52 protein-coding genes and 1 other RNA gene (2 of these 53 cut by a window edge) are annotated in these 56,979 nt (G+C 70.1%); 37 read left to right on the top strand and 16 right to left on the bottom strand.

The annotated features are described in order from the left end of the window. Positions 1–79: the 5' portion of a DoxX family protein gene (locus EIZ45_RS33815; RefSeq protein ID WP_134668906.1), read on the bottom strand. 305 nt of this gene lie to the left of the window's left edge; the window shows 79 of its 384 coding nt (coding positions 1–79); its start codon is at positions 77–79; its stop codon lies beyond the left edge, outside the window. A gap of 106 nt (positions 80–185) precedes the next feature. On the opposite strand from EIZ45_RS33815, the gene EIZ45_RS33820 reads away from it, so the two are divergent. After that, a complete protein-coding gene (locus tag EIZ45_RS33820; RefSeq protein WP_134668904.1) occupies positions 186–1,268 on the top strand; it encodes a TrkA family potassium uptake protein in 1,083 nt (360 codons plus the stop codon). 409 nt (positions 1,269–1,677) lie between these two features. Next, positions 1,678–2,148 carry a hypothetical protein gene (locus EIZ45_RS33825; RefSeq protein WP_370318217.1) on the top strand — a complete coding sequence of 157 codons (471 nt, stop codon included), beginning with the start codon at positions 1,678–1,680 and terminating at the stop codon, positions 2,146–2,148. 76 nt (positions 2,149–2,224) lie between these two features. Here the strand turns inward: EIZ45_RS33825 and EIZ45_RS33830 are convergent, their stop codons facing one another. Further along, positions 2,225–3,412, bottom strand: coding sequence for a neutral zinc metallopeptidase (locus tag EIZ45_RS33830; RefSeq protein WP_240690910.1), 1,188 nt, complete (start codon positions 3,410–3,412; stop codon positions 2,225–2,227). 199 nt (positions 3,413–3,611) lie between these two features. On the opposite strand from EIZ45_RS33830, the gene EIZ45_RS33835 reads away from it, so the two are divergent. Genes EIZ45_RS33835 through EIZ45_RS33855 form a run of 5 tightly spaced genes read left to right on the top strand, consistent with a single transcriptional unit; the run spans position 3,612 to position 9,284 of the window. After that, positions 3,612–5,276, top strand: a complete 1,665-nt coding sequence (locus tag EIZ45_RS33835) for a hypothetical protein (RefSeq protein WP_240690909.1) — start codon at positions 3,612–3,614, stop codon at positions 5,274–5,276. Further along, positions 5,270–5,905: a DUF4129 domain-containing protein gene (locus EIZ45_RS33840; protein WP_037815816.1), complete on the top strand. Its 636-nt coding sequence runs from the start codon at positions 5,270–5,272 to the stop codon at positions 5,903–5,905. The genes EIZ45_RS33835 and EIZ45_RS33840 overlap by 7 nt, the downstream gene beginning before the upstream one ends. After that, a complete protein-coding gene (locus tag EIZ45_RS33845; protein WP_134668902.1) occupies positions 5,902–7,041 on the top strand; it encodes a DUF4350 domain-containing protein in 1,140 nt (379 codons plus the stop codon). Before EIZ45_RS33840 ends, EIZ45_RS33845 begins: the two co-directional genes overlap by 4 nt. A gap of 11 nt (positions 7,042–7,052) precedes the next feature. After that, entirely contained in the window at positions 7,053–8,003 is a 951-nt protein-coding gene (locus EIZ45_RS33850) for a MoxR family ATPase (RefSeq protein ID WP_134668970.1), read from the top strand. After that, the gene (locus EIZ45_RS33855) at positions 8,004–9,284 is read left to right on the top strand and encodes a DUF58 domain-containing protein (RefSeq protein ID WP_037815810.1); all 1,281 of its coding nucleotides are present in this window, start codon (positions 8,004–8,006) and stop codon (positions 9,282–9,284) included. Between the two features lie 57 nt (positions 9,285–9,341). Here EIZ45_RS33855 and EIZ45_RS33860 read toward each other — a convergent pair whose 3' ends face one another. Further along, complete coding sequence (locus EIZ45_RS33860) at positions 9,342–10,346, bottom strand: stage II sporulation protein M (RefSeq protein WP_037815808.1); 1,005 nt, start codon at positions 10,344–10,346, stop codon at positions 9,342–9,344. Positions 10,347–10,397: 51 nt separating this feature from the next. Between EIZ45_RS33860 and EIZ45_RS33865 the strand changes: the two genes are divergently transcribed. The 12 genes from EIZ45_RS33865 (at position 10,398) to EIZ45_RS33920 (ending at position 24,607) form a co-directional block, all read left to right on the top strand. Further along, positions 10,398–11,249 (top strand): RDD family protein, encoded by an 852-nt coding sequence (locus tag EIZ45_RS33865; protein WP_134668900.1) that lies wholly within the window; start codon positions 10,398–10,400, stop codon positions 11,247–11,249. 4 nt (positions 11,250–11,253) lie between these two features. Next, entirely contained in the window at positions 11,254–12,357 is a 1,104-nt protein-coding gene (locus tag EIZ45_RS33870; RefSeq protein ID WP_134668898.1) for a hypothetical protein, read from the top strand. After that, positions 12,354–13,874, top strand: a complete 1,521-nt coding sequence (locus tag EIZ45_RS33875; RefSeq protein ID WP_134668896.1) for a DUF2207 domain-containing protein — start codon at positions 12,354–12,356, stop codon at positions 13,872–13,874. The genes EIZ45_RS33870 and EIZ45_RS33875 overlap by 4 nt, the downstream gene beginning before the upstream one ends. Positions 13,875–13,883: 9 nt before the next feature. Next, on the top strand, positions 13,884–15,176 hold the full coding sequence (locus tag EIZ45_RS33880; protein ID WP_037815800.1) for a pitrilysin family protein: 1,293 nt from the start codon (positions 13,884–13,886) through the stop codon (positions 15,174–15,176). Beyond that, the gene (locus tag EIZ45_RS33885) at positions 15,173–16,564 is read left to right on the top strand and encodes a pitrilysin family protein (protein WP_134668894.1); all 1,392 of its coding nucleotides are present in this window, start codon (positions 15,173–15,175) and stop codon (positions 16,562–16,564) included. Before EIZ45_RS33880 ends, EIZ45_RS33885 begins: the two co-directional genes overlap by 4 nt. Beyond that, positions 16,564–17,571: an NAD(+) diphosphatase gene (gene nudC / locus EIZ45_RS33890; RefSeq protein ID WP_134668892.1), complete on the top strand. Its 1,008-nt coding sequence runs from the start codon at positions 16,564–16,566 to the stop codon at positions 17,569–17,571. Before EIZ45_RS33885 ends, nudC begins: the two co-directional genes overlap by 1 nt. Before the next feature lie 325 nt (positions 17,572–17,896). Then, positions 17,897–19,093, top strand: coding sequence for an ROK family transcriptional regulator (locus tag EIZ45_RS33895; protein ID WP_037816374.1), 1,197 nt, complete (start codon positions 17,897–17,899; stop codon positions 19,091–19,093). A 25-nt stretch (positions 19,094–19,118) separates the two neighbouring features. Then, positions 19,119–20,495, top strand: a complete 1,377-nt coding sequence (locus EIZ45_RS33900; RefSeq protein ID WP_043834947.1) for an extracellular solute-binding protein — start codon at positions 19,119–19,121, stop codon at positions 20,493–20,495. Then, entirely contained in the window at positions 20,492–21,481 is a 990-nt protein-coding gene (locus EIZ45_RS33905) for a carbohydrate ABC transporter permease (RefSeq protein ID WP_037815791.1), read from the top strand. The genes EIZ45_RS33900 and EIZ45_RS33905 overlap by 4 nt, the downstream gene beginning before the upstream one ends. Beyond that, positions 21,478–22,368, top strand: a complete 891-nt coding sequence (locus EIZ45_RS33910) for a carbohydrate ABC transporter permease (RefSeq protein ID WP_037815788.1) — start codon at positions 21,478–21,480, stop codon at positions 22,366–22,368. Before EIZ45_RS33905 ends, EIZ45_RS33910 begins: the two co-directional genes overlap by 4 nt. After that, positions 22,365–23,630, top strand: coding sequence for a 6-phospho-beta-glucosidase (locus EIZ45_RS33915; RefSeq protein WP_134668889.1), 1,266 nt, complete (start codon positions 22,365–22,367; stop codon positions 23,628–23,630). The genes EIZ45_RS33910 and EIZ45_RS33915 overlap by 4 nt, the downstream gene beginning before the upstream one ends. Continuing rightward, a complete protein-coding gene (locus EIZ45_RS33920; RefSeq protein ID WP_134736097.1) occupies positions 23,627–24,607 on the top strand; it encodes an N-acetylglucosamine kinase in 981 nt (326 codons plus the stop codon). The genes EIZ45_RS33915 and EIZ45_RS33920 overlap by 4 nt, the downstream gene beginning before the upstream one ends. Before the next feature lie 336 nt (positions 24,608–24,943). Here the strand turns inward: EIZ45_RS33920 and EIZ45_RS33935 are convergent, their stop codons facing one another. The 4 genes from EIZ45_RS33935 to EIZ45_RS33950 form a co-directional block, all read right to left on the bottom strand. Further along, a complete protein-coding gene (locus EIZ45_RS33935) occupies positions 24,944–25,453 on the bottom strand; it encodes an SRPBCC domain-containing protein (RefSeq protein WP_134734159.1) in 510 nt (169 codons plus the stop codon). After that, positions 25,450–25,791 carry a helix-turn-helix transcriptional regulator gene (locus tag EIZ45_RS33940; protein WP_134669386.1) on the bottom strand — a complete coding sequence of 114 codons (342 nt, stop codon included), beginning with the start codon at positions 25,789–25,791 and terminating at the stop codon, positions 25,450–25,452. Before EIZ45_RS33940 ends, EIZ45_RS33935 begins: the two co-directional genes overlap by 4 nt. A gap of 95 nt (positions 25,792–25,886) precedes the next feature. Then, positions 25,887–27,254, bottom strand: coding sequence for a gluconate:H+ symporter (locus EIZ45_RS33945; protein ID WP_037815783.1), 1,368 nt, complete (start codon positions 27,252–27,254; stop codon positions 25,887–25,889). Next, entirely contained in the window at positions 27,251–27,745 is a 495-nt protein-coding gene (locus EIZ45_RS33950) for a gluconokinase (RefSeq protein ID WP_167756631.1), read from the bottom strand. The genes EIZ45_RS33945 and EIZ45_RS33950 overlap by 4 nt, the downstream gene beginning before the upstream one ends. 126 nt (positions 27,746–27,871) lie before the next feature. Here EIZ45_RS33950 and EIZ45_RS33955 point away from each other — a divergent pair, with 126 nt between their 5' ends. Next, positions 27,872–28,555 (top strand): FadR/GntR family transcriptional regulator, encoded by a 684-nt coding sequence (locus tag EIZ45_RS33955; RefSeq protein ID WP_037815780.1) that lies wholly within the window; start codon positions 27,872–27,874, stop codon positions 28,553–28,555. 25 nt (positions 28,556–28,580) lie between these two features. Continuing rightward, positions 28,581–29,480 carry a cobalamin biosynthesis protein gene (locus EIZ45_RS33960; protein ID WP_134669391.1) on the top strand — a complete coding sequence of 300 codons (900 nt, stop codon included), beginning with the start codon at positions 28,581–28,583 and terminating at the stop codon, positions 29,478–29,480. Between the two features lie 4 nt (positions 29,481–29,484). Here EIZ45_RS33960 and EIZ45_RS33965 read toward each other — a convergent pair whose 3' ends face one another. The 3 genes from EIZ45_RS33965 to EIZ45_RS33975 form a co-directional block, all read right to left on the bottom strand. Continuing rightward, positions 29,485–30,093: an FMN-binding negative transcriptional regulator gene (locus EIZ45_RS33965; protein ID WP_037815777.1), complete on the bottom strand. Its 609-nt coding sequence runs from the start codon at positions 30,091–30,093 to the stop codon at positions 29,485–29,487. Between the two features lie 67 nt (positions 30,094–30,160). After that, entirely contained in the window at positions 30,161–30,991 is an 831-nt protein-coding gene (locus EIZ45_RS33970; RefSeq protein ID WP_037815776.1) for an SURF1 family protein, read from the bottom strand. 48 nt (positions 30,992–31,039) lie between these two features. Further along, positions 31,040–31,501, bottom strand: a complete 462-nt coding sequence (locus EIZ45_RS33975; protein WP_037815775.1) for a low molecular weight protein-tyrosine-phosphatase — start codon at positions 31,499–31,501, stop codon at positions 31,040–31,042. Positions 31,502–31,541: 40 nt separating this feature from the next. On the opposite strand from EIZ45_RS33975, the gene EIZ45_RS33980 reads away from it, so the two are divergent. The 4 genes from EIZ45_RS33980 to EIZ45_RS33995 all read left to right on the top strand — a co-directional run bounded on the left by EIZ45_RS33980 (position 31,542) and on the right by EIZ45_RS33995 (position 36,182). Continuing rightward, entirely contained in the window at positions 31,542–32,360 is an 819-nt protein-coding gene (locus tag EIZ45_RS33980; RefSeq protein ID WP_037815773.1) for a Nif3-like dinuclear metal center hexameric protein, read from the top strand. Positions 32,361–32,377: 17 nt separating this feature from the next. Then, positions 32,378–33,115, top strand: a complete 738-nt coding sequence (locus EIZ45_RS33985; RefSeq protein ID WP_037815771.1) for a zinc ribbon domain-containing protein — start codon at positions 32,378–32,380, stop codon at positions 33,113–33,115. Beyond that, entirely contained in the window at positions 33,112–34,254 is a 1,143-nt protein-coding gene (locus EIZ45_RS33990; protein ID WP_167756632.1) for a bifunctional RNase H/acid phosphatase, read from the top strand. Before EIZ45_RS33985 ends, EIZ45_RS33990 begins: the two co-directional genes overlap by 4 nt. 182 nt (positions 34,255–34,436) lie before the next feature. After that, positions 34,437–36,182: a hypothetical protein gene (locus EIZ45_RS33995; protein ID WP_134669393.1), complete on the top strand. Its 1,746-nt coding sequence runs from the start codon at positions 34,437–34,439 to the stop codon at positions 36,180–36,182. Positions 36,183–36,404: 222 nt separating this feature from the next. On the opposite strand, the gene EIZ45_RS34005 is transcribed toward EIZ45_RS33995, so the two are convergent. Both EIZ45_RS34005 and sfnG read right to left on the bottom strand, forming a co-directional pair. Further along, a complete protein-coding gene (locus EIZ45_RS34005) occupies positions 36,405–37,583 on the bottom strand; it encodes an SLC13 family permease (RefSeq protein WP_134669445.1) in 1,179 nt (392 codons plus the stop codon). Positions 37,584–37,660: 77 nt separating this feature from the next. Beyond that, the gene (gene sfnG / locus EIZ45_RS34010; protein WP_134669396.1) at positions 37,661–38,782 is read right to left on the bottom strand and encodes a dimethylsulfone monooxygenase SfnG; all 1,122 of its coding nucleotides are present in this window, start codon (positions 38,780–38,782) and stop codon (positions 37,661–37,663) included. A 109-nt stretch (positions 38,783–38,891) separates the two neighbouring features. Between sfnG and rnpB the strand changes: the two genes are divergently transcribed. The 10 genes from rnpB to EIZ45_RS34060 all read left to right on the top strand — a co-directional run bounded on the left by rnpB (position 38,892) and on the right by EIZ45_RS34060 (position 50,749). After that, an RNA gene (gene rnpB / locus EIZ45_RS34015) (RNase P RNA component class A) lies at positions 38,892–39,284 on the top strand. Between the two features lie 22 nt (positions 39,285–39,306). After that, complete coding sequence (locus EIZ45_RS34020; RefSeq protein ID WP_134669398.1) at positions 39,307–40,164, top strand: hypothetical protein; 858 nt, start codon at positions 39,307–39,309, stop codon at positions 40,162–40,164. Between the two features lie 470 nt (positions 40,165–40,634). Beyond that, positions 40,635–40,901, top strand: a complete 267-nt coding sequence (locus tag EIZ45_RS34025) for a hypothetical protein (protein ID WP_037815757.1) — start codon at positions 40,635–40,637, stop codon at positions 40,899–40,901. A 12-nt stretch (positions 40,902–40,913) separates the two neighbouring features. After that, on the top strand, positions 40,914–41,402 hold the full coding sequence (locus tag EIZ45_RS34030; protein ID WP_037815755.1) for a hypothetical protein: 489 nt from the start codon (positions 40,914–40,916) through the stop codon (positions 41,400–41,402). Between the two features lie 3 nt (positions 41,403–41,405). Next, positions 41,406–44,363 (top strand): ATP-binding protein, encoded by a 2,958-nt coding sequence (locus tag EIZ45_RS34035; RefSeq protein ID WP_134669401.1) that lies wholly within the window; start codon positions 41,406–41,408, stop codon positions 44,361–44,363. Between the two features lie 46 nt (positions 44,364–44,409). Next, a complete protein-coding gene (locus tag EIZ45_RS34040) occupies positions 44,410–46,488 on the top strand; it encodes a hypothetical protein (protein ID WP_037815752.1) in 2,079 nt (692 codons plus the stop codon). Positions 46,489–46,491: 3 nt separating this feature from the next. Beyond that, on the top strand, positions 46,492–47,091 hold the full coding sequence (locus EIZ45_RS34045) for a hypothetical protein (protein ID WP_134669403.1): 600 nt from the start codon (positions 46,492–46,494) through the stop codon (positions 47,089–47,091). Between the two features lie 2 nt (positions 47,092–47,093). Continuing rightward, entirely contained in the window at positions 47,094–48,092 is a 999-nt protein-coding gene (locus EIZ45_RS34050; RefSeq protein ID WP_037815749.1) for a C40 family peptidase, read from the top strand. Positions 48,093–50,242: 2,150 nt separating this feature from the next. After that, on the top strand, positions 50,243–50,527 hold the full coding sequence (locus tag EIZ45_RS46275) for a hypothetical protein (RefSeq protein WP_167754405.1): 285 nt from the start codon (positions 50,243–50,245) through the stop codon (positions 50,525–50,527). Positions 50,528–50,551: 24 nt separating this feature from the next. Continuing rightward, complete coding sequence (locus tag EIZ45_RS34060; RefSeq protein ID WP_037815747.1) at positions 50,552–50,749, top strand: hypothetical protein; 198 nt, start codon at positions 50,552–50,554, stop codon at positions 50,747–50,749. 259 nt (positions 50,750–51,008) lie between these two features. On the opposite strand, the gene EIZ45_RS34065 is transcribed toward EIZ45_RS34060, so the two are convergent. The 3 genes from EIZ45_RS34065 to EIZ45_RS34075 are packed head-to-tail and all read right to left on the bottom strand — an operon-like array spanning position 51,009 to position 53,972. Then, positions 51,009–51,803, bottom strand: a complete 795-nt coding sequence (locus tag EIZ45_RS34065) for a hypothetical protein (RefSeq protein ID WP_134669406.1) — start codon at positions 51,801–51,803, stop codon at positions 51,009–51,011. Further along, entirely contained in the window at positions 51,800–52,954 is a 1,155-nt protein-coding gene (locus EIZ45_RS34070) for an SMI1/KNR4 family protein (protein WP_167756633.1), read from the bottom strand. The genes EIZ45_RS34065 and EIZ45_RS34070 overlap by 4 nt, the downstream gene beginning before the upstream one ends. A gap of 58 nt (positions 52,955–53,012) precedes the next feature. Then, positions 53,013–53,972: an ATP-binding protein gene (locus EIZ45_RS34075; protein WP_037815745.1), complete on the bottom strand. Its 960-nt coding sequence runs from the start codon at positions 53,970–53,972 to the stop codon at positions 53,013–53,015. A 113-nt stretch (positions 53,973–54,085) separates the two neighbouring features. Between EIZ45_RS34075 and EIZ45_RS34080 the strand changes: the two genes are divergently transcribed. Beyond that, entirely contained in the window at positions 54,086–55,504 is a 1,419-nt protein-coding gene (locus EIZ45_RS34080) for an RNB domain-containing ribonuclease (protein ID WP_370318218.1), read from the top strand. After that, positions 55,501–56,265 (top strand): helical backbone metal receptor, encoded by a 765-nt coding sequence (locus tag EIZ45_RS34085; protein WP_134669412.1) that lies wholly within the window; start codon positions 55,501–55,503, stop codon positions 56,263–56,265. The genes EIZ45_RS34080 and EIZ45_RS34085 overlap by 4 nt, the downstream gene beginning before the upstream one ends. Here EIZ45_RS34085 and EIZ45_RS34090 read toward each other — a convergent pair. After that, positions 56,246–56,979, bottom strand: partial view of an aldehyde dehydrogenase family protein gene (locus tag EIZ45_RS34090; RefSeq protein ID WP_134669414.1) — the 3' portion only. The gene runs 694 nt beyond the window's last position; the window shows 734 of its 1,428 coding nt (coding positions 695–1,428); the start codon falls outside the window, past its right edge; it ends in the stop codon at positions 56,246–56,248. The two genes, EIZ45_RS34085 and EIZ45_RS34090, sit on opposite strands and share 20 nt — an antisense overlap.

Consider the following 56,979-nt stretch of genomic DNA (forward strand, 5'->3'; position numbering starts at 1 on the left):
CGAAGTGCAGGACGCCCGCCCCGGCGAGGACGGCGGCGAGAAGAAGCGCTGGACGTTGCGACGCGCGAGGCTCGGACATGCGGCAAGCCTGCCACAGCATGATCGCCGCGACGGGTGTGCGGGTGCTCCGATTGGGTTATCCTCCCGGCTGTGAGTGACGCCGAACGCGCGCGGGGAGCCGGTGCATGAAGGCCTTGAAACGGCTGCCCCTCAACGTCCGGTTGAACGACCGGCCCGACCACGAGCTCGTCGGCGTGATCCGGATGCCGGAGCTGACCGTCAGCCCGATGCGGGCGATCGTCAAGCGGATCATCGGGGCGATGCTGGCGCTGCTGGCGACGGTGCTGATCGTCTATCTCGACCGGGACGGCTACCGCGACGCGAACGGCGACGGCCTTTCCCTTCTCGACTCGCTTTATTACGCGACAGTTTCCCTCTCGACCACCGGCTACGGCGACATCGCTCCGGCCACCGCGTCCGCGCGGCTGGTGAACGTCATCGTGATCACGCCGCTGCGGGTGCTCTTCCTCATCGTCCTCGTCGGGACCACCCTGGAAGTGCTCACCGAGCGCTCCCGGCAGGCGTTCAAAATCCAGAAGTGGAGGACGAAGGTGCGTGACCACACCGTCGTCGTCGGTTTCGGCACGAAGGGCCGCTCGGCGGTCAACGCGCTGCTCGGCGACGAGGAGGTGCAGGCCAACCGCGTCGTGGTCGTCGACACCGACCAGCAGGCGCTGGACGCGGCGAGCGCGCTCGGCCTCGTCACCGTGCACGGGTCGGCGACCAGGGCGGACGTCCTGCGCGTCGCGGGCGTGCAGCACGCACGGGCCGTAGTGGTCGCGCCGAACCGCGACGACACCGCCGTGCTGGTCACCCTCACCGCGCGCGAGCTGGCCCCGAAGGCGCACATCGTGGCGTCGGTGCGCGAGGCGGAGAACGTGCACCTGCTGAAGCAGTCCGGGGCCAACCAGGTCGTGGTGTCGAGCGAGACCGCCGGGCGGCTGCTCGGGATGGCGACATCCACTCCGCTTGTAGTGGACATGGTCGAGGACCTGCTGACCCCGGAATCCGGACTGGCGATCGCCGAGCGCGGCATCGAACCAAGCGAGGAAGGCGGCTCGCCCCGGCACCTGGCGGACACGGTCCTCGGCGTGGTGCGCGACGGCGTGCTCTACCGGGTGGACGCTCCGCAGGCGGACGCACTGGAGCCGGGGGACCGGCTGCTGTACGTCAAGAAGGTCACGCAGGTGGATCACATCGAGCGGTGAGGTTCGGCGGGCTCGCTGGGGTTCGGTTGGGTTCGGGGCGGGGGCCGCGTTGGGTGCGTGGGACGCAACCAATGCCGCTTTGGGTGCTTCACCCATGCGCCGCCGCCGCAACGGAATGCGCTGTGTGAGAGGCACGCAACGCGGCATGGGGCGCTCGCGCGGGCGAGACGAGGCTCCCCGCCCCGCGCCAGGGCAGAGGCGAGGGCCGACCGGCACCAGGTAGCGGCGGGAGGGCCGAGCGGGGCTGGGTGGCGGCGAGGTCTGGCCGGAGCCGGGTAGTGGCAAGGGCCGCCCCCGAGTCGGGTGGCGGCGAGCATCCACCGGGAGTGACGGACGCGACCTCGCCCGGGGTCCCCCGTGCGCGGGCACCTCACTGGGTTTTGCCCCCGGCATCTGGAAGCATGGCGTCGTGCAGGTTTCCGACCCCCCGCATAAGAGCGCGGTCAAGCGGTGGCTTCAGGTGGGCATCCCGGTCGCGGTCGGGGTGCTCGTCGTGGTCCTGGTGTGGCTCGCCGGTCCGGGGATGCTCGGCATCCGCGCGAAGACTCCCGGTGCGCCGGTGGACGCCCAGGTCACCAAGGCCGTCGACTGTTCCGTTCCCGGAGCGGCCGAATCGGTCTCGTTCCAGCTCGGCGGCAAACCGCGGCAGGGCACCCTCGACAGTTGCGGGCACGGGAAGGACGAGCATCTCCAGGTGCTGGTCCCGGACGACGCCCCGGCGGACGGGATCGTCTCCGTCACCATGCCGGACACCTCGGCGGGCGCGCAGGACCTCCGCGCGCCGATCGCGCTGGCGCTGCTGGTGTTCGCCTGTTTCTGCGGCGGGATGTACGCGTACCTGGTGATCCGCGGTCCGGGCAAGCTCGCGCTGCTCAGCTGACGCGACCCGGAGCACGGGAAACCACTACATCCGTAGTGCTCGGCCGCGAACCACTACGGGCACAGTGGCTGCCAGGTCAGCTGACGTCCGACGAGGAAGCGGCGAAGGTGTTGCAGTCCGCGATCCGGTTGTCCTTCGCCCCGGCGCGCCACCACTGCGCGTAGTGCGCGTTGGTGCCGTGGTCGTGGCTGCGGGAAGTGTTGTCCCCGCGGGTTTCCTGGTCGTTCCAGGCCTTGTTGTACATGTCGCGGGTGATCGTGCCGCCGCGGTCGACGTGCGCGCCCAGGAACATTCCGGAGAAGCACTGCGCTTGGAGTTCTTTGCGGCGCGACATCTCGAGGCCCTCGGGGCTGTTCTGCCCGGCCGCGTAGATCTTCTGCCACGCGGCGTCCATGATGCCCGCGACTTCCTGCACGTGGTGGCCGTACTCGTGCGCGAACAGCGCCAGGTAGACGCCGGGATTGTTGCCGTACTGGTCGGTCTGCAGGCCCTTGAACGGAACGTACAGATTGTTCTCGCAGTAGTACGCCGCGGTGGCGATGCCGACCTGGATGGTGCCGCATTCGGTGTCGAAGCTCGGGCCGGTCGGGAAGTGCAGCGCGGGCGGCGTGAACGGCAGGTTGTAGGACTCGAGGAACGGGCCCCACGCCGCGTCGAGGCATTTGCTCGCGGCGGTGAAGAAGGCTTCGGCGCCGTCCTGCGTGCTCGTCCACGGCGGGAGGTTGCAGACGCGGTTCTGCAGGCCGGCGTTGGGATCCTGCAGGATCGGGTGGTCGGCCAGCTTGAGGATCTTGTGCGGGCCGGCGCTGGTCGAGGTGCTCGGGCTTTCCGACGGACTGGTCGGCGTGCTCGAAGGGGCGGACGAGCCGCTGGTCGGCGGCAGTTCGTAGGCGGAGGAGGGCGACGGCGGCGCGGCCTGGTAGCCGGCGTTGCTCGGCCCCGACCCGCGGTTCAGCGAAACGATCGCCACGACGCCCAGCGCCAGCACCGCGACCGCGCCGAGGCACAGGCCGACGATCAGCCCGGTCGGCTTGCGCGGCGGCACCGGATAGGACGGCGGCGGCTGCTGCCACGGCGGCCCCTGCGGCGGCGGGCCCTGAAACGGCGGTTGCTGCCCCTGGTACGGACCCTGTCCAGGCTGGGCCTGGTAGCCGCCTTGCGCCTGGCCCGGGTACTGGCCCGGCGGCACCGGTCCTTGACCCGGCACCGGCGGGGGTTGAACGGTCCCGCGTGGCGGCACCTGGCCGTAGGGCGGTTGCGTCATCAGGGCAGTCCCGGTGGGTCTCGGCGCGGGCCGGGCGTCCCCCGGCTTGCCGTTCAGCATATCGGGGGACGCCCGGCCCGCCGCAGCACTTCGCCGGACTGGCTTCCCGTCCGGACGTCCCCCCAGGTCTGGCCGGGTGCGGACGGCTCTGGAAGAGTGACGGCAGCAACCGCAAGGGCCGTGCAGACGAGGGGCTCCGATGACAAATTCACCCGGTTCGCCCGGGCCGGGGGACGACACGCCTACGCCGAGCCGGGGCTTCGCCGCTCCCGATCCGGACGCGTCCGCCGCCACCCCGCCGGAGACCGGCGAAACGGACACCTCGTCCGCGCCGTCCGGCACGAGCGCCGGAATTTCGTCGTCCGCCAGCCAAAACGCCGCTTCGACCGGGACGAATCCGGCTGCCGGGACGAACCAGACCGGCGCGGATTCTTCGGCTGGCAGCGAAAATCCCGCTGGTGCGACGCCACCGTCGAGCGGCTCGAGCGGCGGGGCTTCGCCTTCGGCCGGTGAGAATCCGGCGTCGTCGCAGCCGGGCTGGGTGAGCCCGGGTGGTGCGACGCCGCAGTCGAGCGGCTCGAGCGGTTCGGTCGGTGGGAGTTCGCCTTCAGCCGGTGAGAATCCGGCACCGTCGCAGCCGGGCTGGGTGAGCCCGGGCGGCGCGACATCTCAGCCGAGCGGCGAAAGCGTGACTTCGCAGCCGGGCAGCGAAAGCCCCGCTGGCACGACGTCGCAGTCGAGCAGCGAAAGCTCCGGCGCGACCCCGGAGCCGGGCAGCGAGACCTCGGCCGGATCGGCTTCGTCCCCCGGCGCGACCCCGTCGCAGCCCGGTGCGTTCCCGCCGCCCGGCGGGACTCCGCCTCCGGCAGGCGGCGGGCAGTGGCAATCCCCGGGCCAGCAACCGCTTCCGCAGTACCCGGGCGGCGGCTACGGCCGTCCCGGCGCGGGCTGGGGCCCGAACGGGCTGGGCAAACCGGGCGTGATCGCGTTGCGTCCGTTGAACGTCGGCGACATCCTCGACGGCGCGATCACCGCGATCCGCCGGTATCCGCTGCTGATCCTCGGGGTGTCCGCGGTCGTCGCGGTGATCTCGGCGGGGCTGAACCTCGTCGCGTCGCTGTGGCTGGTTCCCGATTTCAACCGGGTCGCCCAGCTCGGCCCGGCCGCGACTCAGCAACAGCAGCTCGACGCGGCCTACAGCCTGCTCGGCTCCGCGCTCACCTCGCTGCTGCCCGTCCTCGTGATCTCCATGCTGACGCAGACTTTCCTCACCGGCTTCCTCACCGTGGTGATGGGCAAGGCGGTGCTCGGCCGTCCGGTCGACTTCGGGTCGGCGATGCGCGAAGCCGCGCCGCGTCTGCTGCCGCTGCTGGCGGTCACCGTCCTGTACACGTTGGCCACGATGGTCGCGGCGGTGTTCTGCCTGATCCCGGCCGTGCTGCCGTACGTGTTCTGGTCGCTCGCCGGTCCGGCGCTGGTGCTGGAACGCGGCACCATCGGGCAGGCGTTCACGCGGTCGCGGCAGCTCGTGGCCGGGATGTTCTGGCGGGTGTTCGGGGTGCTGCTGCTGGCGGCCGTGATCAGCTGGCTGATCTCGGCGATCATCGGCATCCCGTTCAGCCTCGGCTCGGGCGCGTTCAGCGGCATCTTCGACCCGCAGGCGACCCTGCCGACGGTGACGACCGGCGGCCTGGTGCTGCAGTCGGTCGGCAAGGTGATCGCGGAGACGATCGTCATGCCGTTCACCGCGCTGGTCACCGTGGTGCTCTACATCGACCAGCGGATGCGCCGCGAGGGCATGGACATCGAACTGGCCAGGGCGGCGGGCATCCAGCCGCCGCAACCGCCGCGGCAGGCGTGGTGATCGGCTTCCTCGCCGACGTCCCGGTCGACATCGACCGGGACCCCGCCCGGCTGCGGGCGATCCAGGAACTCACCGATCCCGGTTACGCGGCCGCGCGGCCGGGGGTGCTCGAACGGTTCTGGCAATGGCTCGGACAGCGGATTTCCGAGCTGTTCGACGCGTTGTCCGGAGTGCCCGGCGGCCCGCTCGGCCTGCTGCTGGTGGTGGCGCTGCTGATCGTGCTGATCGTGGTCGTGCGGCTGCGGGTCGGCAAGGTCGGCCGGGCGGCGAAAACGTCCGGCGAGGTGTTCAGCGGACGGCGGCGAACGGCGGACGAGTACCGGAAAGCCGCCGAGGAAGCCGCCGCTCGCGGCGATTTCGCCGACGCGGTGCGGGATCGGTTCCGCGCGCTGGTGCGGGGAATGGAAGAACGCGCGCTGCTGGACGTCCGCTCCGGCCGGACCGCCGACGAGGCCGTCGCCGAAGCCGGGAGGTTCCTGCCGGACCTGGCTGTTGACCTCATCGCCGCCGCGCGGCAGTTCGACGACGTGCACTACGGCGGACGGCCGGGCACCGAATCCGGCTACCGCACATTGTCCGAATTGGACGATCGCGTCCGGCGTGCCCGACCGGTACTGGCGGACGCATGAGCACGGCCGTTTCGCCGGATCTGCGCCGAATTTGGCGCGGTGCCCGGGTTCCGCTCGCGCTGCTCCTGCTGATCGTGATCATCGCACTGGCCATTGTGCTCAGTCGCGGCAAACAGACCAGCGGCGAGTTCGACCCCGGTTCCTACGAACCGCGCGGAAGTCACGCGCTCGCGCATTTGCTGGAGCAGCAAGGCGTTCAGATCCGCGCCGCGCATTCGCTTGCCGAAGCGCGCGAGGCCGCCGACGGCGGAACCCTGCTGATCACCAACCCGCAGTTGGTGCCCGCGAACGGGTTGGCCGATCTGCGCCGCCGGGTCGCGCACCTCGTGCTCGTCGCGCCCGGCTCGACCGCGCTGGACATGGCCGCGCCGACTGTTTCCTCGGCGGGGGCGGGAGACATCCGTACGCTGCAACCGGATTGCACGGTCGGCGCGGCGGTGAGCGCGGGTTCGGTCACGCTCGGCGGACGCCATTACCGCACGGACGACAAGACCGCGCGCACCTGCTATCGCGACGGCGGCGAACCGACTTTCGTGCAACTGGCCGACCGGACTGGCACCGTGACCGTGCTCGGCTCGGCGGAAGCGTTCACCAACGACCAGATCGCCGAGGAAGGCAACGCGGCGTTCGGCATGCGGCTGCTGGGCGATCACCGGCAGCTGATCTGGTACGTACCGTCCACAGAGGACCCCGCGCTGGACAGCGAAAAGAAGCCCTTCGTCGACCTGATCCCGCCGGGCTGGCGATACGGCGCGCTGACCGTAGGGATCGCGATCGTCCTGTTCGCACTGTGGCGCGCGCGACGGCTCGGGCCGGTGGTGCGGGAACCGCTGCCGGTGGTCGTGCGGTCGGCGGAAACGGCGGAGGGACGGGCCCGGCTGTACCGGCGGGGCGGCGCGACCGGGCACGCGGCGGAAACCTTGCGCGAGGCGGCCCGGACGCGGCTGCGAAAGAGACTGGGATTGCCGCGCGACGCCGGTCCGCCCGCGGTGGTGGAGACGGTGAGCGCGCGGACCGGCCGGGCACCGAACGAGGTCGGGGCGGTGCTGTACGGCCCGCAGCCGTCCGACGAGGCGGCGCTGGTGCGGTTGGCGGACGAATTGGACGCGGTGGAACGAGAGGTGGAGCGTTCTTGAGTACCGAACAAATGCAGGACGCGCGGGCGGCCCTGATCGCGTTGCGCACCGAGGTCGGGAAGGCCGTGGTCGGCAACGACGCGGCCGTCACCGGGCTCATCCTCGCGTTGCTCTGCCGGGGGCATGTGCTGCTGGAAGGCGTTCCTGGCGTCGCGAAAACGTTGCTGGTGCGGGCGTTGGCGGCGTCGCTGGACTTGAAGGCGACGCGCGTGCAGTTCACGCCGGACCTGATGCCGGGCGACGTTACCGGGTCCATTGTGTACGACGCGCACAGCGGCGAGTTCTCGTTCCGCGAGGGCCCGGTCTTCACGAATCTGCTGCTGGCCGACGAAATCAACCGGACGCCGCCGAAGACGCAGTCCTCGCTGCTGGAGGCGATGGAGGAACGGCAGGTGTCGATCGACGGCACCTCACGTCCGCTGCCGGATCCGTTCGTCGTGGTCGCGACGCAGAACCCGGTGGAGTACGAGGGCACCTACCCGTTGCCCGAGGCGCAGCTGGACCGGTTCCTGCTGAAGCTGACCATGCCGGCTCCGTCGCGCGAGGACGAGATCGGCATTCTTTGGCGGCACGCACAGGGTTTCGACCCGCGTGACCTCGCCGCCGCGGGCGTCCGTCCGGTCGCCGGCGCGGCGGATCTCGCTGCCGCGCGGGAAGCGGTCGCGAAGGTGACCGTCGGCCCGGAAGTGATCGGCTACGTCGTCGACCTCTGCCGTGCGACGCGGGAACTTCCGGCCGTGCGCATCGGCGTTTCTCCGCGTGGCGCAACGGCTTTGCTCGCCGTGACGCGTGCGTGGGCGTGGCTGTCCGGCCGGGATTACGCGACGCCGGACGACGTCAAGGCGCTCGCCCGTCCCGCGCTCCGGCACCGGCTCGACGTGCGGCCCGAAGCCGAACTCGAAGGCGTGACCGCGGACGGCGTCCTCGACCGAGTGCTGGCTTCCGTGCCGGTGCCGCGCTAAATGGCCGTCACCGGGCGGCTCGGGCTGCTGGCGCTCCTGGGAGCGCTGGTGGTCGGGCTGCTGTTCCCGTCCGGCACCGGCGTCGCGGTCGTGGTCGCGGTGCTGCTGGTGCTGGTCGTCGTGGACCTCGTCCTTGCCGGGAGTGTGCGAGCGCTGCGGTTTTCGCGCAGCGGCACCACTTCCGTCCGGCTGGGGGAGCCCGCCGAGGTCACGCTGACCGTCACGAATCCCGGCGGACGCACCGTTCGCGGTTCGCTGCGGGATGCCTGGCCGCCGAGCGCCGGTGCCGACGACCGGCACCCGCTCGCGGTTCCTTCCGGCGAACGGCGTGCTCTCGTCACCCCGCTGCTGCCGACTCGCCGCGGGGACCGTATTGCGGCCCGGGTGACCGTACGTGCGGTGGGCCCGCTGGGGCTGGCCGCGCGGCAGGGTTCGCACGAGGTGCCGTGGACGGTTCGCGTTCTGCCGCCGTTCCACAGCCGTAAGCATCTGCCTTCGCGGCTGGCTCGGCTGCAGCAGCTGGACGGGCGCAACGCGGTGCTGATTCGGGGCCAGGGAACGGAATTCGACTCGCTGCGCGAATACGTCATCGGCGACGACGTCCGGTCGATCGACTGGCGCGCCACGGCCCGCGCGTCGGACGTGATGGTGCGGACGTGGCGTCCGGAACGCGACCGGCAGGTCGTTCTGGTGCTGGACACTGGCCGCGTTTCGGCGGGCCGGGTCGGCGACGCGCCCCGCTTGGACGCGGCGATGGATGCGGCGCTTTTGCTGGCCGCGCTGGCTTCGCGCGCGGGGGACCGGGTCGATCTGGTGGCTTACGACCGGCGAGTGCAGGCTTCGGTGCCGAACGCGTCGACGCCGTCTTTGGTGAACGCCTTGGCGACGATCGAACCGTCACTGGTCGAGACGGACGCGCGGGGCATGGTGGCGGAAGTGCTGCGCCGGACCCGTCGGCGGGCTTTGGTGGTGCTGCTGACCGGGTTGGAACCGGCACCGTTGCAGGAGGGGCTGTTCCCGGTACTGGGGTCGTTGACCGCACGGCACGAGGTGCTGGTGGCTTCGGTGGCGGACCCGCGGGTCGCGGAGATGGCGGCTTCGCGGGGCTCCGCGGAGGCGGTTTACGACGCGGCCGCGGCCGAACGGGCGTTGGCGGACCGGGAGTCCTCGGTGGCCTGGCTGACCCGGCACGGGGTCGGGGTGGTGGACGCGGTGCCGGAGGAACTTCCGCCTGCGCTCGCCGACCGCTACTTGGCCCTGAAAGCCGCAGGCCGGTTGTAGGTCCGTGAAGGGCTCCTTGAGGGAATCTAGTTCCCTCAAGGAGCCCTTCACGGACTTCTATCCAGCTTCAGGAAGCGCGTCTCCGGCAGCCCGCCGGTCCACATCCCCAGTCTCGCCGCCCAGCGCGGCTCGACGTCCCAGCGTGAACACGTACGTCAGGAACAGCAGCTCCACCACCGCCCCGATGCCGATGCGCAGCCACGTCGGCCACCCCGACGGCGTCACGAACGCCTCGATCACGCCCGACACCAGCAGCACGCACGCCAGCCCCAGCGCCATCACCACCACCGAACGGCCCTGCTCGGCCAGTGCCGCGCTACGCGACCGGCGGCCCGGATCCACCACCGTCCAGCCGAGTTTCAGTCCGGTCCCGGCCGCGATGAACACCGCCGTCAGTTCCAGCAGGCCGTGCGGCAGGAGCAGACCCAGCAGGACATCGCCGCGGCCCGCTGAGGACATCAGGCCGATCGCGACCCCGGCGTTGAGCGAGTTCATCCACAGCGCGGCGATCACCGGCAGGCCGAGCGCGACGCCCAGGAACAGGCACGTCGCCGCGACCCACGCGTTGTTCGTCCACACTTTCGCCGCGAACGACGCCGCTGGGCCGTTCGAGTAGTACGTCTCGTATTGGCCGCCGGGGGCGGTCATCGCCTTCACCTCGTCCGGCGAGACCAGCGACGCGCGCACCTGCGGGTCGCCCGCGATCCACACGCCCAGCACCGCCATCACCGCGACCGACAGCAGCGCCGCCGGGATCCACCAGCGGCGGCTCAGGTACACCGCGGCCGGGAAGCGGTGGGTGAAGAAGAGCCCGACCTCGCGCCACGCCGGGCTGTGCGAACCGGCGACCGCCGAACGGCCGCGGGCGACCAGTGCCGACAGCCTCGCCAGCAGGGCCGGGTCGGGTGCGGTCGAGCGGATCATCGACAGATGCGTCGCCGCCCGCTGATAGAGCGTGACCAGCTCGTCGGCCTCCTGACCAGTCAGCCTGCGCCGTCCGGCCAGTTCGCCGAGCCTGCTCCACTCCGCGCTGTGCGCCGCGACGAACACGTCGACGTCCACCGGCCACCTCCTCTCCCGCCAGGATAGAGGCAGGCGCTCTACGCTGGCCTCGTGCAGGAAGAGTCCGATCTCGTCACCGGTGAGGCCGTCGTCCTCGACCTGCGGGTGGCGAAGCTCGCCAGCCGCGCGGTCGCGATGCTGCTCGACGTCCTCGTCCAGGCCGCGTTGCTGCTGCTCGTGCTCGTCGCGCTGATGCTGACCGCGGGGTCGTTCGACTCGGCGCTCACCGTGGCGCTGATGCTGACCGTGTTCGTGCTGGTGGTGATCGGCTATCCGGTGCTGTTCGAAACGCTCAGCCGCGGCCGTTCGCTCGGCAAACTCGCGCTCGGCCTGCGCGTGGTGCGCCTCGACGGCGGCCCGATCAGCTTCCGGCACGCGCTGACCCGCGCGCTCGCCGGTTTCTTCGTCGACTTCTGGGCGCTCGGCTTCCTCGGCGCGGTGGCCGTCATCGTGTCGCTGACGTCGTCGAACGGCCGGCGCGTCGGCGACTACCTCGCGGGCACCCTGGTGATCCGCGAACGCGTGCCGCAATCCGCGCAGGCGATTCTCGTGGTGCCGCCCGGTCTGGAGGCGTGGGCCGCGCACTTCGATCTCAGCGGCCTCACCGACGACCTCGCCATGGCCGCCCGTCAGTACCTCGGCCGCTACCACGAACTGCGCCCGGAAGCGGCCGCGTCGCTCGGTTTCGGCCTGGCGCAGCAGGTTTCCGCGGCGATCGGGGTGCCGATGCCGTACGGGATGCCGCCGTGGGTCTTCCTCACCGCGGTGCTGGCCGAACGCCGCAACCGCGACCACGCCCGGCTCGCGCCGATGCACTACGGCCCGCCGCCCGCCTCCGCTCCGCCGCCGGTCCAGCCTCCGGCACCGCCGAAGTCCGACAACCCCTTCACCCCGCCGAGCTGAGGACATGCTCGCCGACGACGTCACCGTCACTACCGCGCAGGACGGTCAGCTCACGGTCATCGAGCGCATCGTCACCGACGCCCCAGCCGTCCACCGCATCGCCGAACGCGTCCCGGTCACCGACGACGAGGACCGGCTTTACTCGATCACCGATCTGCAGGTCTCCGGTGCCGCTACCGCCGACGGAACGACGGTCACGATCACCGGGCCGGCGACCGTGAAGTACACAGTGGACGGTGCGGTCGCGGCTGGGCAGGTCCGGTTTCAGCTCACCGGAGGATGGGATCGGACGGTCGATCGGGTCACCGCCGCCTTCAGCGGGCCGGAAGTGTCCACTGCGGATTGTTACGCCGGTCAGCCGGGATCGTCTCGGCAATGCACGTTCTCGGAACTCCGGAGCGGGGGAGCGCACGCCGAACAGAACGGTCTGCGCCAAGGGGAACGGATCGATCTGGCGGTCCAAACCGGACCGTTGCCGGACAACGCCCGCTTTGTCCCGACTGGACCGCTCGCTGTTTTCGCGCCTGGATTTCCGACCGTCCTCAGTGGTCTCGCGTTAGTGCTCTACTTGCTCATCGGTGCCAGCGTGCTGCGTCGCCGCACCAGGCCGCGCGGCGAACTCGACCTCACCGGCACGGTCCTCGATCTCGTTGTCCGCGGGCATCTGCACATCGCCGACGGACAGGTCAGCCATGGCGAAGCCGATCCGCTCACACCGTTCGAGCAAGCGGTCAAGACCGCCTTCCCGCCGGGTCCGCTCGCTGCCGCGCGGCCGGATCAGGATGAGCTGCGCGCCCTTCTCGACGCCGAAGCGCATCGCCAGGGCTGGCTGTCCGCGAGGCAACCGCTCGTCCGCTGGGCCGGGCTCATCCTTGCCGCTGCGGGCATCGTGACGACCGTCGTCCTCGCCCTCACCGTCGGCGAGGCGCTGATCGGCGTCGCGCTCCTGATCGCTGGAATCGCCACCTTCGCCGCCGCTCCGCTGGTTCAACCCCGCCGTGGCCGCGCGCTGGGGACTCCCGCCGGACGAGGCGAATCACCGTTGGCGGCAGAGATCGGTGCGATCCAAGCCATGGCCGAACGACGCTCGGCGGTGTCCGCGCAATGAAACTCGCCGCGCTGCTGTTGATCCCGTTCCTCTCCGCGACACCCGCTGCGGCGCAAGACCAGCCGTCGCTGCCCGGCTTGCCGCAGAGCGTCGAAGTGGCCCTGAAAGTCCAGCGCGACGGCAGCCTCTCCGTCACCGAGGCGGTCTCGGTACCGCGCGACACCTCGATGACCCGTACCATTCCGTTGCGCACCAACGACCGCGTGCTCGGCATCCACGACATCAGCATCGAAGGCGCGGGCAACGCCGAATCCGGCAACGACCAGGTGACCTTCTATCTGCGTGGCGGAACGTCCGTGCTTCGGTACACAGTGGACGGTGCGGTCGGCACGAGCCTCGGCGTCGAGCACGTGACCTGGGACGTCGCCGGCGGCTGGGACACCCGCCTCGAACTGGTCCGCGCGACCTTCGCCGCGCCCGCCATCCCGGACGCGCTCAGCTGCCTCGCCGGTCCGCCCGGTTCGACGACCCGCTGCGGTGCCGCGCAGATCGACCACTCCGGCCTGACCCGCGTCTCGGTGCCGAAACTCGAGCCCGGCTCCCGCGTACAGCTGACCGCCGAACTCCCCGGCGGCACCGTCGCCGCAACCGAGAAGCTCATCCCCAGCGGCCCCTTCGCCGCGACCGCGTCAGTGTGGTGGGCCTGGCTGGCCTTCGCCGTCCTGTCGATCGCCGGTGCCGTCGCGGTGTACGTACGTCGCCGACGCGACCAACAGCCCGGCCGCGCCACCCCCGTACAGCTTCTCGACAACGGCCGCTTCTCTTCGCCGGACGGCGTGCTCCCTGGGCACGTAGGGCTGCTTCTCACCGGACGCGTCAGCTCCGTCGACCTAGCCGCGACAGTGCTGGACCTATGCGTCCGTAACTACCTATGGGTCAGCGAAGAAGGCCCGCGCAACTGGGTCCTCGTACGCCGCAACCCACCCGACGAGCACCTCACCGCCTTCGAGCGCGCGGTGTACACAGCCGCCGTGCCCGGCGAAGCCGCGACGCTCGCCGAAGTCCGCGAAGCGGGCGTACGCGAACTAGCCGCCGACACGGTCCGTCGCGGCTGGCGCTCCCCGAAGCGACTGTCGAAGATCGGCCCGCGGCTATGTGGGTACGGGGTCTTCCTCACCGTCCTGCTGGCCTTCACCGTCGGTTACGCACAACTCGGGTTGGTGCTTCTCGCCACCGGCATCGTGGTGACGGCAGCCGCGCGTCTCCTGCCGGAGCGGACGAAGGCCGGACTGGACCTCCGAGACCGCCTTCTCGGACTTAACGCACAGCTGCGCACGATGGAAGCGCCGGATGACGAACTGCTCGGCTCTCGCGCGCTCCCGTACGCGTACGCGCTGGGGGAAGCAGACGCTTGGCTAGTTAACGCTTGTTCGCTGTCGGCGTACTGGTACGGCAGCTCCGGCGAGGACGCCGTGCCGTTGGCGCGGACCAGCGGATTCGTGACCGCACTGACCGTCGCGTTCGAGGGCGCGAGGGACCTCCGACCGGACGAGCCGAAGACGCCCGCGCCTGCGTAGGGTGGAGGCATGGCCGATCCCGAGCTCTTCCGTTTCACGATCGACAACGGTCTGCGCGTGGTGCTCGCTCCTGACCCGACCGCGCCGGTGGTCGGGGTCAGCGTGCACTACGACGTGGGCTTCCGTTCCGAGCCGGAGGGGTTGACCGGTTTCGCGCACCTCTTCGAGCACCTGATGTTCCAGGGCAGCGAAAGCCTGGAGAAACTGGCGCACTTCCGGCACGTGCAGTCCAGCGGCGGCACCTTCAACGGTTCCACGCACCCGGACTACACCGACTACTACGAGGTGCTGCCCGCCGCGGCGCTGGAACGCGCGCTGTTCCTCGAGGCCGACCGGATGCGCGCGCCGAAGCTGACCGCGGAGAACCTGGCGAACCAGATCGAGGTCGTCAAGGAGGAAATCCGGCTGAACGTGCGCAACCGGCCGTACGGCGGATTCCCGTGGATCCTGCTGCCGCCGGTGCTGTACTCCACTTTCGCCAACGCGCACGACGGCTACGGCGCCTTCGAAGACCTCGAGGGCGCGACGCTGGACGACTGCGCCGCCTTCTTCGACACCTTCTACTCGCCGGCCAACGCGGTGCTGACCGTCGCGGGCGACTTCGAGGTGGAAGAGGCGAAGGCGCTGGTCCAGAAACACTTCGGCGACGTCCCGCACCGGCCGGCCCCGGTCCGTCCGTCGTTCTCCGAGCCGCTGCCCACCACGCAGCTGAACGGCGAGCACACCGACCCGCACGCGCCGCTGCCCGCGCTGGCCGTCGGCTACCGGATGCCGGACCCGATCAACGACCTCGACGGCTACCTCGCGTACCTGGTGCTGGCGGGCGTGCTCACCGACGGTGACGGTTCGCGGCTGCAGCAGCGGCTGGTGCACGTCGAACCGCTGGTGGTCGACGTCGGCGCGGGCGCCGGGCTCTTCGGCCCGTTCGAGGCGCGCGATCCGGACACGTTCACCATCACCGCGATCCACCCGCCGGACGTGCCGCGCGAGCGCGTGCTGGCCGCGCTGGACGAGGAGCTGGAGAAGCTCGCGTCCACGCCGCCGGACGACCAGGAGCTGAAGAAGGTCACCGCGCGCTGGGCGGCGAGCCTGCACGCGGAGCACGACCGGCTCGTGTCGCGCACCCTGGCGCTCGGCGCGTTCGAACTGCTCTACGGCGACGCGTCGCTGGTCTACCAGCTCGCCGACCGCCTGTCCGCGGTCTCCGGCGAGGCTGTGTCGGCGGCGGCGAAGGCGCTGCGCCCGGACGCGCGCGCCGTGCTCGTCGTGAAGCCCGCAAGCACCGAAGGGACGGAACAGTGACCTCGGCTGAACAGGTCAAAGCCGCACACCGCAGCGCCGAGGAGATCGGCCGCACCGCCGCCGGACCGCGTCCGCTGCCCGCGCTGGGGCACCAGCGCGCCGCCGCCGATCTGTCCCATGTGGACACCACGCTGTCCAACGGGCTGCGCGTGCTCGCGGTGCGCAAGGCGAGCGTCCCGATGGTCGAACTGCGGCTGTGGATCCCGTTCGCGGGCGAGGACCGGATGCACGCGGCCACCGCCGAAGTGCTCGCGGAAACCGTGCTCACCGGCACCGCGCGGCGCGACCGGGTGGAGATCGACGCCGAGGTCGCGCTGATCGGCGGCGACCTCAACGCGGGCGTGGACCCGGAGCGGCTGTACTTCGGCGGCACCGCGCTGTCCGACGGCCTGCCGACGCTGCTGGACGTGCTCGGCGACGTGCTCACCGGAGCCACGTACGGCGACGCGGAGGTCGCCCGCGAGCGGGAGCGGCTGATCGAGCGCATCGCGGTGTCGCGGACGCAGCCGCGCACCATCGCGCGCGAAGCACTGCAGAAGCACCGGTACGGCGACCACCCGGCCACTCGCGAGGTTCCGCAGGCCGAGGACGTCGCCGAGGTGACTCCCGAGCAGGTGCGTGCGCTGCACAACGCTTCGGTGCTGCCGCGCGGTGCGGTGCTCGTGCTGGTCGGAGACCTTGACCCGCAAGAGGTTCCGGCCGAACTGGAGCGCGCGCTCGGCGGCTGGAAGTCGGACCGTTCGGCCGTGGTGCTGCCGCCGCTGCCCGCGCTGACCGGCGGCAACGTCCTGCTGGTTCCGCGTGCCGGCGCGGTGCAGTCGCAGATCCGGCTGTCCGCGCAGACGGTGCCGCGCGTCGACCCGCGGTACCCGGCGCTGCAGCTGGCGAACCTGGCGTTCGGCGGGTACTTCTCCTCGCGGCTGGTGGAAAACATCCGCGAGGACAAGGGATACACCTACGGCGCGCACTCCGGTTTCGAGTTCACCGGCGACACCGCAGTGGTCAATGTGGACGCGGACACCGCCAACGAGGTCACCGCGGCGGCGTACCTGGAAACCCGCTACGAGCTGTTCCGGCTCGGCACCGTGCCGCCGACGGCCGAAGAGGTCGAATCGGTGCGGCAGTACGCGATGGGCTCGCTCGTCACCGGCACGTCGTCGCAGGGCGGGCTCGCCGGGCAGCTGATGGCGCTGGCCTCGAACGGCCTCGGCATCGAATGGCTGCAGAGCCACCCGGAGCGGCTCGCGGCGGTCACCGCGGAGCAGGTCGCCGAAGCCGCGGCGGAGTTCTTCGCGCCGGGCCGCTTCACCGGAGTCGTGGTCGGCGACGCGGACCTGCTCACGCCGAAGCTGGCCGCGCTCGGAGTTTCCACCAGCGAGAAGGACTGATGAGCGTTCCGTTCGAACTAGGGGCACTGCCGACCCTGTCGCGTTCCACAGTGGACCGGCAGGAAACCTTGCGCACCAACCCGGAGCGGCTCGCCGCGAAATGGTCGGAAGCCCGCGTGGTGCTGCTCGACGACACCGGCCGCACGCCGGTCCTCGAGGGCGGCTCATCGCTGGCCACCCGCAAGGCGATGGACTTCGGCACCGAACCGCCCGCCGACGCGGTGTTCCTCGGCGAGTGGGAGGACGTCGACTACTGGTCGCTGCCCGGCTCCATCGAGGGCGACGTCGACAGCGTCCGGCTGGCGGGCAGCTGGGGCGTGATCGAAGAGGTCCCGCGCGCCAACGGCGAGCTGTGGGTCGAACTGCGCGGCTACGGCGAGCAGCTGGACGACACGTCGGCCGGGCTGTTCACCACCGCGCAGGCGCTGCGGCACTGGCGGCGGCAGTCGCGCTTCTGCACCCGCGACGGCTCGCCGACGCAGCTGATCCAGTTCGGCTGGGCCAGCCGCTGCGAAGCCAAGGGACACGAGGAATACCCGCGCACCGACCCGGCGGTGATCTGCCTGGTGCACGACCTCGACTGCGTCAACGGTTCGCACGTGCTGCTCGCGCGCCAGCCGATCTGGCCGCCGGACCGGTACTCGGTGCTCGCCGGATTCGTGGAGGCGGGGGAGTCCCTGGAGGGCTGCGTCGTCCGCGAAATCCGCGAGGAGGCCGGGATCGAGGTCGGGGACGTGCGGTATCTCGGCAGCCAGCCGTGGCCGTTCCCGCGCTCGATCATGCTGGGCTTCACCGCGCGCGCGGACCGCAACGCGCCGCTGGTCCCGGCCGAGGGCGAGATCGAGGAAGCCCTGTGGGTGTCCCGTGAGGACGTCCGGGCCGCGTTCCGCAACGCCGGAACCGGAGTGCCGACGCCGATCGCCGGTGGCGCGTCGAATCTGCTGCTGCCGGGGAACTCGTCGATCGCCCGCGTGATGTTGAAAGCGTGGGCGGAAGCCGAGGAGTAACTCTCCCGCGATGCGAGCCTCTGGGCCTCGTGAGCGGCGACGCCGGTTCTAACCGGTCTAGCCACTCACGAGGCCCAGTTGCGTTGCGGCCTCCCCGCCCCGGACCACGCCCTGCCCGCGGTCCGCCTCGGCCAACCCTGCGCGTTCGCCTGGTCACCCTGCGCCCAGCGCGGACATCCCGCGGTATCAAGCCGTTACCGCGCTGTTTCCCGAGCCCATTGACGCCGTGTGGCCGCGCTCACTACAGTCCCGGAAAACCGTCTGTAAAGTTTCCTAATAAAGGAGCAGCCAGGTGCGAGCCGGCAGTCCGCGAACGTTGCGCGAGATGAACGACCGCGCGGCGATCGAGGCGTTGCTGCGGAACGGGCCGCTCACGCGGGCCGAGCTGGAGGCCGCCATCGGGTTGTCCAAACCCGCCACCGCGCAGCTGCTCACCCGGCTTGAGCAGGACAATCTCGTCGGCAAAGCCGGGGAGCGCGCCGGCGGCGGACGCGGGCCGCGCGCCCAGCTGTGGGCGGTCAACGGGGCCCTCGCGCACGTCGCGGCCGTCGACCTCACCCCGCGGGTCGCGGACTTCGTGGTCGCCGACGTCGCCGGGGCAGTGCTCGCCGAGTACCGCGTGCAGCTTCCGGTGGCCGAGGACGCCGACGTCGTCGGCTCGTTCGGGCAGGCGCTGCGCCGGGTCACCAAGGCCGCGGGCATGCAGCTCGACGATCTGGCCAATGTGGTCATCGGCGCGCAGGGCGCGTTCGACCCGCGCACCGGATTGCTGTCCTCGGCCCCGCACATCCCGGGCTGGCTCGGATTCAACGTGCCGAAGCGGCTGAGCGACGAACTCGGCGTGACGGTCAAGATCGAAAACGACGTAAACCTTGTCGCCGTTGAGGAAATGACCGTCGGCAACGCGCAGGACGTCGACGACTTCGTGCTGGTGTGGCTGTCCGAGGGCGTCGGCGGCGCGGTCGTCATCGGACGGCGGCTGCTGCGCGGCGCGACTGGTGGCGGCGGCGAGATCGACTGGATGCGCGTTCCCGATCCGGCCACTGTGGACACTGGCGACAGCTGGCCGTCGGCCGGAGCCCGGTACGGCAACCTGGTCGACTCGTCCGCGATCGTCCGGCTCGCGAAGGCGCACGGCATCTCCGCGGACAGCGGATGGGACGCCGTCACCCAGGCGCGACGCGTTGCCCACCAAGGGTTCCTGGACGATCTCGCGCGGCGCGTCGCCAGCGGGGTCGCCAGCCTCGTCGCGGTCGCCGACCCGCAGCTCATCCTGCTGTGCGGCGAGACCAGCCGCGCCGGCGGCGACGAGTTCGCCGGGATCGTCGCGGAAAAACTGCACGAACTTGTCCTGCCGCGCACGCCGGTCGGCGTCGCTTCGGTGCAGGGCAACGCGGTGCGCGCCGGTGCGTTGCAGTCCGCGCTCGCCACCGCCCGTGAGGACGTCTTCGGCGTCGTCACCCCCACGCTCCTCGGGCCGCGTCGGTCCGCCGGAGAGCAAGCCCCGTCCCCGACCGAGTAGACCCACCCGATGGACAGGAGGGTTCATGTCCGCTCCCACCCGCATCCGGGGTCTCGCGCGCAAGCGCGGATCCCTGGTGCTCAGCGCTCTCGCGGCGAGCACGCTGCTGGCGACCGCCGCGTGCGGCGCCGCCGCGCCCGCAGGCGGCGGTGACGCCGCGGCCCCGCCGAACAAGGACGACAAGCTCACCATCACCGTCTACAGCAAGTTCACCGACCGCGAGTACGGCGTGGTCACGAAGGCGCTGGACAAGCTCAAGGCGAAGTTCCCCAACATCACCATCAAGCACGAGGGGAACCAGGACGACGACAAGCTCACCCAGTCGATCCGCGGCGGCAACCCGCCGGACGTGGCGATCTCGTTCTACACCGACAACCTCGGCGCGTGGTGCTCGACCGGCAGCTTCCAGGACCTGAAGCCCTACATCGAGCGCGACAAGATCGACCTCGAGCAAATCCCGCAGGCGGTCCGCGACTACACGTCGTACCAGGGCAAGCGGTGCGCGATGCCGATGCTCGCCGACGTGTACGGGTTCTTCTACAACAAGACGCAGTTCGCGGCCAAGGGCATCGCAGGCCCGCCGAAGAACACCACCGAACTGTTCGAGGACGTCAAGAAGCTCACCGAGTTCAACCCCGACGGTTCGATCAAGACCGCGGGCTTCCTGCCGTCGATGCCGTTCTACGCCAACCAGGCGCAGTACTGGGCGCCGAACTTCGGGGCCAAGTTCATGGGCCCGGACGGGAAATCGTCGCTCGCTTCCAGCCCCGGCTGGAAGGAGATGTTCCAGTTCCAGAAGAAGCTCATCGACTTCTACGGCGGGCACGAGAAGGTCGAGAAGTTCAAGGCCGGTCTCGGCGACGAATACTCGAAGGACAACGGTTTCCAGACCGGCAAGCTTTCGATGATCTACGACGGCGAATTCCGCACCGCGTTCATCAAGGACCAGGTGCCCTCGCTCGACTACGGCACCGCGCCCGCGCCGGTGCTCGACAGCCTGGCCGGCCAGTACGGCGGCGGGTTCGGCACCGGCACGATCATCGCGATCCCGAAGGGCGCGAAGAACCCCGGCGCGGCGTGGGAGCTGATCAAGCAGGCCTCGCTCGACACCGACACCCTCGTCGAGATGGCCAACGGCCTCAACAACGTGCCCAGCACCAAGGATTCGCTGAACTCGCCGAACCTGAAGATGCCGCCGCAGTTCAAGACCTTCACCGACATCTACAACAGCGGCAAGCTGGTCGCCAACCCGACGACGCCGATCGGCGACGCGTTCCTCAAGGCGGTCAACGACTTCGCCGAGAAGTGGCAGGCCGGGTCGGTGCCTGATCTGGACGCGGGCCTCAAGAAGGTCGACGCGCAGATCAACGACGAACTGGCGCAGAAGGGCGCCGGCGGATGACCACGCTGACCGCAGCGGAAACCGGAACCCCCTCCGCGCCGAACCAGGCGCGGCGGGGGTCTCCCCGGGCCAAGCGCAGGCGCACGGTGTTCTGGTTCATGGCGCCGGCGACCATCGGGTTTCTCATCTTCTTCGCCTACCCGCTCGGCGCGACGCTGTTCTACTCGTTCACCCGCTACGACTTGATCAACCCTCCGCAGTGGATCGGGTTCGACAACTACGTGCGCATGTTCACCAGCGAGCCGCTGGTGAAAACCGCCGCGTACAACACGTTGTGGCTGGTGATCATCCTGACCGTCTGCCGGGTGCTGTTCTCGCTCGGCGTCGCGTCGGTGATTTCGCGGCTGAAGTCGGGCGTCGGCATCGTCCGCACGCTCTGCTACCTGCCCGCGCTCGCCCCGCCGGCGGCCGCGACGCTCGCGTTCGTCTTCGTGTTCAACCCGGAATTCGGTCCGGTGAACCGGTTCCTGCGGTTCGTGGGCATCGACGGCGGATTGTGGTTCAACAGCCCGGAAATGTCGAAGCCCGCGCTGACTCTGCTCGCGCTGTGGGGTTCGGGCGAGCTGATGATCATCATCCTGGCCGCGTTGCTGGACGTCCCGCAGGAGCAGTACGAGGCCGCGGAACTCGACGGGGCCGGCCCGGTGCGCCGGTTCTGGCACGTGACGCTGCCGTCGATCTCTCCGGTGCTGCTGTTCGGCGTGGTCAACTCGATGATCTACGCACTGCAGTTCTTCACCCAAGCGATCGTCGCCGCGTCCGCTTCCGCGGGCACCGCGGACGTCGCGGGGAACTCGAAACTGATCGGTGCGCCGGAAAACTCGACGCTGACGTATCCGATCTGGCTGTACGTACAGGGTTTCCGGTACTTCAACATGGGTTACGCGGCGGCGATGGCCGTGCTGCTGTTCCTGGTTTCCGCGGGCTTCACCTGGATTCTCGTGCGGCAGATGCGTAAGACGCAACATCAGGAGGACGGAGCATGACGACGCTTTCGGCACCGCCGCGTCCGGCTCCTCCGGTGCATCCGCGGGAGAAGTTCAAGCGGCGCTGGGACAAGAAACTGTCCTTTGTGGCCACGCACGCGGTCGGCATCGCACTCGGCGTGATCTTCATGCTGCCGTTGCTGTTCGTCTTCCTCACCTCGGTGATGAAGAGCGACCAGGCGATGACGTCGAGCCTGTGGCCCACCGAATGGCATTTCGAGAACTTCGTCGAGGTGTTCCGGAAGGCCCCGTTGCTGGAGTACTTCGGCAACAGTTTCCTGTATTCGGCGCTGGCGACGATCGGGGCGCTGGTCTCGGCGATCCCGGCGGCGTACGGGCTGGCGAAACTGCGGTGGCGCGGGCAGAACCTGTGCTTCATGCTCGTCGTGGTCGCGATGATGCTGCCGCCGCAGGTCACCGTCGTCCCGCTGTACGACCTGTGGGTGCGGCTCGGGTTCACCGGCACGCTGGTGCCGCTCATCGTGCCGTACTTCTTCTTCGACGCCTTCTCGATCTTCCTGCTGCGGCAGTTCTTCCTCACCATTCCGAAGGACTACCTCGAAGCGGCGAAGATCGACGGCTGCAACGAGTTCCGGGTGCTCACGCGGGTGCTGATCCCGATGGCGAAGCCGGGGATCGCGGCCACCGCGATGTTCTGCTTCCTGTTCACCTGGAACGACTATTTCGGCCCGCTGCTCTACACGGGCGAGAACAAAGACAACTGGCCGCTTTCACTGGCGATCGCGTCCTTCCGAGGCATGCACCACGTCGAATGGAACCTCACGATGGCCGCCACCGCGCTGATCATGCTGCCGGTGATCGTGCTGTTCGTGTTCGCGCAGAAGTCGTTCGTCAAGGGCATCACGTTCACGGGAGTCAAGGGATGAAACTGGCAGTGGTCGGCGGTGGGTCCACCTACACGCCGGAGCTGATCGACGGCATCGCCGGACGGCGGGCCTCGCTCGACGTCGACGAGATCGTGCTGATCGACCCGGACGCCTACCGGGTCGAGGCGGTCGGCGATTTCAGCCAGCGGCTGCTGAACCACGCGGGGCATTCGGCCCGCGTGCGCACGACGGCGAACCTCGAGGACGGCGTCGACGGCGCGTCGGCGGTCCTGATTCAGTTGCGTGTCGGCGGTCAGAAGGCACGCGCGTCGGACGAGACGTTCCCGCACATGTGCGGTTGTGTCGGCCAGGAGACGACCGGTGCGGGCGGTCTGGCGAAGGCGCTGCGCACGGTGCCGGTGGTGCTCGACATCGCCGAACGCGTGCGCAAGGTCGCCGGTGACGACACCTGGATCGTCAACTTCACCAACCCGGTCGGCATCGTCACCCGTGCGCTGTTGCAGGAGGGGCACCGCGCGGTCGGCCTCTGCAACGTCGCGATCAACCTGCAGCGCAAGTTCGCGAAGCTGCTCGGTGCTTCGACCGGCGACGTCAAGCTGGTCCACACTGGACTGAATCACCTGAGCTGGGAGCGCGGCGTCCTGGTCGACGGCGTCGACCGGCTGCCGGAACTCCTTGCCCAGCACGCGGAATACCTCGGCGAGGAGGTCAGCGTTCCGGTCGAGTGGATGCAGCGGATGCAGGCAGTGCCGTCGTACTACCTCAAGTACTACTACTCGCACGACGCGCAGGTCGCGAAGCAGCAGACCGAGCGTCCGCGCGCCGAGGTGGTCAGCGACGTCGAGGAAGAACTGCTGAAGATCTACCTCGACCCGGAGCAGGTCACGAAGCCGGAATCGCTGGAGAAGCGCGGCGGTGCCTACTACTCGGAGGCGGCGGTGCAGCTCGTGCACGCGCTCACTTCGGGCGGTGCCGCCGAGGAGCACGTGGTGAACGTCCGCAACAACGGCACGTTCGATTTCCTCCCGGACGACGCGGTGATCGAGGTTTCGTCCACTGTGGATTCCGCGGGCGCGACCCCGATTCCGCAGTCTCCGGTGGACCCGCGGTTCGCCGGGCTGATCGCCGGGGTCACCGCGTACGAGTACCTGGCTCTGGACGCCGCGATCAAGGGCGGCCGGGACCGGGTCGCGGACGCGCTGCTCGCGCACCCGCTGGTCGGCCAGTACACCAAGGCGGACCAGCTCGCGGACGAACTCGTCGCACGCAACCGGGATTTCCTGCCCTGGGCGCGGGCATGAGCGACACCGTCGTCGCGATCGACGGGGGGAACAGCAAGACCGAGGTGCTGGTGGTTTCGCGGGACGGCGTCGTGCTCGGCGCTTCCCGCGGCCGCGGCGTTTCTCCCCAGCGGGTCGGAGTCGACGGATGCGTTGCCGCACTTGAGGAGTTTGTCCAGGAAGCCCTCCGCTCCGGCGGCTTGCCCGCTGAACCGCCGTTCGCCGTGCACACCTCGGCGTACCTAGCGGGCCTCGACTTCCCCCGGGAAGAAGCGGCACTGCACAAGGCTTTGTCGGCACGCGGGTGGAGTTCCACTTTGGACGTCGGCAACGACGTGCTCGCGCTGCTGAGGGCGGGAAGTTCCGACGGCACCGGGGTAGCGGTGGTGTGCGGCGCTGGGATCAACGGCGCTGGCTTCGCCCCGGACGGCCGATCCTACCGTTTTCCCGCCCTGGGCAAGGTTTCCGGCGACTGGGGCGGCGGCTACCGGCTAGGTGAGGAGGCCCTGTGGTGGGCCGTCCGCGCCGAGGACGGCCGGGGTCCGCGGACAGCGCTGGAATCGGCGGTCGCGGAGTATTACGGTGCCTCGACGCTGCTGGATGTGGTACAGGGCCTGCACTTCGAGGAGATCGACGCCGCCTCGATCCACGGCCTCTGCCCGCTGCTGTTCGAGGTGGCCGCGGCTGGCGACGAGGTCGCGCAGGACGTGGTGACGCGGTTCGCCGAGGAAGTGAGCCTGCTGGTGGCCGCGATCATGCGCCGCCTGGACCTCACGACGTCGGCCCCCGAGGTCATCCTCGGCGGCGGCGTGCTGACCGGCGTCGGCGCGTCCGTGATCGCGGACATCGAACGCCGCTGCTTGAAGGTGGCGCCGCGGGCGCAGGTGCGCGTGGTGGAGGTGAACCCGGTGGTCGGTGCTGCGCTGTTCGGTTTGGACAAGCTCGGGGCTTCCGACGATGCGAAGGCTGCGTTGAAGGCCGCGACGCAACGCGCGTGAGTTTTGGGGTGGCTGCTCGAAAGCAGCCACCCCTGCCTCGCCTCAGGCGGTGAGGTTCTTGCCCGTCTCGAGTACGGACTTCAGGTCAGACAGGACCCACGCCCAGCCGCCGCCCGCGTTGATGTCTTCGTGCTGACCGGACACGAGCGCCGCTGCTTGAAAGTGGCGCCGCGGGCGCAGGTGCGGGTGGTGGAGGTGAACCCGGTGGTCGGTGCCGCGCTGTTCGGTTTGGACAAGCTCGGGGCTTCCGACGACGCGAAGGCTGCGTTGAAGGCCGCGACGCAACGCGCGTGAGTTTTGGGGTGGCTGCTCGAAAGCAGCCACCCCACCCTCGCCTCAGGCGGTGAGGTTCTTCCCCGTCTCGAGCACGGACTTCAGGTCGGACAACACCCACGCCCAGCCGCCGCCTGCGTTCTCGCCCGGACCGGCGTTGATGTCTTCGTGCTGGCCGGACACGAGCGCCGCGTGGTTCGGTGCGCCGGTGACGTCGTGGGTGACGGTGAGCCGGGTGCCCGCGGTCTGGGTTTCCTCGATGTCGTAGGTGAGCGTGGTGTACGGCTCGGCCACGAGGCTCGGGTCCATCTGCAGTTTCCAGGTGATCACCAGCTTGCGCGGCGGATCGACCTCGAGCACTTCGCCGTCGAGGAGATCATTGGTGACGCCCAAATCGATGAACTCTTGCGTCGGCCTGGCGCGGTGCTTGCCGCCGCGCTTGAGGTCGAACTCGGCCAGGCCGGTGTAGCCGTACTTCGCGGTCCATTCCGGCTTGGTGACGGCGTCCCACACCGCCTGCGGGGAGGCCTTGATGTAGACGCGGTTGACCAGCACAGTCGTGGTGTCGCTCATGGTCCGGGCTCCTTCTGGGATTCTTCGGCTTCGATCTGGGCCTTGAGGTCCAGCAGTGCCGCGGTGTGGTGTGCGGTGTACTTGTCGATCCAGCGGTCGTGGATCTGGCGGATCGGGACCGGGTTCAGGAAATGCCGTTTCTCCCGGCCCTCCTTGCGCGAGACGACCAGCTCGGCCTCCTCGAGCAGCTTGAGGTGTTTCATCACCCCGAACCGGGTCATGTCCACTTCGGACTCCAGCTCGGTGAGCGTGCGGCCGTCGCGCTCGTAGAGCAGGTCGAGCAGGAACCGGCGGGTCGGATCCGCCAGAGCCTTGAAAACCAGGTCCTCGTCGGGCACGCACCGAGAATAGGTGACCAAAAGGTCACATGTCAACCAGAAGAACGGCCGCTGGGCTTCCAACGAGGGAAACCCAGCGGCCGGAGGGGAGAGCGCTAAAGCAACGCGCCCAGCGGCAGGATCAACGCGATCGCCACCACCGAGATCACCGTTTCCATCACCGACCAGCTCTTCAGCGTCTGGCCGACCGACATCCCGAAGTACTCCTTAACCAGCCAGAACCCGGCGTCGTTCAGGTGCGAGAAGAAGAGCGACCCGGCGCCGATGGCCAGCACTAGCAGTGCGTTGTGCGTCGGGTCCAGCGTCGCGGCCAGCGGGGCGACGATGCCCGCCGCGGAGACGGTCGCGACCGTGGCCGAGCCCGTCGCCAGGCGGATCGCCACCGCGACCAGCCAGCCGAGCAGCAGCGGGGACAGGTCCGCGCCCTTGGAAAGGCTGGTGATCACGTCGCCGACCCCGGCGTCCACGAGGGTCTGCTTGAACCCGCCGCCCGCGGCCACGATCAGCACGATCCCGGCGATCGGGCCGAGGGAGTCGCCGATGATCGACGAGAGGCGTTCCCGGTTCAGCCGTGCCGGGCGGCCCAGCACGACCATGCCGACGAGGACCGCCAGGAGCAGCGCGACGAGCGGGTCGCCGATGAAGTCCAGGACCCGGCGGGCCGGGTTTCCCTTGTCCGCCAAGATGTCCGCGAGCGCCTTGGCCAGCATCAGGACCACTGGCAGCAGCACCGTGGCCAGCGTCGCGAAGAAGCTCGGGCGGTGCTTTTCGTCGGTGCCCTCGGACTCCGGGACCAGCCGGGCGGGCGGAGCGGCGTCGGGCACCATCTTGGCGGCGAGGCGGCCGAACAGCGGGCCGGCGATGATCACCGTGGGAATGCCGACCAGCAGGCCGAGCCCCAGGGTGAGGCCGACGTTGGCGTTCAGCGATCCCGCGGCGGCCAGCGGGCCGGGGTGCGGCGGGATCAGGCCGTGCAGCACCGACAGGCCGGCCAGCGCCGGAATTCCCAGCAGCAGCACCGGTTTCCCGCTGCGCTTGGCGACCAGCAGCACCACCGGGATCAGCATCACGAGGCCGATCTCGAAGAACATCGGCAACCCGATCAGCGCGGCGACCAGCGCCATCGCCCACGGCAGCCCCGGACCGCGGACCCGGCCGAGCACGGTGTCGACGATCCGGTCCGCGCCGCCGGAATCGGCGAGCAGTTTGCCCAGCATCGCCCCGAACGCGATCAGCACGCCGACGGACGCGACGGTGCTGCCGACGCCGTTCGTGAAGCTCTTCAGCAGTTTGTCGATCGGCATCCCGGCGACCAGGCCGAGCACGCCGGAACCCAGCGTGAGCGCGAGCAGCGGATGCAGTTTCACCTTGCTGATCAGCACCACGATCACGGCGATGGCGAGCACCGTGGCGACGATCAGGCGGGTGTCGTGGCCGGTCCAGCCGGCGGCGAGGGCGGTCATGCGCGCTCCTGGAACGCTTTCAGCGCCGACGCGACGAGGTCGGCGGGCGGGCGGCTGATGTCGAAGGTGGCTCCCGGCTCGTCCGCTTCCAGCGGTTCGAGGTCGGCGAGCTGGGAATCGAGCAGCGAAACCGGCATGAAGTGGCCGCTGCGGGTCTTCATCCGCTCGGCGAGCAGGTCACGCGAGCCCTGCAGATGCAAGAACCACACGTCCCCGCCGCCGCGCAGCACGTCGCGGTAGCGCCGCTTCAGCGCGGACGAGCTGACCACCGCGCCGTTTTCGTGATGCTTGCCGATCCACTCCGCGATCGCGGCGAGCCACGGTGCCCGGTCCTCGTCGTTCAGCGGGTGCCCGGCGGTCATCTTCTCGATGTTCGCTCGCGGGTGGAAGGTGTCTGCCTCGGCGTACCCGGTCCCGAGCTCCTTTGCGAGCGCCGTGCCGACTGTCGTCTTGCCCGAGCCCGATACGCCCATCACCACGATGACCGTCATGCGCACCTCCCACGTCTTTGTGCCCTGGAGAGTCAAACTCAAAAGTACTACTTAATCAAGAAGAAGTAGTACTTAATCGAGTCAGAGGGTTAGGTTGAGCCGGTGGGGAATGATCGGCACGAGGGCATGCTCGACGAGCTCGGCGCGGCCATCGCGAGCGGCGAGCTGGCTCCGGGCGCGGTGCTGCGCTCGGAGGAGCTGCAGGAGCGGTACGGGGCGTCGCGGACGGTCGCCCGCGAGGTGGTCCGGGTCCTCGAGACGATGGGGTTGACCAGCAGCCGCCGCCGCGTCGGGGTCACCGTCCGCGAGCCGGCCGAGTGGAACCACTATGACCCGAGGCTGATCCGCTGGCAGCTCGACGGAGCCGACCGGCCGACCGCGCTGCGCACGCTGACCGAGCTGCGTTCGGCCGTCGAACCGTGTGCCGCGCGGTTCGCCGCGCTCCGGGCGACCCCGGAGGAACGCGGACGGCTGCGTGCGCTGGCGGTGCATCTCCAGCGCACGGCGCGGGCCCGCGACCTGGACGCCTTCCTCGGCCATGACGTCGCTTTCCACGATCTGCTGCTGTCCGCGTCGCGGAATCCGATGTTCGCGCAGCTGTCCTCAGTGGTCGCCGAAGTGCTCGCTGGCCGCACCGGGCACGGCCTGATGCCGGACGAACCGCAGCCCGAGGCGGTCGCGCTGCACGTCGAGGTCGCCGAAGCCATCGACCTCGCCGACGCGGCTCGCGCCGAACGCGCGATGCGCGACATCGTGGAGCAGGCACGCGAGGAAATCGCCGCCGCGGTGTCGAGTAATCTCGGCGACTGAATCGTCCACGTTCGGGGGGCTACAGGTGAGCGCGGCGCGCGCGATCGGCTTGATTCTCGGTTTGGCCGCAGACGGGGCACTCGGCGACCCGCGGCGACGTCCGCCGGTCACCGCCTTCCGGCAGGTCGTCGCCGCCACGGGGGCGCGACGCGCGGCAGGCTTGGGAATCGCGGGCGCGGCGGTCGCGGCCGGGGTGCTGGTCGAGCGGACCGGCCGCCGCAGCCCGGTGCTGCAAGCGACGACCACGGCAGTGGCGACCTGGGCGGTCGTCGGCGCGGCCGGGCTGGCGACGCAGGGCACGGAGCTCGCCCGCGATCTCGAGGAAGGCCGTCTCGAACCCGCGCGCGACACACTGTCCGAACTGGACCCGCGCGTCACGGACAGCCTCAGCACGATCGGGCTTTCCCGTGCGTCGGTGGAAACTCTGGCCGAGAACACGTCCGAAGTGGTCGTCACGCCGCTGCTGTGGGGCGCGGTCGCGGGCGTGCCCGGGCTGCTCGCGGCGCGGACGATCGGCTTGCTGCGCCGGCTGCTTCCCGGGCACTGGGTCCTCGACCGGCTTGACGAACTCGTGCACCTCCTGCCGACCAGGGTGGCGGCTGCGTTGACGGTTCTCGGCGCGCCGGTCGTCGGTGGTTCGGCGGGCGGTGCGTGGCGGGCTTGGCGGCGGGACACGATCGCGCATCCGAGCCCGAACGCGGGCCGGGTCGAGGCGGCTTTCGCCGGGGCGCTGGAGATTCGCGTCGGCGGGCGGACCGAGTACCCGCAGGGGGTCGTGGAGCTGCCGGTGCTCGGGGTCGGCCGGAATCCGGACGCCGGGCACGTGACGCGCGCGGTGGAGCTGTCCCGGGTGGTCGGCTGGCTGGCCGCGGGAACGTCGGTGCTCGTGGCGGTACTGACCGGGGTGCGCCGCCGAAACCCTTGAGCCGTCAGGGTTTCAGATGCGCGATGGCTTCCGCGTCGTTGAAACCGTCCCGTTCGGACAGCAGTGCGCCGATCCGCTGCCGGTCTTCGGATTTCTTGTTCCCGCCGTACTTGAACTTGGCCCGCACCTCGGTCACCGTCAGCTCGATGCCGCGAATCCCGGGCAGCAGCCGCCGATCCGGAGCGTCCACAGCGGACACTGGGGTGCGCTTGCCGTCCGGTTCGAAATGCGCCAGCTGGTGGTTCAGCAGCGCTGCCTTCTCCTCGGGATCGTCGATGAGCCGGACGTCGCAGGCCAGCTGCACGCTCGCGTAGTACGAAGTCGGCACGCCGAGCGCGGGATCGTCGGCGGTGTTCCAGTCCGAGCGGATGTAGGTGTAGTCGCCGGTCACCGTCAGCAGCGCGCGCGGGTGTTCCTCCAGCAGCGGCCACACCGGGTTCGGCCGGGCGAGGTGCAGGCGGACGGTCGCGTCGCCGTCGAAGACGAAATGCGTCGGCACCACCACGGGGAGATCGCGGCCGCGGCCGCCGGCGACCAATTCGCCGAAATCGTGTCCGGCGAGCCATTCCCGCCATTCGTTCTCGTCCGCGGCGTCCCAGGGGTGGATCAGCATGCCGTCAGTATCAGTGCCGCAAGTGGCCCCGACAAAGAGCCATTTTCGCGAGAAACGACCAGGCCACTCAGGCGGTCGGCGTGTACTCGTCCTCGTCTTCGGCGAGCATCTCCGCGACGGACTTGCGCCGGCCGCGCTGCGGGCGCTCGGTCGTCAGCGCGCCGCCCGGACGCAGTTCGCGGATCGTAAAATACAGCCAGCCCAGCAACGCCATCGTGCCGAACGCCAGCCACTGCAGCGCGTACGAGAAGTACGGGCCCGATTCGAGCTGCGGCAGCGGCAGCGGGCTGAGCACGCCGGGCTGGTTCTGGTCGAGCTGGAAGTACCCGGGCCGGATCGTGAGGCCGGAAGACTTCGCCACCACGCGCGAGTCGACGGTGTAGCTCTGCAGCTTCCCGTTCGTCGACGCGTCGGCGAACGCGTCGCGGTTCTTCGGGTCCGTCTCGTCGCTTCGCACGCGCGCGACGACCGTCACCTGTCCGCCCGGTGCCGCCGCGTACGGAAGCACGCCGGAGTCACTGCTGAGCCCCACGTAGCCGCGGTCGATCAGGTACACAGTGCCGTCGGTGGCGCGAAGCGGCGTGAGGACCTCGTACGCGCCTTGGCCCTGCACAGTGCGCAGCCGCGCGACAACCTCGGCCGAAGGCAGGTACGTGCCGGTGATCGTCACGAGGTGCCACTCGGTGTTCTTGTCCGGCTTCGTCCCGGGCGGCAACAGCTGCGCCGCGGGCGCGGGTTTCGCGGTGAACGACGTGGTCAGCGCGTTGTTCTGGGTGACCTGCTCGTTGTCGCGGCGGAACTGCCACGGGGCCAGCAGCGTGTAACAGCAGATGGCGAAGGTGAACACCACCACTGTCAACGCCAGCCATCCCGGCCGGAGCAGAAACCGCAACCGCACCCCTCTACGGTAGGCCGTCGCGTTCCGTGCGCGCACCCGGACCGGACGTCACGCCTGTTCGCGGACCCAGTCGAGCAGTCCCGGCACGCTCCGCTCGATCATCCCGAGCACGTCGTCGAAGCCGTCGTCGCCGCCGTAATACGGGTCCGGCACCTCGGCGCCTTCCGGAGCGGACGGGTCGAACGAACGCAGCAGCCGCACCCGCGAAGGGTCCTGGACGCGCGACTGCAGGAAGCCCAGGTGGCTCTCGTCGGCGGCGAGCAGCAGGTCGGCTTCGAGGTCTTCGTCGCTGACCTCGGCCGCGATGTGCTGGGTGGGGTAGCCGTGCGCCTTCAACGTGGCGCGCGCCCGCCGGTCGGCCGCCTCGCCGACGTGCCACGGACCCGTACCCGCGCTGGACACGCGCACGGCGTCCGAGAGACCCGCGTCGGCGAGCTTCTTGCGGAAGACGAGCTCCGCCATCGGGGAGCGGCAGATGTTCCCGGAGCAGACAAACACCAGCTTGGGCATGGTTCGCAGTCTTCCAGAGCGACCGTGCGAGGATCCCCGGGTGCCTGCATTAGCCGAGATCATCGCCGTCCTCGAACGCAGTTACCCGCCCCGGCTGGCGGAAAGCTGGGACGCTGTCGGGCTCGTCTGCGGAGACCCGGCCGAGGACGTCCGCCGCGTGCTCTTCTGCGTCGACCCGGTCGAGGAGACGCTTGCCGAGGCCGAGGAGATCGGCGCGCAGTTGATCGTCGCGCACCATCCGCTGCTGTTGCGCGGCGTGCACGGCGTCCCCGCCGACACCGCCAAGGGCTCGCTCGTGCACCGCATGATCCGCGGCGGCATCGCGCTCTACTGCGCGCACACCAACGCCGACTCGGCCGACCCCGGCGTGTCCGACGCGCTCGCGCAAGCCATCGGCCTCGAGGTCGACCGGCCGCTGGACCCGCACGAACCCGGCGGCGCCACCGGGATCGGCCGCATCGGGCACCTGCCCGCCGCGGAACCGTTCGCGCAGTTCGTCCAGCGGGTCGCCGACGCGTTGCCGGCCACCGTGCCCGGCGTGCTCGGCGCTGGAGATTCGGACCGGCTGATCCGCACGGTCGCGGTGTCGGGCGGCGCGGGCGACTCGTATTTGGCGAAGGCGACGGCCGAGGGTGTCGACGCGTACGTGACCGCGGATTTGCGCCACCATCCCGCCGGCGAACACCTCGCGTCCGCCGGAACCGTGCCCGCGCTGGTCGGCTTGACGCACTGGGCCAGCGAGTGGCCGTGGTGCGGACAGGCCTCGGCCCTTGTCGGCGCGGCCTTTGCGGGTACCGTCGAAGCTCACGTCTCCACGCGGTGCACCGACCCGTGGACCATCCGCGCTACCGCCCAGTAACTAAATCAGGGAGCACAGTGAAGGCCGACCCCGCCGTCCAGCGTCAGCTGCTCGAACTCGCGAAGGTGGACGCCGAGCTTTCGCGCGTCGCGCACCGCCGCCGCACTCTGCCCGAGCTCGCCGAGATCGAGGCCGGGGAGAAGACCGTCCGGGAGAAACGCGACGCGCTGGTGTCCGTCGAGACCGCGACGTCCGACCTCGACCGGGAGATCGCCCGGCAGGAGAAAGAGGTCGAATCGGTCCGGGCGCGCGAGGACCGCGACCGCAAGCTGATGGAATCCGGTTCGGTCGGGGCCAAGCAGATGACCGACATCGAGCACGAACTGCAGACGCTCGGCCGCCGCAAGGGCGCGCTCGAGGACGACCTGCTGGAGCTGATGGAGCAGCGCGAGGCACTGGGCCTGGACGCGCAGCGCACGAGCGCCGAGGTCGACAAGGCGACGCAGGCGGTCGAGGCCGCCGCGGCCCGCCGCGACGAGGCGTTCAAGGACCTCGACACCACCGAGGCCCGGCGCAAGGAGGACCGCGCGAAGCTGCTGCCGCGGTTCCCGGAGCCGCTGCTCAAGCTGTACACCCGCGTCTACGACCACAAGGGCATCGGCGCGGCGCTGCTGCGGGCCCGCCGGTGCGGCGCCTGCCAGCTCGAACTCGACCGCAACACCATCTCCGAGATCAAGGCCGCGGCCGAGGACAGCGTCGTGCAGTGCGACAACTGCGGCGCGATCCTGGTCCGCACGCTGGAGTCGGGGCTGTGACCGAACGGGCGATCGTCGAGGCCGACGGCGGGTCCCGGGGCAACCCGGGCCCGGCGGGCTACGGCGCGGTCGTGAAGGACGCGGCGACCGGCGAGGTGCTCGCCGAACGCCACGAATACCTCGGCATCGCGACGAACAACGTCGCGGAGTACTCCGGGCTCGTCGCCGGGCTCGCCGCGGCCGCCGAACTCGGTGTGTCCATTGTGGACGTCCGGATGGATTCGAAGCTCGTGGTCGAGCAGATGTCCGGGCGCTGGAAGATCAAGCACGCCGCGCTGCAGCCGCTCGCCGCGCAGGCGCGCGAGATCGCGGCGGGTTTCGAGCGGGTCGGCTACACCTGGATCCCGCGCGCGGAGAACTCGCACGCGGACCGGCTCGCGAACGTCGCCATGGACAGCGCCGGGTCCGGCGCGACCTCGCCCGCGCCGGTCGCCGAGACGCGGCCCCGGGCGAAGGTCACCGAACCGGACCGGGTGTCCCCGGCGGGCTGGACCGGGGCCCTCGGCACGCCCACCAAACTGCTCCTGCTGCGCCACGGCCAGACCGAGATGTCAGTCGACCGCCGCTACTCCGGGCGCGGCGACGTCCCGCTCACCGAGCACGGCCGGGGCCAGGCCGCCGCGGCCGCCAAGCGGCTTGCCGCGATGCCTGGTCTGATCGGCGAGGACGGCGAACCGGCGCCGATCGTTTCGTCGCCGCTGATCCGCACCAAGCAGACCGCGCAGGCTGTCGCCGACGCGCTCGGCGGCCGGGTCGAAACCCACCCCGGGCTCATCGAGACCGACTTCGGCGAATGGGAGGGCCTCACCTTCGGCGAGGCCGCCCAGCGGGACCCGGAACTGCACCGCTGCTGGTTGAGCGATTCCTCCTGCCCGCCGCCCGGCGGCGAGAGCTTCGACGCGGTCCACGAGCGGGTCGGCAAGGCCCGGCGCGACCTGGTCGAGCAGTACGACGGGCGCACGGTGCTCGTGGTCAGCCACGTGACGCCGATCAAGACCCTGCTGCGGATGGGGCTCGACGCCGGGCCGTCGCTGCTGTTCCGGCTGCACCTCGACCTGGCGTCGCTGTCGATCGTCGAGTTCTACCCCGACGGCAACGCCTCGGTCCGGTTGGTGAACGACATCTCGCATCTGTCCTGAACCGGACAAATGTGAGGCAGGTCACGGTCGGGGATGACGTGTGAAACGCCCCCGATGAGGTATTGGCTAGAGTGCGGTGTCGACCGCGGCGCCGCGGCGCAGGTCCCGGCCGGGACTTCAAGGGGGGCGCAGGCTCGTGCGTTTCTTCGGCAGCATCCGCAAGTGGAAACAGTGACGAGGACATGACGGCTAGCGCACTCACCGCAGTATCCGAGCCCGACCTGCCGGGGGAGAAGACGACCGACCCGCCCGCGCGGTTCAAGCTCAGCTGGCTGGCGTCGACGCTGGCGGTGCTGGCCGGCGTGGCCGCGGTCGCCTGGCACGCCACCCGCTACGGGCACTGGATCGTCGACGACGCGGCCATCACGTTCTCCTACTCGCGCAGCGTCGCCGAAGGCCTCGGCCCGGTGCTGGCCCCGGGCGCGCCGCCGGTGGAGGGCTTCTCCGACCCGACCTGGATGATCCTGCTGGCGCTCGGCAAGGTCGTCGGCCTGTTCGACAAGGGCCTGCTGTTCGGCATCCCGGACTACGTGCTGTTCCCCAAGCTGCTCGGCCTGTTCTTCGCCGCGGGAATCCTGGTGCTGTGCCACCTGGTGGCCCGCCAGGTGTTCCGCAGGCACGCGTGGGCGATCACGCTGGCCACCGGTCTCGCGCTGGCGGCGATCCCGTCGTTCGTGATCTGGGTGGTGTCCGGCCTCGAGAACTCGCTGTTCGCGTTCTTCACCACCGCGCTGGCCGCGCTGCTGTTCACCGCGCTGCGCAAGGAAAACTCGCTTTCGTTCAAGGTCGCGATCGTCGCCGGCGTGCTCGTCGCCGCGGCCGCGCTGACCCGGCCGGAAGGCCTGATCTACGCCAGCGCGTACCCGATCGTCCTGCTGTTCGGCGTGAAGCGCGAAGGATTCTGGCCCAGCTTCCGGTCCGCGCTGGTGTCCATCGCGGCCTTCGCCGTGCTGTTCGGCGGCTACGTCGTCTGGCGCTACACGGAATTCCACCGGCTGCTGGCCAACCCGTCGGTCGCCAAGAAGCAGGGCCTGCCGACGTTCGCCTCGCTCATCCGGCCGCACCAACTGGTGGAGTACGCGGGCATCGCGCTGACGCTCGTGCTGGTCGCCGTGGTCGTGTGGGCGCTGCTCAAGGCTTCGTGGCGGCGTCCGCTGATCGGGCTGGTCACGCCGCTCGTGCTCGGCGTGATCGCGTACGGCGTGATGGTCCCGGACTGGATGGCCCAGTACCGCTTCGCGACGCCGGTGTGGGTCCTTGGCGCGTTGTGCGGCGTCATGGCCTTCGCCGAGCTGCTGCGTTCCCTGCCGAAGGTGCCGCTGAAGGCGGTCGCTGCCCTCGTGCTGGTGGCCGCGGCGGTCCCGTCGGCGATCGGCTTCGTGCACCACGACGAGGAATTCGTCAAAAGCCCGACCGTGCCGGCGTGCCTGATCGCCGACCGCTTCGGCCGCGGCTTCAACACGTACGCGGACATGCTCGGCCTCCAGCACGCGTCGCTGCTGCTGCCGGACCTCGGCGGCTCGTCGATGACCAGCCGGCTCGAACTGGTCGACATGGCCGGACTCGTGAACGCCCCGATCGCGGACCTCACGCACAAGGAAGACATCGCCGGCCTGCGCGACTACGTGTTCGACACGGTCAAGCCGACCTTCATCCACTCGTGGGGCCCGTGGGCGGACGGCAACGAGATCAGCATCGACCCGCGCATCGACCGCGACTACGTCCCGATCCTCGTGTACCCCGGCCCGGGCAAACGCCAGGGCGACTTCGTCCGCAAGGACGCGGTAACCGACCCGGCGAAGCTCGCGGCGGTTCAGCACTACGCACAGGTGACGATGATGTCGGTCGAGGCACAGCGATTCGGCAACGGCCTCGAGGACTGCGGCCCGACGTTGTCGCGGGGGAGCACGATCCCGCCTCGGGGTTAGAGGACCAGCCATAGTGCGCACGTCGCCGCAGCCAACGACAGCGGCGTCGTGAGCGCGCCAAGCTTCAGGAACTCCCCCACCGGCGGATGCTCCCCGTGCCGGATGACGACACGTCGCCGCAGGGGCATCGTGTGCGAATTGCGGTCGCGATGGTCGGTGTCGAGGCGCAGCGTTTCGGTGACGGTCTCGACGGTGTGGTCCCGGCGTTGTTGCGCCGCTCGGTCAGAGCACCAGCCATAGCGCGCACGTCGCCGCTGCCAATGACAGCGGCGTCGTGAGCGCACCAAGCTTCAGGAACTCTCCCACCGGCGGATGCTCCCCGTGCCGGACCACCACCCGTCGCCACAGCAGCGTCGCCAGTGAACCGAGGTACGTCGCGTTCGGGCCGATGTTCACGCCCAGCAGCACGGCGAGCAGCACGCCCTGATTCGGGTGCGGGCCGAGCACAGACAGCAGGATCAACGTCGCGGGCAGGTTGTTGACGACGTTCGCCAGCAAAGCCGCGACACCCGCGGCGAGCAGGAGTTCGGGCAGCCCGGCGGTCGTCGGCATCAGAGTGCGCAGCAGGCCACCGAGGACGTGCTCGTCGACTGCTTCCACTACCACCGCCAGGGCGAGCACGAAGAGCACCAGCAGCGGAGACGCTTCGGCGACCACCTGCCAAGGCCGGATCTTCCGCTCCGCCAACGCTTTCGCGGCCAGCACGAGCGCAGTCAGCGCGGCAATCCAGACTGGCTCGACGTGTACCAGCTGTCCAGTCGCGAAGCCGACGAGCATGACCGCCAGCACGACCAGAGTGAAGACCGGTGCTTCCCGGTGTTCGGGTTGCCGGGTGCTGGCCGGTTCCCGCAGGTCCTTGCGGAAGAACCAGGCGAACGCAGCCAACTCCACGGCGAGCGTCACCAGCCAGGGCAACGCCATCAGTGCGGTAAACCCGGCGAAGGTGAGGCCGGAAGCGGTGAAGGCGAGCAGGTTCGTCAGGTTCGAGACCGGGAACAGCGTGGACGCCGAGTTGGCCAGGTGCGCGCACGCGTAGACATGCGGCCGTGCGGTGAGTTTCAGTTCGGCGGCAGTGGCGAGGACGACCGGGGTCAGCAGGACGACCGTGGCGTCAAGGCTGAGCACGGCGGTGACGATCGCTGCCGCGGCGAAGGTGAGCAGCAGGAGCCGAGGTTGCCGGCCGCGGCAGATTTCGGCTAGTTCGGCGCCTAGCCAGGTGAAGACGCCTTCCGCCGCGGCGAGGTGGCTGACCAGCAGGATCGCTGCGAGAAAGCCCATCGTCGGCAGCATCTGGACGACCCGTTCGCCCGCTTCGTGCGGCGAAGTCAGGCCGAGCGCGAGGACGACACCGGCGGCGGGGACCGCGAAGACAGCTTCCGGCAGGCCGCGCGGACGCGCCATGGCGAACCAGAGCGTTCCGGCCAGAAGCAGCAGGGACAGGGGACCGTTCACCCCCGAACGCTAGCCGCCGCGAAACCTCAGATCCCCGCCGGTTCCGGCACTCCCGCGCCGCGGTCCAGCACCCGCTCCTTCTCCCGGATCACCGGCAGCACCGCCCGGCCGAAGTGCTCGACGTCCTCCAGGTAGTGCAGGAAACCGAGCAGCAACAGGTTCGCGCCGCGCTTTTTGTACTCGATCGCCCGGTCCGCGATCTGTTCCGGCGTTCCGATCAAGCCGGTCCGGAATCCGTCGTTGTACTGCACCAGGTCGGCGAACTCCGAATCCGCCCACATGCCCTTGGTGTCCGAAGTGGACTTCCCGGCCTGTTTGACCGCCGAGCGGAATCCTTCGACGGCAGGCACGTTCGCCTTCGCCACGATCTCCCGCAGCACCTCGCGCGCCTCGGCTTCGGTCTCGCGGGCGATCACGAACCCGTTGAGGCCGAACCGCACCGCGTGGTCGTTCTCCGCGGCGTACCCGCGCACCTCGTCGACCTGCTCGCTGAACCCGGCGAAATCCTTGCCATTGCTGAAATACCAGTCCGAAACGCGACCGGCCAGCTTGCGCGCCGCGGTGGAGTTGCCGCCCTGGAAGACCTCCGGATGCGGCCGGCCCGGCCCGGCGACCGGTTTGGGTTTGATGTCGAAATCGTGGATCCGGTAGAAGTCGCCGCCGAACTCGGCGTGGTCGTCGGTCCACAATTCCTTGAGCACGCGGATGAACTCCTCCGAGCGGCGGTAGCGCTCGTCGTGTTCGAGCCACGGCTGCCCGAGACCGGTGAACTCGTCTTTGAACCAGCCGCTGACCACGTTCACCGCGGCCCGGCCGCCGGAGATGACGTCCGCGCTCGCGATGAACTTCGCGAGCACGCCGGGCTGCCACAGTCCGGGATGGACGGCCGCGATGACCTTCAGCCGCCGCGTCGCGAGCAGCAGCGCCAGGCTGAAACCAGTGGATTCGTGCTGGTAGGCGGCACCGTAGCTGGCGGTGTAGCGGACCTGGGTGAGCGCGTATTCGAAGCCGTTGTTCTCGGCGAGCACGGCCAGTTCGCGGTTGTACTCGTAGCCCCAGTCGGTGCGCTGTTCGATGTCGCTGGTGACCAGGCCGCCGCTCACATTCGGGACCCAGTAAGCGAATTTCAGGGGTTCGGGTGCGGTCATGCCGGGAGTGAAACAGCGGCCGGGCGCCGGGCCAAGCGCGTCCACGCGGTGGAATGTGCCAGCCGGTGCCCGGGGCCGCGCGGCCTCCCGGGTACGCTGTTTCAGCGGACGAGCTGGCAGGACGGTCGCGGCCCGGGTTCTCCCGGTCCGAGGAAAGTCCGGACTCCGCAGGGCAGGGTGGTTGCTAACGGCAACCCGGGGCGACCCGCGGGACAGTGCCACAGAAAACAGACCGCCCCCGTCCCCGGACGGGGGTAAGGGTGAAACGGTGGTGTAAGAGACCACCAGCATCCCGGGTGACCGGGATGGCTCGGTAAACCCCACCCGGAGCAAGGCCAAGAGGGAGTGCGCTCCTGCGCAGGCGATCGAGGGCGGCCCGCCCGATGCCTGCGGGTAGGCCGCTGGAGCCTGCCGGCGACGGCAGGCCGAGATGGATGACCGTCGCCCGGTCCGCCGCGAGGCGGCCCGGGAACAGGATCCGGCTTACATGCCAGCTCGTCCGCCCGATCGCTACGATCGGGCGCATGGGTCAAGCCGTCGCCGCCGCTGTCGCCTTCCGGACCACCTTCGACGCTCTGCACGCCCCCGTCTACTTCGCGCCAGAGACCCAGGAACGGCTCGCCGCCGCCGGGCTCAAACCAGGGTCGATGACCTACTTCGCCAGCCGCGCCGCGGCGATGGGCCCGGTCGGACCGGGCACGGTCACCGCCACCTTCTACAGCTTCAGCCCCAGTCTGATCGCCCACTTCGTCCCGCGCGTCTGGACGATCGCTACCCCCGAGGCCGTGCTGGAAGCCCAGCTCGCCGCGGTCGACGACATCTACCGCAGGCTGTTCGGCGACGAGACGCTCGCGTCCGCCGAGGTCGCCGAGGCTGCCGAGCTCGCCCGAGAAGCCACCGAGGGCTGCCGTCCCGAAGGCCGTCCGCTCTACGCCGCGCACGCGGACCTGGACTGGCCCGAACAACCGCACCTCGCGCTCTGGCACGCGGTCACCTTGCTGCGCGAGCACCGCGGAGACGGACACGTCGCGGCGCTGACCACGAATAGCCTGCCCGGCCTCGAAGCGCTGGTCACGCACAGCGCGACCACGAACGGCACCCCGCCGGACACCGCCAAGCGCACCCGCGGCTGGAGCGACGAGGAATGGGACGCGGCCGCGGCCCGGCTGACCGCCGACGGAATCCTCGACGCCGGCGGCGCGCTCACCGAACGCGGACTCGAGCTGCGCGAACGCGTCGAGACGGCGACGAACGCGGCGGCGCGGGGCCCGTGGGAGCACCTCGGGGAAGAGAAGACGGCCCGGCTGGAGCAGCTGTGCGCTCCGCTCAGCCGCCGGGTGATCGAAGCGGGCGCGATCCCGAGCGCGGCGTTCCGGCCCTGATCCGCGAGACGGTCCGGAACTGCCCGGGATCACGCTTTGTAGTGAACAAATGCGCACATCGGACGCGATGGTGACCGTTATCGCATCGGAGAGTGATCAATTCCAGATTGTTTTCCACTCCGGTTGTCACTCACCGGACTCGCGGCGGAACGCCGATCGGGGCATGCCACACTGGTGCCTGCCCGACACGCCGGTCCGGGGCGCACCGAGAGTGAGCGCCGCACGTTTCGCGGAGCCGCACCGCCGGAAGACTGCGCAATCCGGGTGGCTTGGGTTATTCCGGAGCACCCTTGCCACGATGATGGAGGGCGAGGAATCCTGACCATCGGACCGCAGCACCCGCCCATTGACCACAAGTCGACATCTACGCAGCGCGCTTTGACCATTACCCCTTGTAACGCCATGATGGTGTTCGTAGCTTCGCCGAAGCCAGAACAGCGCGGCGCCCGCCGTGCACCGGGAGTATCGCGATGACCAGCATGACCGCCCTCGAGACGTTTGTGGCCGAAGGGCTCAGCACCGGCAACGTCCGGACCTGGCTGCTCGACAACATCATCCCGCTCGTGCTCCTCGCGGTGGCGCTGCTGCTGCTGTGGCTCGGCGGCGGCAAGGGCGACAACGCGGGGGTCATGCGGCGGCTCGCCGGCGTGGTCATCGCGCTCGCGATCATCGGACTCGCGGTCAGCGGCGCGGGCGTGAACGTGGGCCAGTGGATCGCCGGCCTGTTCACCGGCTGAGGCGGAGCAGGCGTGCGGATCAGGACCGATGACGAGGTGTACCGGGTCGATGCCGTCTGGCTCGGCCCGCCGAAGGCGACTTTTCCCTGGCGAGCCCGCTACGTGGCATGGCTCGTCGGCATTCCGGTCTTCCTGGTCGTGCTCACCGTGGAGCGGTGGGTCGGCTGGAGTTTCGGGTTTTTCTCCACGGCGTGGGCGTTCGTGGCCACGATCGTGATCACCAGGCTGATCACCGCCAAGATCAGCCACGAGCGCCCGCTGGGCGCGGTGATCGCGATGATGGGCCAGGAACTGCGCGCGCCGAGAGAACGGACCTCGGGCGCGGGCGGCGCGGTGAGCGCCAGCCGGGTCCGGGTGCGGGCGGAGCGCCCGCTGCCGAAGCACAAGAGAAGGCGGCAATACCAGCACCGCGACCCGCGTCGCGGTGCCGGCACGAGTGCCGGGAAACAGGGAGCACCACGAGCGCGCCGGAGCCGCCCCGCGGCTCGGGCCGGGAGGTAGTCGTTGTTCGGTCGCGGCGGAAGCCGAGGGAAGCGGGAGCAAGACGTCCCTGCCGGTGCGTGGAACACGCCCCCGCAGGGCCGTCCGCCGTCCGGCGGCAGCAAGTCCGGCGGCAAGGGCCGCAGGCTGCCCGGTGAGCAGGCGATACCGGCGTACACGCCGTCGATCGCCGCGCGCAGCATCGACGGGCATCTGCTGCGCACCGGGTACGAGGTGTACGCCTGGTACCGGCTCGCGCCGCAGCGCTGGTCGTTCCGTTCCGATTCGCAGCGCCGCGACCTGATCGCGGCCATCGCGGGCCAGTACGCCGAACTGCAGGGCCGCTGGCTGCACCTGCGCGTCACGAACCGGCCGTACCCGATCCGGATGTGGGCCGAGGCGCACGTGCACAACGCGGTCGGCAGGCCGGGCGACGTGCCGGGCGCGCTGTCGTTCGACGACTACCTGATCGGCGAGCAGCAGCAGCTGATGGGCCGCTCGATGGCGGAAAAAGAGGTCTACCTCGGCGTCCAGGTGCAGACCCGGCGCATGGTGGACCGCGCGGTCGAACGCGCCGCGCCGGTGCTGCGCCGGATCCTGCCCGAGGCGGTCGACGCCGAACTGGCCGCGCTCGACTCCGAGATCGAGCACCTCGACCAGGTCATCGGCAGCGCCGGGCTGGAAGGCCGCCCGGTGCACGCCGAGGAGATGTCCTGGCTGATGCACCGCTCGTGCTCGCTCGGCCTGCCCGCGCCGCGGAACATGCCCGCGGTGCCGGGCGCGGCGTGGGAGCCCGAAGACCTCGCCAGCTTCACCGACGCGGCTGATTTCCACGCCGACCCGTACGCGCCCACGGTCACCGTCCGCGGCCGTACCGGGTCCAACGCCGGCGTGTCGCGGCATCTCGCGGTGCTCACCGTCGGCCAGATGCACGGGCTGCAGATCCCCGAGGTCGACGACCCGTGGATCCAGCACGCGGACCGGCTGCCCGCGGCGGTCGAGGTGTCCGCGCGGATCTACGTGCGGCGGCCGGAAGAGGTGTCCGGCGAACTGCAGCGGCAGATGAACAAGGTCCGCTCGCAGGTCAAGCACTACACCGATGAGCACGAGCTGGAGCCGCCGCAGTCGCTGGCCCGGCAAGCGGGCCGGGTGCTGGAGATCGACGACGAGATGACGTCGGGCTTCACCGCGCTGGCCACGCGCGTGCGGTCGTGGTGGCGCCTGGCGGTGTCCGGTCCGACCGAGCGCGACGCGCTGCGGCTGGCCCAGCAGCTGCTGGATCTGTACAAGCCGAAGATCGCCATCGAGCACCCGGAAGCGCAGTACGCGATGGCCCGGGAGTTCATCCCGGGCGAGCCGCTGGCCTCGGGCGCGTACATGCGCCGCGGTTCGGTGGTGTGGACGGCTTCCGCGGTGCCCACCGCGACCGCGGAGGTCGGCGACCGGCGCGGCATCCTGCTCGGCGAAACGGTCACCGCGACGCGGCGGCCGGTGGCCTGGGACCCGTGGATGGCGCAGGAAATCCGCGACGGATCGGGCCTCACCGCGATGGTCGCCGGCCTGGGCGGCGGCAAGTCGTTCCTCGGCGGCGGCATCGTCTACAAGACGCTGCGGGCCGGGGCGCACTGGACGATCCTCGACCCGTCCGGCCCGCTGTCGCGGCTGTGCGACCTGCCGGAGATCCGCCCGTACGCGCGGCCGATCAACCTGCTCAACGCCCAGCCGGGCATCCTCAACCCGTACCGGGTGGTCGCCGATCCGCTGATCGAGCACTTCATGGACGAGGAGGACCCGGAACGCTCGTGGCGGCGCGAAAAGGCGCTGGCCGGGGCGACCCGCCGGCGGCTCGTGCTCGACGTGCTCACCGGCGTGCTGCCGTACGAGGTGTCGCGGATGGCGCAGACCCGGATCGTGCTGCTGCGCGCGGTCCGCGCGGTCGGCGGCCGGTTCGACGCCGACCCGGGCCAGGTCATCGACGCGCTGCGGCGGGATTCGAGCGAGCACCACGAGCACGCGGTCGTGGTCGCGGACTTCCTCGACGAAATGCGCGAACGGATGGCGCTGCTGATCCCGGAAACCGACGCGGACCCGTACTCCGAGACCCGCGACGACCGGATGACCGTGCTGACCATGGCGGGGCTGACCCTGCCGAAGGACGGCGTGCCGCGCGAGTACTGGACCGACGCCGAATCGCTCGGCGTGGAAATGCTGAACCTCGCGGCGTGGCTGACCCAGCGGTCGGTGTACGAGAAGCCGAAGGAACTGCGCAAGGGCGTCTGGATCGACGAGGCGTTCTTCCTGTCCGAGGTGCCGACCGGGCGCGTGCTGATGAACCGGTTCGCGCGCGACTCGCGGAAGTGGAACGTCCGGGTGCTGCTGTCGTCGCAGATCCCGGCGGACTTCCTGAAGATCCAGGGTTTCGTGGCGCTGCTGGACTCGGTGTTCGTCGGCAGGCTCGACGACGACGATGCCCAAGCCGACGCGCTGCGGCTGCTGAAGGTGCCGGTCGGCGTGGGCTACGAGCAGGTCGTCGCCGCACTCGGCCGCCGCCCCGGCGCCCAGCGCGGGCTCGAACGCGACATGGAGCCCCGGCAGTTCATCTTCGGCGACGGCGCCGGCGGCGTGGAGCGCATCCGCGTCGACTTCTCCGGCCCGCATCTCGACCCGTTGCGCGCGGTCATGGACACCACCCCGGGCTCGCCCGACGCGCGCAGCAAACCCGGCAGCGAACTCGTGGTACCCCACGAGGACGAGGCCAAGCCGCACGTCCCCGCCCCACCGGAGGACGAGGAGCTGGAACACGACTTCGAACTCCAAGCGGAACTCGAGGTCGGTCTCGCCGACGAGCAGCTGCTGGGCTCGCCGGACCCGCTCGCGTCCGAGACCGGCGAGGTGGAGGGTGCAGTGCGCAACGGACGGCAGGAGGACCGGCACGCCCGCGCCGGCGGCAAGGGCGGCGGAACCGGCAGGGATGCCGCATGACCCCCGGTGATCCGGGCCGGCCCGCGCCGGCCGTGAGGAGGCCTGCGTGAACACCGTCTTCACGCTGGCGTTCGTCCTCGCGTTCGCCGCCGGCTGGCACGCGCTCCGCAAACGCGTCAAGGAAGGCCCCAAGCCAGGCGGCCGCCGCCCCAGCAGGCGCGCGTCGCTGCTGGCGGTGGTGGCGGTGATCGGGCTGCAGACGGTGCTCTTCGCTCCGTCGGCCAACGCGGCGGCTTGCGGGGAGTCACCGAACCCGGAGCGGCCGGGGGCGGGCATGGTCGGCGCGCTCGACCCCGCCGAAGGCCACGGCGAGGCGGGCAGTCCGTACATCGATTACAGCTACGCCGGGTTCGTGTGGAACACCTACCAGACGAACTGCACGGCGTTGTCGGCCATCGCCTCGCCCAGCTCCACGATCGACACCTGGGCGGGCAACCAGCTTTTCAATGTCGGCAAGAACATCGTCGGCGCCACCAACTCGCTGCACTACACGGTGCTCGAGGGCGGTCTGCTCAACCCGATCTACAACGCGGTCAAGGCGGGCGCGGAGAAGGTCTACAACAACATCTACACGCAGTTGTTCGGGCTGGTCGCGCTGATTATGTCGATCATGTTGTTCCGCAACATCTGGCGCGGCGACCTGGCCGGGGTCAGCAAGCGGGCGCTGTACGCGATGGCGGGCGTGTGGCTCGCCGCCTCGTCGCTCGCGATGCTGCGCTATTTCGACCCCATCGACAAAGCGATCGTGCAGACCACCACGAACATCCAGGCCGGGTTCGTGGACGAGTCCGAGAACCGGGTGGTGCGGCACATCCTGCCGACCGACCTGCACAACGAAGTGGTCTACAAGAACTGGCTGCGCGGGGAGTTCGGGTCGCCGGACGCGCCGCAAGCAGCCCAGTACGGCCGCCCGCTGCTCGACGCCCAAGCCTTCACCTGGGAGCAACTGCGCAACGGCGACGACGGCAAGCAGAACGTCGTCGACGCCAAGAAGGCCGCCTTCAAGGACATCTCCACCAAGCTCGGCCCCGCCACCGGCTACTTCACCGGCGAGGCGGGCGGCCGCACCGGCGCCGGGTTCCTCGCGCTGGGCCAGAGCCTCGTCTACTCGCTCTTCCAGCTGCTGGCCAAGGCGTCCGTGCTGCTCGCGCAGGTGCTGATCCGCCTGTTCGCGCTCACCGCGCCGCTGATCGGCCTGGTCGCGCTGCTGAACCCGGAGATCCTGCGCCGCGTGCTCAAGGTCGCCGGCGGCATCGCGTTCAACCTGGTCGTGCTGTCGGTGCTGGCCGGCGTGCACGCGCTGCTGCTGCAGGCGATCTTCGCCGCGGGCGACGGGCTCAACCTGCTCACCAAGATGGTCCTCGCCGGGCTCATCACGGTGCTGCTGTTCCTCGTCGGGCGCCCGGTGCGGCGGCTGTGGCAGATGGTCGAGATGTCGGTCAGCATGGTCGGCGGTGCGGTGCCGTCGCCGGGCGGCGGGCTGTTCTCCCGGTTCCGCCGGAAGAACGAGCCGACGCCGCAGGACCAGTTCTGGCAGAACGTCCGCGACACCGACGACGTCGTGGACGGCGAGCAGCGCGGCCCGATCGGCGCGACCGTCGGCGGCGGCCGGTACCGGCCCGAGGCGGCGGTTTTCGCCAGCTCGCAGCGGCTCGACAACGGCTCCCGGGCGGCCCGTCCCGCCGCGGCCTGGTCCGGTGCTCCGTGGCCGGGCGCGGTCGGTCCCGCGCAGTCCGCCGCGGGCGCGTTGCCCTCGGGCGGCGGAGGCGGTGCGCCGGCGTTCGGCCAGTATCACCCGGTCGCCGGTGCGCCCGGCGACTACGTGATGGCGGGCGCGCGGTGGCCGGTCAAGGAAAGCCGCCAGGTCGACACGTCCCCGGTCGCGGACCGGCGGTGGAGCGACGAACCGGAACCGGTGGTCGTCCCGTCGCGGATGAGCGCGCCGGATCGCGGCTACTCGGCTCCGGCGCCGGACCAGCCGGGGTTCACCGTGCCGACGCAGGGCATCCGGGCGCAGCCGCGCCGGGTGGATCCCGAGGTCGTGGCCGGGAAACCGGTGTTCGTGCTGTACCGCCCGTCGCGCGGCATCGAGGTCCGCGACACCGACCAGGTCATGGGGCGGTGACCGATGCCGATCCGCACCAACCGCGGCCGGACCGCGGTCTACCGCCGCCTGTGGGGGTTCCCGCTCCGCTCGCCCCGGCATCTCGTGGGCACGCTGGTGTTCCTCGCCGTGCTGATCACCGCGCTGGGCGTCGGCCTGCCCAAGCTCCTGGGCAAACCGGCGTCCGCGCATCCGGGAGCGGCTCCGCCGAACTCGTCGGCCGGGCCGCACACCGGCGTCGCGGCCCCGGTGCCGAGCACGGAAACCCTGCCGACCCGGCTGTCGCAGCCGCTGGTCACCCCGTCGTCGGCGGCGCCGAACCCGCAGGCGCTGAGCATCGCTAAGCAGTGGGCGACGGCGTGGGTGCACCATCCGGCGGGCATCTCGAACGCCGACTGGCTCAACGGGATGCGCGCGCTCACCACCGACGAGTACCTCCCGATTATGTCCACTGTGGACCCCGCGAACATTCCGGCGACCAAGGTCACCGGCGATCCGACGGTCGCGCAGTCCTACTCCAGTTCGGTCAAGGTCGTGGTCCCCACCGACGGTCCGAAACTCAGCATCACCGTGGTCAAAACCGCGGCGGGATGGCGAGTGTCGGACTATGACCAGGCGAGCTGACCGTGAAGCTGGCCATTCTCGTCTCGGTGGTGATCGCCGCCGTTTTCGCCACGGTGCTCACCACCAACGTCGTGCAGAAGGCGGTGACCGATCAGCAGCAGGCGGCGGCCGGCGGGGTCGCGCTGACCTCGTGCGACGCCGCGATCGGCCCCACCCAGCCCGGCCAGCCGGAGCAGGGCGGGGCGGACGCCGCGGAACTCGACCAGGAGTCGCGCAACACGGTTTCGCTGATCATCTCGATCGGCAAGCAGCGCAGCCTCGCGCCGCGGGCGTGGCAGGTCGCGATCCAGGCCGGGATGACCGAATCGCGGCTGCACAACGTGAACTACGGGGACCGCGATTCGCTCGGCATCTTCCAGATGCGCCCGTCGATGAACTGGGGCAGCGCGGCCCAGGTCACCGACCCGAATTACGCGATCAACAAATTCTTCGACGTCCTGCTCGGCGTCCCGGACTGGGAAAACCTGCGCCCCGGCGACGCCGCGCAACGGGTCGAGCGGTCCGGCTTCCCGGACCGGTACCACCGGTGGGAGGCCATGGCGGCCGCGCTGGTGCAGAACATGGGCCAGATCGCCGACGTGGTGGGCTGCGGGCAGGGCATGGGAGCCGCGCTGCCGCCGAGCCAGGCCGCGGCACAGGCGATCAAGTTCGCCCTCGGCGAGCAGGGCAAGCCTTACATCTGGGGCGCGACCGGCCCGGATTCCTATGACTGTTCCGGCCTGATGCTGCGCGCCTACGAGTCGGCGGGCGTGATCCTGCCGCGCGTGTCGAAGGACCAGTACAAGGCGGGCGCGATGCTGCCGGTGCGCGACGCGCAGCCCGGCGACCTGATTTTCCTCGCCACCGACCCGGCCGACCCGACGACCATCCACCACGTCGCGATGTACCTGGGAGACGGCAAGATCGTCGAGGCCCAGCAGACCGGCGTGCCGGTGCACGTGCGCCCGTTCTCGTTCGACGAGCACGAAGTCGTGCCGCAGGCGGTGCGCCCCGGCGTCTAGCATGGGTGCGGGAGGCACCGGCTCTTGACCCGCGGGTTGCCCAGTACCGCGGGTCCGGATTCACCCCGAAGTCGCGGCCTGTCCACGAGCACGTGGCCGCGCGCTGGCAGAGGATGGCACACGTGGCACGGAAATTCGGCAAGCGAGGCAAGACCGGCCAAAGCGAGCCCCAGGACCCGGCGGCGCTGTTCGGCGCACCGCAGCCGCCGCGCCAGTCCGCGCACCCCGCGTCCAGCACCCCGTTGGCGGACCTGCTGAACCAGGGAATGCCCGGCGTCGACGGCGGGTACGTCGTCCTGCCGCGTTCCCTGGCCGAGAGCATGTCGCTCCCGTGGCAACAGCAGATGGCGGCTTTGCTGGCCCAGTTCCACGCCGAACACGCACGGTTGTCGTGGCCGGTGTACCGGGTGGTCCCGTCCCGCTACGAGCGCTTGGTGGATCTCGACGAGGAGCAGCTCGCGGAGGCGGGCTACCTGGTGGAGATGGACGCCGAGGGCGAGATGGTCTACCGGGAACGGAGCGGCCGGAAGGTCCAGGACCCCGACCGGACGACTGTGCTGGTGTCCTGCCTGGACCCGATCCCGCGCCCGGCTGCCGCTGGCCCGGCGCCTTCAGGCGAGGCGCCCCCGGTAGGCCCGCTGGCCGCGGCGGTGCCGATGAACATCGGGCCGGCGCCGGTTTGGCGATCTTCGGCGCCTCAGGGGCCGGTGGGGGATGAACTGCCGACGAAGTCCGCTCCGGCTGGGGCTGCACGCCCTTCAGACGCTCATGGGGGTTCGGCCCCGGCTCCTGCCGCGGCGGAACAGGCGGTTTCGCCCGCTGAGCAGGCCTCGGAAGCTGCTGGTCCGGAGACGGTTGCTGCGGACGAGACATCTCAGCCCAGCCCTGCTGTCGAGGCTCCGCCTGCCGCGCCACCGCCCGACACCAGCGTCCCGTCCTCGATGCCGCCACCCGCGCAGCCTGCGGTCAATCCTCAGTTGCAGGCGAGGCAGGCGTGGCAGCCGAAGCCGTACGTGCACGAGCCGCGTCAGCCTGCCCGCCCGGCGGAACCGTTGCCGCAACAGGGGAATCCGGTGGTTCCGCCACACGGTCGGCATGAGGCCGCTCCCGGGTGGCATGGACAGAACCCGGCGGAACAGCAAAGTCGGGTTCCGCAGCCCGGGGTGCAGCAGTACGGCCCGAGTTCGCCCCCCGCACCCGCGAACCCGTCGATGCCAGCGCCACAACCCCCGGCTCCGCCAGCTGCGCAACAGCCGGTTACTCCGCCCACGTCCGGTGGGTCGCAACCGGCTCCGCAGCAGCCGCCTACGGCCACACCTAACACGGAGTCGGTGAACCCGCCCGCGGCTAGTGCTGCGCAACCGGTTCCTCCCGCGAGCGCTCCGATGCAGCCTGCTCCTCCCGCGCCCAACGCTGAGTCGGCGAATCCGCCTGCGCCTGGTGCGTCGCAACCGGCACCGTCCGCGAGTGATCCGGCTCCTGCTTCACCCAGTGCTGAGTCGGCGACCCCGCCCGCGTCTACTGCACCGCAGCAGCCGCCGACGGCTCCTGCCGCACCCGGCGCTGAGTCGGCGAACTCGCCCGCCTCTGCTGCGCCGCAACCGGTGCCGCAGCAGCCGCCGACAGCTCCTGTCTCGCCCAGCGCGGAGGCAGCGACTCCGCCCGCGCCTGGTGCCTCGCAACCGACTCCGCCCGCGAGCGATCCGGCTCCTGCTCCATCCAGCGCTGAGTCGGCGACCCCGCCCGCGCCTACTGCACCGCAGCAGCCGACGGCTCCTGCCACACCCGGCTCCGAATCGGCAAGCTCGCCCGCTCCTGCTGCGGCGCAACCGGTGCAGCACCAGCCTGCTCCCGCCGCACCCGGCGCGGAGTCGGCGAACTCGCCCGCGTCTGCTGCACCGCACCAGCCTGCTCCTCCCGCGCTCGGCGTTGAGTCGGCGAACCCGTCCGCGCCTCCTGCACCGCAACAGCCCCCGACTGCTCCTCCTGCACCCGCGGAGTCGGCAAATCCGCCCGCCCCTTCCGCACCGCAACCACCTGCGAATCCTCCGGCCCAGCCGCAAGCACCTCCCGCCTCGGGTGCTCCGTTCCAGCTTCCGCAGCCCAGCGGTCGCCGTCGCGCGGTTGAGACCGGGCCGGACGGGCGGCCCTTGCCTGTCTTCCCTGGGCAGGAGACCGGCACCTCCACGCCGCCGCCGGTGCGGCCGTATCGGGATGAGCTGCCGGTGTTTCCGGGCAAGGAATCGGCCGTACCGCCGGTTCCGGATTACGGTGCTTCCTCCCCGGCGGACGACGCGGCGACCCCGCCTCGCGGCATTCCGGTCGGGGATCCTCGCGGGTGGTTCGACGAGCATCCCGACCACGAGGACGACGGTCCGGCCGACTTCGGGCCCACCGGGCAGCCCACGGAGGTTCCGTTCCGCTGGCGCAAGTGAGCGGGCAGGTGTCAGGCTGAACCCATGTCTGACGACCCGAACCCGGACCAGGGCTGGTACTACAACACCCGCACCCACGAAGTCGAGCACCTGGAACGCAGCCGCGGAGTCGACCTCCTCGGCCCGTACCCGGACGAGGCCACGGCCCGCCGCGCGCTCGACATCGCCCGCGAACGCACCCGGCAAGCCGACGCGGCGGACCGTTCTTGGGATGGCGACTGACTGGGCTGGTCAGGCGGGGTAAAGCGGTTTGGTGCGCGGCTGCCGCCATAGGGGCGGCAGGCAGTCGGAGTCCGCGCTGTGGAAGCGGCTAATGCACCCGGCAAGCCGACGCCGACCGTGCCTGGGTGGCGGCTGACCGGGCGGTCAGTTGGGGTATAGCGCTTGTCCCCACAGTTGCAGCAGGCAGCCGGAGGCCGCAGTGCGGATGCGGCTAACGCACCCGGCAAGCCGACGCCGCCGACCGTGACTGACTGGGCGGTCAGGCGGGGTAGAGCGGTTTAGTCCGCGGTTGCCCCCACAACTGCAGCAGACAGCCGGAATCCGCGGTGTGGAAGCGGAGCCGGTAGTCGCCGTGTCCGGCGGGCAGCGGTGGCAACTCCCGTTCCTGTCCGGCCAGTTCGCGCAGGACGACGTGGCCGGAATGAAAGCGGCAGCTCAGCTCCGCGATCCGGGGATAGGACCGGTCGGGGCCCGGGTCCGCGGGGCAGAGCACCACGGTCAACGGGAGTTCGCCGTCGTGGATCGGGGTCCAGAAGAGCGCCGCGCCGGGGACCGCGTCGATCAGGTTCGCGGATTCGGCGGACGGCGGTACCGGCAGGATGTCGCCGAGCGAACGGCCTCGGTCTAGCAGCATGAACTGCCCTGCCCGGACGCGCAGGTGAAAATCTAGGCGCGTGGTCGCGGGCCGGTACGGGGCGAAGTCCTCGGGGATGCCGTCGGGGAAACCATTCGAGGCAAGGAATTCAGCGAATTCGGCGTCGGTCACCTGCCGGGTGCGCTCGGCGAGGCCGGGGACGTCTCCTGGCTCCGGCCGTTCGTATCTGCTGACGACCGCGATCTGGCCGGGGCCTTCGGGCAAGGGGCCTTGCCATTGGCTTATCGACACGGTCCCGCAGGTTCGGCAGGCGTCCCGCCTGATGCAGATGGTCCGGCCGGACGCGTCGGTCTGGGTTTCGGTCGCTTCCAGGGCGAAGTCGGGGAAGTCGTGCGGGCTGCCGCAGGCGCGCAGGATGTGGTCCATCGCGACGTCTTCCCGGGTCGGGACGGGTCTCATCGGTCACCTCGCGGTTGGGTCAGCAGTGCGCGGCCGCGCTCGGGGGTGAGCGTCGAGGCCAGCGCCGGGTCGGCGAGCAGCGCGACCGGGGCGATGTGGTCGACGTTCCGCGGCCGCCAGTGCTCCATGGCCGCCCGCACGGCCCGCCACAACGCGTCCGCGTCGCCTGCGTGGGCGTCCAGGGCCTTCCTGACCAGCTGATCGAACGCTGGCTCGCCGAAGTTCGGGCGCGGTCCGTCCCGCCGAAGCCGGGCTTGGCCTTCGCCGATGGCGAGCTGGATCTCCGGGCGTTCGCCGATCATCGCCGTCTGCAGTACCGAGTGGCGGTAGTTCGTCGCGGTCCGAGCGTGCTCGGCGAACAGCCACGGCAGGAATTCCTCGGTGAACAGCGGATCGGCGAAAAAGCCTTCTGGCGCCTGATGCAGCAGCCTGCTGAACGACTGGCTGGCCTGGTACTCCCGGCCGAGCAGCAGGTCTAACTGGACGAGCAGGATCGTGGCCCGGTCGCGGCCGAATTCCTCGGCCTGAGCGAGAACCGCCGAGGCAGCGTCGGCATCGCCGGCGAGCGCGTCGAGCCTGGCCTGTTCGACCTTGGCGTCCCACGAGTCGCGAGTTTCGCCTTCCGGACGGCGCATCTGGTGGAACTCGGCGTACAGGCTCTCCATCAACGCGGTGAACGACGCGAACCGGGTGGGCGGTTCAGCCATCCAGGAGAACAAGCTGTACGCCGCCCACTCGCCGGACTCGTCGACGTCGCCCGGGTCGAGGAACAGGATCCCGGCGTCGGCCTCGAGCGAGATCAGCAGTCCCCGGCTGAACTTGTTGCTCTCGGCCGGTTCCTCGTCTTCGGAGAGTTCTTCCCAGCCCTCCCAGTACGGCTCGATGTCCCGCAGCCAGCCGAGAGTGGCGGTGTCCCGCATGCGCCAGACGAACGATCCGGCGTCGCGCCAGCCGTCTGTCGTCAGCAGGAAATCCCGGTAGGACGGCGGCAGCGGCAGACCCAATCGTGCCTCTGCCGCCGCGACCGCCTCCTCGCTCGCCGGGGCGAAGCCGAGCCATCGATCGCGCAATACCTGCGGGTCGAGCTCGGCGGGCTCGGAGCTCTGGATCCACTCCGCGCTCCACCGGGACAGCCAGGGTTTCCAGTCCATGCGCGGCATTATGGCGGCGCGGCTCCGGCCCCGGTGGCGGATTCGGCGAGGTGTGCGGTTACCCCATCACCAAGGCCGGATCCAGTACGAATTCCGGATCCACCTGCTCCGCCAGATCCGTTCCCGCGCGTCCGTTCCCCCAGGCCCGCGCGTTCCGCAGGTGGAACTCCACGCCTTGGCGCTGGTACCGCGCCCAGTCGCGCGGCGTCGTGTCCACCAGGTCCTGCATCGCGGCCAGCGTCGCCAGGTTGCGCGGTTCCAGTTCGCCGATCGGCCGGGTCGTGCCGCGTTCGGCGGCCCGGACGTGGCCGGACGTCGTCATCCAGCCCAGCAGGGCCGAACCCAGCTGCTCGGTCAGGAAGTCCACGTCGTCGCCGTCGGTGACCTTGTTCCCGATCGCGACCAGGTGAACCCCGAAGTCCCGCGCGTGATCCGCGTACTGACGGTAAACACCGACGCTGCGCAGGGTCGGTTCGCACACCAGGAACGTCACGTCGAAGCGCGTGAACAGACCCGAGGCGAACGCGTCGGCACCCGCGGTCATGTCCATCACGACGTACTCGTCCGTGCCGTCGACCAGGTGGTTCAGCAGCAGTTCGGCCGCGCCGACCTTCGAGTGGTAGCAGGCCACGCCGAGGTCGTCCTCGTCGAACTGGCCGGTGACGCCCAGCCGGACGCCGCCGAGCGGGCGGAAGCAGGCGTCGAAGATCGGGTTGTCCTCGAACGGCCGCACGAGCCGCGAGCCGCGGCCGGGCGGGGTCGTTTTGATCATCGCGTCGGCCGACGGGATCCGCGGGTTGTCGCCGCGCAGGTACTCCTTGATCAGCGGCATGTTGTCGCCGAGGGTCGGCCACGCGAGCGCCTGTTCCTCGGTCGCGCCGAGGGCCACCGCCAGGTGCTGGTTGATGTCGGCGTCGATCGCCAGCACCGGTTTGCCCGCAGCGGCCACATAAGAGACGAACAGCGACGAGAGCGTGGTTTTCCCGCTGCCGCCCTTGCCGACGAACGCGATCTTCACCGATCCGGCCCCTTCTGAAAATGAAGACGATTATCAATGCCGGGCAGGCTACACCCGACCGGCCCGCGCCCGAACGGGCGATCACCGGCGGTTCGGCGGGATAGTGTTGGACCGTGCCGCCACTCGTGCTGAGGACGCCAGCGTCGGGAGGGGACTTCGGTCGTCTCCGGACGGAGTTCGCGCTGCCGGAGTCGTTCGGGCCCGCGGTGCTCGCGGAGGCCGAAACGGCGGTGCTCGATCCGCTCGCGTCCGCGGGCGGCCGCGAGGACGCCACCGACCTGCCGTTCGTCACGATCGATCCGCCCGGGTCTAAGGACCTCGACCAGGCGATGGTGATCGAGCGGCGCGGCAGCGGCTTCCGGGTGCAGTACGCGATCGCGGACCTGGCGGCGTTCGTCCCGCCGGGCGGGGCGCTCGATCACGAGGCGCGGCGGCGCGGGCAGACGCTGTATCTCCCGGACGGCAACGTCCCGCTGCACCCGCCGGTGCTGTCCGAGGGCGCGGCCAGCCTGCTGCCGGGCGAGGTGCGGCCGGCGGTGCTGTGGACGATCGACGTCGACGAGGCCGGGGAAATCGTCGCCACCCGGGTTCGGCGGGCGCTGGTGCGGTCGACCGAGCAGTTGGACTACGAAGGCGTGCAAGCCTCGCTGGACGCGGGACGACCGCATCCCTCGGTGGCAGCGCTGCCGGAACTCGGCCGGTTGCGGCGGAGTCTCGCGGTGCGGCGCGGGGCGGTCGAGTTGCAGTTGCCGGAGCAGGAAATCAGCGGCGACGTCGACGGCGGCTGGATTCTCGCGCGCCGCCCGCGGACGGTCGTCGACGCGTGGAATGCCGAAATCTCGTTGCTGACCGGGATGGCCGCGGCGCGGATCATGATCGACGCCGGGATCGGGGTGCTGCGGACGCTGCCTTCCCCGGAGCCGGACGCGGTGGAATGGCTGCGCCGGTCGGCGACGGCGGTCGGGCTGGCTTGGCCGGTCGAGCTGACGGTGTCCGAGTTCCTGTCCACATTGGACCCTGGACAGCCCGCGTCGATGGCCTTGTATGCGGACACCACGCGGCTGTTGCGGGGCGCGGGGTACACGGCCTTCGCCGGCGAGTTGCCCTCGGTTACGACGCACGCGGGGATCGGCGGGGCATACGCGCACGTCACGGCACCGATTCGACGGCTGGTCGACCGGTTCGGCACCGAGGTGTGCCTGGCGGTGACGGCCGGTCGCGAGGTGCCGGACTGGGTGCGCGAGGCGTTGTCCGAGGTGCCGGCGTATATGTCCGCTTCGGACAGTCTGGCCGCACGGGTCGAGCGCGCGTGCATAGATCAGGTCGAAGCGTGGGTACTCGCAGAGCATGTCGGTCACGAGTTCACGGCGGTGGTGCTGCGCGCGGATGAGACGCGCGCGGAGATCCTGGTCGAGAACCCGCCGGTGATGGCGAAGTGCTCCGGCGAGAAGTTCCCGGAGGGCGAGCGGATCGCGGTGCGGCTGACCGAAGTGGACGTCGAGCAGCGGAAGGTGTCGTTCGAACGGGTATGAGGAACGCGGAACTGGTCGATGATCTCGGCGAGCCGGTGCCGATCGAGGGCTCGCCGCGGCGCGTGGTGTCGCTGGTGCCGTCGCTGACCGAGGCGGTCGAGGTGAGCGCGCCGGGGCGGCTGGTCGGGGCGACGGACTACTGCACGCATCCGGCGGATCTGGACGTGGAACGGGTCGGCGGGTCGAAGTACCCCAAGCTCGACCGGGTGCTGGCGCTCGAACCGGATCTGGTGCTGGCGAACTCCGAGGAGAACCGGCCGGAGGACGTGGAAACCCTGCGTGCCAACGGGATCCCGGTGTTCGTCATGGCCGCGGCGGAGTCCGTGCCCGCCGCGCTGGGATCGTTGCGGCGGATTTTCGGCCAGGTGTACGGCATCGACGAACCGAAATGGCTCGACATCGCGGACGAGTTGTGGCGCGAAGTGGCACCGGTGCGCCACCGCGCGGTGATCCCGGTGTGGCGCAAGCCGTGGATCGTGCTGGGCCGCGATACCTTCGCCGGAGACGTGCTGCGCCGGGTCGGGGTCGAGAACGTCTACTCAGGACACTCCGAGCGCTATCCCCGGCCCACGCTGGAAGAACTCCAGAAGACCGGGGCCGACCTGGTCGTACTGCCCGACGAGCCGTACGAGTTCACCCAGGACGACGGCCCCGGCTTCTTCCCGGAGATGCGCCCGGTACTGATCTCCGGGCGCTACCTCACGTGGTACGGACCGTCTCTCGTGGACGCCTACGCGGCGCTCAGAGAGTCAGTCCGGTAAGGACAGTCACGCGCTCCTCGGTGAAGTCCGCCATCGCCGCCGCCGGGCCTTCCCGGCCGACACCGGAATCCTTCACACCGCCGTAAGGCATCTGGTCGGCGCGGAAGCTCGGCACGTCGCCGACCAGCACACCGCCGACCTTGAGCCGCGCGGACACATCGAACGCCGTCGGCAGGTCGCGGGTGAACACGCCGGTCTGCAAACCGAAGCGGGATGCGTTGATCCGCTCGACGCCGTCGTCCACAGAGGACACCCGGACCAGCGAGACCACCGGGCCGAACACCTCGTCCGCCATCACCGAAACGTCCTCGGGAACCTCGGAGAGCACGGTCGGCTCCACCGTCGCACCCGAACGGCCGCCTCCGGCCAGCAGCTTGGCGCCGGCGACAACCGCGTCGGTGACCCAGGTTTCGACCCGCGACGCGGCGGCTTCGTTGACCAGCGGGCCCACGTCGACGCCGTCCTCGCGCGGGTTTCCGGTGCGCAGCGCTGCGACCTGCTCCAGCACCTTCTTCTGCAGCTCGTCGTAAACGTCGGCGTGCGCATACACGCGCTGCACCGAAATGCACGACTGTCCCGCCTGGTACATGGCGAACGTCGCGATCCGCTGCGCGGCGAAGTCCAGGTCGGTCCAATCCGGACAGACGAGCACCGCGCCGTTGCCGCCGAGTTCCAGCGCGACGTGCTTGCGCGGCACGCTGTCGCGGATCGCCC

The organism is Amycolatopsis sp. CFH S0740 (assembly GCF_004522315.1).
GTDB classification, from domain to species: Bacteria; Actinomycetota; Actinomycetes; order Mycobacteriales; family Pseudonocardiaceae; genus Amycolatopsis; species Amycolatopsis nivea.

Excerpts from the sequence above, each read along its gene's own strand:
- EIZ45_RS34070 (WP_167756633.1), bottom strand. The coding sequence starts at position 52,954 with ATGGACTGGAAACCCTGGCTGTCCCGGTGGAGCGCGGAGTGGATCCAG.
- EIZ45_RS33905 (WP_037815791.1), top strand. The coding sequence starts at position 20,492 with ATGACCACGCTGACCGCAGCGGAAACCGGAACCCCCTCCGCGCCGAAC.
- EIZ45_RS33920 (WP_134736097.1), top strand. The coding sequence starts at position 23,627 with ATGAGCGACACCGTCGTCGCGATCGACGGGGGGAACAGCAAGACCGAG.
- EIZ45_RS33995 (WP_134669393.1), top strand. The coding sequence starts at position 34,437 with ATGACGGCTAGCGCACTCACCGCAGTATCCGAGCCCGACCTGCCGGGG.
- EIZ45_RS33880 (WP_037815800.1), top strand. The coding sequence starts at position 13,884 with ATGGCCGATCCCGAGCTCTTCCGTTTCACGATCGACAACGGTCTGCGC.
- EIZ45_RS33935 (WP_134734159.1), bottom strand. The coding sequence starts at position 25,453 with ATGAGCGACACCACGACTGTGCTGGTCAACCGCGTCTACATCAAGGCC.
- EIZ45_RS33975 (WP_037815775.1), bottom strand. The coding sequence starts at position 31,501 with ATGCCCAAGCTGGTGTTTGTCTGCTCCGGGAACATCTGCCGCTCCCCG.
- EIZ45_RS34005 (WP_134669445.1), bottom strand. The coding sequence starts at position 37,583 with ATGGCGCGTCCGCGCGGCCTGCCGGAAGCTGTCTTCGCGGTCCCCGCC.
- EIZ45_RS33915 (WP_134668889.1), top strand. The coding sequence starts at position 22,365 with ATGAAACTGGCAGTGGTCGGCGGTGGGTCCACCTACACGCCGGAGCTG.
- EIZ45_RS34020 (WP_134669398.1), top strand. The coding sequence starts at position 39,307 with ATGGGTCAAGCCGTCGCCGCCGCTGTCGCCTTCCGGACCACCTTCGAC.
- EIZ45_RS33870 (WP_134668898.1), top strand. The coding sequence starts at position 11,254 with ATGCTCGCCGACGACGTCACCGTCACTACCGCGCAGGACGGTCAGCTC.
- EIZ45_RS34025 (WP_037815757.1), top strand. The coding sequence starts at position 40,635 with ATGACCAGCATGACCGCCCTCGAGACGTTTGTGGCCGAAGGGCTCAGC.
- EIZ45_RS33900 (WP_043834947.1), top strand. The coding sequence starts at position 19,119 with ATGTCCGCTCCCACCCGCATCCGGGGTCTCGCGCGCAAGCGCGGATCC.
- EIZ45_RS33910 (WP_037815788.1), top strand. The coding sequence starts at position 21,478 with ATGACGACGCTTTCGGCACCGCCGCGTCCGGCTCCTCCGGTGCATCCG.
- EIZ45_RS33955 (WP_037815780.1), top strand. The coding sequence starts at position 27,872 with ATGCTCGACGAGCTCGGCGCGGCCATCGCGAGCGGCGAGCTGGCTCCG.
- EIZ45_RS33855 (WP_037815810.1), top strand. The coding sequence starts at position 8,004 with ATGGCCGTCACCGGGCGGCTCGGGCTGCTGGCGCTCCTGGGAGCGCTG.
- EIZ45_RS33850 (WP_134668970.1), top strand. The coding sequence starts at position 7,053 with ATGCAGGACGCGCGGGCGGCCCTGATCGCGTTGCGCACCGAGGTCGGG.
- EIZ45_RS33835 (WP_240690909.1), top strand. The coding sequence starts at position 3,612 with ATGACAAATTCACCCGGTTCGCCCGGGCCGGGGGACGACACGCCTACG.
- EIZ45_RS33875 (WP_134668896.1), top strand. The coding sequence starts at position 12,354 with ATGAAACTCGCCGCGCTGCTGTTGATCCCGTTCCTCTCCGCGACACCC.
- EIZ45_RS33950 (WP_167756631.1), bottom strand. The coding sequence starts at position 27,745 with ATGACGGTCATCGTGGTGATGGGCGTATCGGGCTCGGGCAAGACGACA.
- EIZ45_RS33845 (WP_134668902.1), top strand. The coding sequence starts at position 5,902 with ATGAGCACGGCCGTTTCGCCGGATCTGCGCCGAATTTGGCGCGGTGCC.
- sfnG (WP_134669396.1), bottom strand. The coding sequence starts at position 38,782 with ATGACCGCACCCGAACCCCTGAAATTCGCTTACTGGGTCCCGAATGTG.
- EIZ45_RS34060 (WP_037815747.1), top strand. The coding sequence starts at position 50,552 with ATGTCTGACGACCCGAACCCGGACCAGGGCTGGTACTACAACACCCGC.
- EIZ45_RS33965 (WP_037815777.1), bottom strand. The coding sequence starts at position 30,093 with ATGCTGATCCACCCCTGGGACGCCGCGGACGAGAACGAATGGCGGGAA.
- EIZ45_RS33830 (WP_240690910.1), bottom strand. The coding sequence starts at position 3,412 with ATGACGCAACCGCCCTACGGCCAGGTGCCGCCACGCGGGACCGTTCAA.
- nudC (WP_134668892.1), top strand. The coding sequence starts at position 16,564 with ATGAGCGTTCCGTTCGAACTAGGGGCACTGCCGACCCTGTCGCGTTCC.
- EIZ45_RS33945 (WP_037815783.1), bottom strand. The coding sequence starts at position 27,254 with ATGACCGCCCTCGCCGCCGGCTGGACCGGCCACGACACCCGCCTGATC.
- EIZ45_RS33820 (WP_134668904.1), top strand. The coding sequence starts at position 186 with ATGAAGGCCTTGAAACGGCTGCCCCTCAACGTCCGGTTGAACGACCGG.
- EIZ45_RS34045 (WP_134669403.1), top strand. The coding sequence starts at position 46,492 with ATGCCGATCCGCACCAACCGCGGCCGGACCGCGGTCTACCGCCGCCTG.
- EIZ45_RS33895 (WP_037816374.1), top strand. The coding sequence starts at position 17,897 with ATGAACGACCGCGCGGCGATCGAGGCGTTGCTGCGGAACGGGCCGCTC.
- EIZ45_RS34085 (WP_134669412.1), top strand. The coding sequence starts at position 55,501 with ATGAGGAACGCGGAACTGGTCGATGATCTCGGCGAGCCGGTGCCGATC.
- EIZ45_RS34065 (WP_134669406.1), bottom strand. The coding sequence starts at position 51,803 with ATGAGACCCGTCCCGACCCGGGAAGACGTCGCGATGGACCACATCCTG.